The organism is Pseudonocardia sp. WMMC193, assembly GCF_021728735.1.
GTDB classification, from domain to species: Bacteria; Actinomycetota; Actinomycetes; order Mycobacteriales; family Pseudonocardiaceae; genus Pseudonocardia; species Pseudonocardia oroxyli.
This window is the reverse complement of sequence record NZ_JAKKDO010000003.1, coordinates 112,121-169,147: the sequence shown is the minus strand read 5'-3', so window position 1 is coordinate 169,147 and position 57,027 is coordinate 112,121. Positions and strand designations below refer to the sequence as shown.

Here is a 57,027-nt window from a genome sequence, read left to right as displayed (position 1 = left end):
GTCCATCGAGGCGCGGATCTCCTCGAGGGTCACCGTCGCGCCGGGCCGCGGCACGACGTAGACGCAGACCCGCTCCCCCAGCTGCGCGTCCGGCATGGCGACGGCGGCGACCTGGGCGACGGCCGGGAGCTGGTAGACGAGGTTCTCGACCTCCTCCGCGGAGATCTTCTCCCCGCCCCGGTTGATCATGTCCTTGTCGCGTCCCTCGACGATCAGGTCGCCGTCCGGGGTGCGCCTGCAGATGTCCCCGGAGCGGTACCAGCCGTCCTCGGTGAACGCGCGGGCGTTCTGCTCGGCGGCCTTGTAGTAGCCCCGCGGGGTGTAGGGCCCGCGGGTCAGGAGCGATCCCGGCGCGCCCTCGGGCACATCGCGGTCGAGCTCGTCGACGAGGCGCACCTCGTCGTCGGGGCACATGGGCCTGCCCTGGGTCCCGCAGATCACGTCGGCCGGGTCGTCCAGGCGGGTGACGTTGAGCAGGCCCTCGGCCATGCCGAAGACCTGCTGCAGGGTGGCCCCCAGCTGCGGGGTCACCCTGCGGGCCAGCTCGTCGGCCAGGCGGGCGCCGCCGACCTGGAGCACGCGCAGCGTCCCGAGCTCGGCGTTGCCGTGCTCGGCGGCGTGGTCGAGCCAGCGTCCGGCCACGGCGGGGACCACGGCGGTGTGGGTGACCCCCTCGGCGGCGACGGTCGCGAAGGCGCGGCCTGGTTCCGGCGACGGGAGGGTCACGACCCGGCCGCCCGCCAGCAGCGCGCCGAGGATCCCCGGGCAGGCCAGCGGGAAGTTGTGACCCGCCGGGAGGCTGACGAGGTAGCGGGTGTCCGCGTCGACCGCGGCCAGCTCCGCGCTGCGGCGGGCGTTGTACAGGTAGTCGTCGTGGGTCCGGGCGATCAGCTTGGGCAGCCCGGTCGTCCCGCCGGAGAGCAGGAAGACCGCCACGTCCCGGCTGTCCGGGGGCGGCAGCGCGGTCGACGGCCCGGGCGCGCAGAGCGCGCGCAGGTCGACGCTGCCCGGGGCCACGTCCTCCCCCGCGACGAGCACGTGCCACGGCCCGCCGGTGACCTCCCGGACGTCCTCGGCGAGCTCGTGGGCGAGGGCCTGGTGGTCGAAGTCCCGCATCCGGTCCGGCACCGCGATCGCGGTCGCCTCGGCGTGCCGGGCGAGATACGCGAGCTCGGTGCGGCGGTGCGCGGGCAGGGCCATGACCGGGACGATCCCGGCCCGCAGGCACGCGAGGGTGAGGGCCACGAACTCCCAGCCGTTGCCCAGCTGCACCACGATCCGGTCGCCCCGGTGCAGCCCGAGCTCGAGCAGCCGGGTCGCGGCGGCGTCGGCCCGGTCGGCCAGCTCGCGGTGGCTCCACCGCAGCCCCGCGGCGGCGTCCACGAGAGCGGGCGCGTCGGGTCGTGCGTCCGCCACCGCACGCAGCGCGGTGCCGAGCGCCAGCCCCGCCCAGTAGCCCTTCGCCACGTACTCGTCGGCGAGCGGCGCGGGCCACGGGACGGTGTGGTCACGGATGGGGGTGGGCATCGGCGGCCTCCCTCGGGGTCGGACGGGTCACGACGACGGCGTCGAGCGCGAGCAGGCCGTCGGGGGTGAGTCGGAGCGGGTTGACCTCGACCTCGTCCAGACCGGGGTTCGCGACGAGGAGGTCCCCGAGGCGCGCGGCGGTCCGACCGAGCGCGGCCGGGTCGAGGACGGGTCCGCCGCGCCAGCCCTCGAGCAGGGCGTGCCCGGCGAGCTCGGCGGACATCTCCGCGGCCTCGTCGGGGCTGAGCGGCGCGAGCCGGATGGCCACGTCGGCCAGGGCCTCGGCGGTCGTGCCGCCGAGCCCGAGGAGCAGGAGCGGCCCGAAGACGGGATCGCGGCGCGCGCCCAGGACGAGGTCGACCCCGGGCGCGGCCATGGCCTCGACGAGGTAGCGGGTGGCGCCGATGCCGTCGAGCCGGTCGAGGGCGGCGTCGAGCCCGGCGGCGTCGGTGATGCCGAGGTGGACGCCCCCGATCTCGGTCTTGTGCAGCACGGCCGCGTCGAGGATCTTCACCGCGACCCGGCCGCCGAGCTCGGCGAGTGCGGCGTGCGCGCCCGCCCGGTCGGTGCAGACGCGCCGGGGCGGCGTGGCGATCCCCATCCGACCCAGCAGTGTCTTGGCCTGGTCCTCGTCGTGGGCGCCGGCGACGCCGACCGGACCCTGCGCGGGGATCGCGGCCCCGACCCGGCGGGCACGGGACCGGGCGTCCGCGAGCAGCGCCCCGACGGCGGCGGCCACCCCACGCGGTTCGCCCGCGACGGCGATCCCGGCGTCGAGCAGCGCCCTGCGGGCCTGCGTGACGGCGGCTCCGGTCCCGCCGACGCCGAGCACGACGGGCACGTCCGCGACCCGTCCCTCGGCGGCCGCCGCGACCAGGTCGACGGCGTCCGGCTCGTGCAGCGCGTAGCCCGCGACCACGTCCACCTGGGGATCGGCGGCCACGGCCCGGAAGACCCGCCCCAGCTCCGGGCCGGGGCGGCCCGTGTCGACGGGGTTGGCCTGGTAGGTCAGCGGCGGGAGCAGGGTGGCCAGCGTCTCCCGGGTCGCGGCGGTCAGCTCGGGGACCCGGCTGCGGCGTCCGCGCAGGTCGTCGAGCAGCAGCAGGCCGGGGCCCGCCTGCGCGGTGACCACCCCGACGCCCGGGTCCCGGGCGGGCCGGGCGCGGGTGACGGAGAGCGCCCCGACGGCGTCCACCAGCTCGCGCTCGTCGGCGACCAGCACCGCCCCGGCCTGCGCCAGCGCCGCGCGCGTGGTCCGCCAGGAGGTGGCCAGGGCGCCGGTGTGGGAGGCGGCGAACGCTCCGACGTCGTGGCGGCCCACGACGAGCGCGACCACGGGTGTCCGGGCGCTGAGGGCCCGCACGGCCGCCACCAGCCGCGGACCGTCCGCCACCGACTCGACGTGCAGGGCCACGGCGCCGGTGTGCGGGTCGTCCACGAGGTGCTCGAGCACCTCCGGGGCGGCCACGTCCACCCCGTTCCCGATCCCGACGGCGAGGCTGATCCCGTGGCCCGCCTCGGTCAGCAGGAACGCCAGGGCGTGGTTCACCCCGCCGCTGGCGGCCACCACGGCGACGCGACCCGGCCGGACCTGGGCCACCCCCGGGACGAAGCTCGCGGTCAGGTCCGCGTGCGGGGCGAGGAAGCCGCTGGTGTTGGGGCCGAGCAGCCGGATCCCGGTCTCGGTGACGATCCGGTCCAGCTCCGCCTGGTACCCGACGCCGGGGCCGCCCGCCTCGGCGAACCCGCCACCGCAGATCACGGCGGCGCCGACGCCCGCGGCCGCGGCGTCCGCGAGCACGTCCGGGCAGGCCGCGGCGGGGACGCACACCATGGCGAGGTCCACCGGGCCCGCCGCGGCCGCCGCGGCGACCGAGGGGTGCATCGTCTCGTCCCGGGCGTTGACCAGCGCGAGGTTCCCGCCCGCGGCGGCGAACCCGTCGAGCGAGCGCACCAGGGCCGCACCGAGCTTGCCCGGGTTGCGGGAGGCCCCGACGACGGCGATCCCGCGCGGGGCGAACAGCGGGGTGAGCCCGGTGGTGCCGGTGCGGGGCACGGTGCTCGTCACGCGGGCACCCCCACGAGGTCGGCGCGGCCGGAGAGCACCGTGGTGAGTGCGCGGTCGCGGGTGGCGTCGTCCGGCTCGGGTCCGACGGCGTCCGGGTCGACCAGCAGCGCCGGGATCCCGGCCCGCAGCCGGGCCTGCTCGCAGACCAGCATGCGGGTCAGGGCGGTACCGCCGTGCACGGCGACGAGGACCGGGTCCTCCTGGACCAGCGCGTGCAGGCGGGCCTCGACCGCGGGCAGGTCCGCCTCGCCCGCGGGGGCCTCGACGACCGCACCCCACGGCCCCGGGCCGGGTTCGCCCAACCGGAGCCCGGCCACCTCGGCCGGGACGCCGCCGTCGGATCGCACGGTCACGATCCGGCCGGGCGCGGACCAGCCGTGGTTGCGGAACGCGGTCTGCAGCGGCTCCGCGCCGTGGACGTCCACCCAGCCGCGGTGGCTGGCGGCGACGAAGTCCGGGGCGCGGTGGGCGAGCCGGGAGTCGGTGATGCTGCGGGACAGGAAGTGGTAGGCGAACTGCCACGGCTCGAAGGCGTCGTGGTATTCGCCGAAGTGCTCCCACCAGGCCAGACTCGGCCGGGCCGAGTCCTGGATCCGGCGGACCGAGGGCTGGGCGGCCGCCTCGTAGGCGGCCAGCGCGGCGGCGAGGTCGCCCGGGTGCTCGGCGAGCGCCGCGGACAGCGCGACCGCGTCCTCCATGGCCATCTTGGTACCCGAGCCGACCGAGAAGTGGGCGGTGTGCACGGCGTCCCCGAGCAGCGCCACCGGCCGCGGCGCGAGGGTGTGCCAGCGCCGCGTGCGGCGGGTGCGGAAGTTGCCCCAGCGGGAGTTGTTCGTCAGCAGCCTGCTGCCGTCGATCTGGTCGGCGAACAGCTTCTCCAGGTAGGCCTGGGTCGTCAGGTCGCTGGGCCCGGGCGGCTGGGTCACGTCGAACTCGTCGAGCCCGGCCCGGCGCCACGAGGCCTCGTCGGTCTCCACGATGAACGTCGAGACCTCGTCGGAGATCGGGTAACCGTGGACGGCGAAGACGCCGTCCGGGCTGCGCTCATGGACGAAGGTCAGCCCGTCGAAGAGGTAGTCGGTGCCGAACCAGATGAACTTGGCGGTGGCGGTCTCGACCTCGACACCGAGGTCCGCCTCCAGCTGCGTGCGGATCTTGGACCCGGTGCCGTCCGCGGCCACCACCAGGTCGTAGTCCGCGAGGTCGTCCAGGGTGACCTCGGTGGCGAAGCGCAGCTCGGCCCCGACGTCCCGGGCGCGGGCCTGCATCAACGCCAGCAGCGTCCGGCGCACGACCGCGGCCATGCCGTTGCCGCCGCAGCGGATGCGCTCGCCCTTGAGGCGGACCTCGATGTCGTCCCAGTGCGTGCCGTGGTCGGTCAGCGCCTGGCGCAGCACCGGGTCGGCCTCGTGGATCCCGGCCAGGGTGCGGTCGGAGAACACGACACCGAAGCCGAAGGTGTCGTCCGCCCTGTTGCGTTCGAAGACGGTGACCTCGACGGACGGGTCGGCCCGGCGGATCAGGGTGGCGAAGAACAGCCCGCCCGGGCCGCCGCCTGCGACGGCGACCCTCACGGCGTGCCCGCCACGAGCGTGTTGCGCAGTTCCCCCACGCCCTCGACCCGGGTGACCAGCTCCGAGCCCTCGGTGAGGTAGCGGGCGGGCGTGCGGGCGTGCCCGACCCCGCCCGGGGTGCCCGTGGCGATGACGTCCCCCGGCACCAGCGTGATGATCTGCGAGATGTAGGCGACGAGCGCCGCGGGCCCGAACACCAGGTCCGACGTGTCGGCCTTCTGCACGACGTCCCCGTCGACCTCGCAGGAGATCTCCCCCGGCTCGACGTCGGTGACCAGCCACGGCCCGACCGGGGTGCTGCGCTCGAAGGTCTTGCCCTGCAACCACTCCACGGAGCGGTACTGGAAGTCCCGGGCGGTCACGTCGTTGACCACGGTGTAGCCGGCGATCGCGGCGGCCGCCTGCTCCGGGGTGGCGTGCCGGACCTCGGCGCCGATCACCACGCCCAGCTCGGCCTCCCAGTCCACCTGCTGCGACCCGGCGGGCAGCTCGACCGGGTCGTACGCGCCGACCAGCGCGCGGGCGAACTTCGCGAACAGCGCCGGGTACTCCGGCAGCTCGCGGCCCATCTCCAGGATGTGCGTGCGGTAGTTCAGGCCGACGCAGAACACCTTCTCCGGCCGCGCCACGAGGGTGGCGTAGTCCAGGCTCCCCAGGTCGTGGCGGGGCCCGTCGGCGGATGCGGCGGCGGCCTTCCAGTCCGGCCGGGCGAGGAAGTCGCCCAGGTCCGCGGCGCCCAGTTCGACCGCGGCGCGGTCGTCGCCCTCGTCGTCCACCCGGACGGCGGCGGTCCCGGTGGCGGTGCGGATGGTCGCGAGCTTCACGAACGGTCCTCTCGTGCGGTGCGGGCGAGGCCGAGGGCCTCGAAGACGGGCTCGTCGGAGTAGCGGAAGGCGTCCAGCCCGGAGTCGGTGTCCAGCGCCAGGCCCGCCCAGGAGGGCACGCAGAACAGGTCGCCCCGCCCGACCTCGTAGCGTTCGTCGCCGACGGTGACGACGCCGGATCCCTCGAAGACCTGCCACACCGACGAGCCGGCGGTCCGGGTCGTCCCGGTGGACGTGCCCGCCCGCAGCCGGTGCATCTCGCAGCGCATGGTGGACAGGCAGTCCCCGGCGGTGGCCGGGTTGGTGAACCGCACCACCGCGTGCCCGGGCTCGACGACGCCGGGATGGCCCTCGGACTCGAGCTCCAGCTGGGCGGTCAGCGCCGCGTCGGTGTGCACCCAGCGGTAGGCCATCAGCGGGGAGGCCTTCGGGGTCGGCGCGCCGACCGGGGTGAGGCCGGGGTGGCCCCACAGCCGTTCGTTGCGGGAGGCCTGCGGGGTCTCCCTGGTGGCGAGCTCGTCCGGGCCGAACTCGAAGAAGGACGCGTCGATCGTGCGGACGAGCGGGATGTCCAGCCCGTCGATCCAGGCCATGGGCCGGTCGGTGGTGTTGTGGTGCTCGTGGAAGTGCATGCCCGGGGTGAGCAGCAGGTCCCCGCGGCGCATGGCGACAGGGTCGCCCTCCACGTTGGTCCACACTCCCTCGCCCTCGACGACGAACCGGAACGCGGTCTGGGTGTGGCGGTGCGCGGGAGCCTCCTCGCGCGGGCCGAGGTACTGGATCGCGGCCCACAGCGTGGGGGTGGCGTAGGGCGTGCCGGGCAGGCCGGGGTTGGCCAGCGCGATCGCGCGCCGCTCGCCGCCGCGGCCGACCGGCACCAGCTCGCCCGCCTTCTCCGCCAGCGGCAGCAGGGTCGACCAGCGCCACAGGAACGGCACCGAGTCCGGACGGGGCGTGGTCGGCATCAGCCCGCCGATCTGCGTCCAGAGCGGCGTCATGTGGGCCGCCGCGAAGTCGCGGTACAGCTCGTCGAGCTGCTCCTGCTCCTGCGGGGTGATCTCCGGGACGGTCGCGGTCATGCGGTCGTCTCCTCCTTCGTCGGGCCCGAGGTCGTCGGGCGGTCGGATGCGCTCGAGTCGGACGGCGCCGGGCGGCTCCGCGGGACGAGGGCGATGAGCAGGGCGCCGGCCAGGGCGGGGACCGCGAACCCGTAGAAGTTCCACTCGAAGCCGATGCCGGAGGCGAGGACCCAGCCCCCGAACAGCGGCCCGACGATGGCGCCCGCCCGACCGACCCCGAGGGCCCAGCCGAGCGCGGTGGCCCGGATCGGCGCCGGGTAGTGGACGGCGACGAACCCGTTGACCAGGATCTGGGTCCCGACGCTCCCGAGACCCGCCACCGCGACCGCCACGTAGAGCAGCCCGGTCCCCACCTCGACGCTCAGCACGAGCAGGCAGAGCAGGGCGGCGCCGAACGCGGCCACGGTGACCGGCTTCGGTCCGAACCGGTCCGCCAGCAGGGACGCGAGCACGCCACCGACGATCGCGCCGAGGTTGAGCACCAGCAGGAAGGACAGCGCCGAGCCCAGCGGGTAGCCCGCCTGCCGCATGATCTGGGGCAGCCAGGTGTTGAGCCCGTAGACCAGCAGCAGCCCGCAGAAGCTCGCCGCGCCGAACAGGATCGTCGCGCTCAGCAGGCCCGGTCGGAACAGGGCGCTCGGCCCCGGTCGCGCCACCCGCTGCTCCGCCCGCAGCGCCGCGAGGTCCACGCCGTACCGCTCCGCCAGCGCCGCGGCCTCGGCCGTGCGCCCCCGGGCCAGCAGGTACCCGACCGACTCGGGGAGGAACCGCCAGGCCAGCGGCAACACCAGCACCAGCGGCGCCGCGCCGATCGCCATCAGCGGCCGCCAGCCGTGTTCGGCGGCCAGCCCCAGGGCGACCACGGCGGCGAGTACGCCACCGACCGAGTACCCGACGAACATGAGCGCGTTGAACAGCTGCCGCCGCGCCCGCGGCGCGTACTCGACGGTCAGCGCGATCGCGCTCGGGATCACCCCGCCCAGACCGAGTCCGGCGAGGAACCGCACGATCCCGAACACCGCCGGGTTCGGCGCGACCGCGCACACCAGCATCATCACCGAGAACCAGGTGATGCCCAGCAGCATGATGCGACGACGCCCGATCCGGTCGGTCAGCACGCCGGCCCCGAGGGCCCCGATCAGCATCCCCACCAGCGCGTAGCTGCCGATCGCACCCACCTGCGCCGGGCCCAGGCCCCAGCCCGGCTCGGCGAGCAGGCTGGGCACGGCCGAGCCGTAGACGATCAGGTCGTAACCGTCGAACACGATCGTCAGGAAGCAGAGGACGACCACGACCAACCCGGAGCGGCGCCTCGATCCCGTCGGCTGCGACACGCGCACCACACTCCCCTCGGATCCGCTCGACGCCGCCGTGGCGGAGCGCCTCCCGAATCTACAACAGGTGCGCGCCGGTCGTCTAGATTCTGAAACTTATAGCTCCGCGGCGCCGGGGTCAGCCCGCGGCGGGTGTGGGCGTGGCATCGCCTCGGGGCTCCGCCGCGATCACCTCTTCGACGTGGGCGAACGCCTGCTCGCGCAGCAGGCCGTGTGCCTCGAGGAACACGTCGTGGGCCTGCCTGCCGTGCCATCCCCCGGGCAGCAGCTCGAGGGGCAGGTCGGGGTCCCGGAAGGGGAAGTGCCGGTAGTCGTAGACCAGGTGCATGCGCTGGACCAGCGCCTCCCGGGACGACAGCCCGGTGCGGTAGGCCGCCAGCCGGGGGGCGTAGTCCGCCAGCAGGGCGGCGTAGTCGCGGTCCAGGTCGTGCAGGTCCCACGCGCGGGCGGCGATGTCCCGATCGGCGACCGAGCCCTCCGAGCGGGAGTGGAACGTGTCCAGCCGGACGGCGGAGAAGTCGGCGAAGGCCTTGCGCACCTGGTCGATGCGGTCGTGCGGGCTCACCCACACCGAGGCGGACAGCGGCCCGAAGCCGAACCAGGCCAGCTTCTTGCGCAGCTGCTCGCGGGCCGCGCGCTCGGCCTCGGGCACCGAGTAGATCACCATGTGCCACTGGCCGTCCCACGGGCCGCGGGATCGGTCGAAGATCCGCTCACGCCCCTCGTCGAGGAGCTCCCACGCGGCCGTCGTGAGGCCGTAGACGGTCTCCCGACCCTCCCGCCTGCTGGTGAGCCAGCCCTCCTTGCGCAGCCGCGTGACGACGACCCGCACGGTGGTCTCGGGCACGTCGAAGCAGCCCATCAGCGCCACCAGGTGCCGCAGCCGCACCTCGCCGCCCCGGTAGCGCAGGTAGTCACCGAACAGGTCGAACACCAGCGACCGTGCCTTCACGCGCACCTCCCGATCACGGACCGAGTGTGCCACCGCCACGTGCGACACCTCCACGTCGGGCGACGGGAACTCGGCACACCGGCGGGCCGGCCCGGGAGACCCGGGCCGGCCACCGGTGGTCAGGTCCGGGGAGCCTCCTGGCCCCCGTCGCCGGGAGCGGGGTCCTGGCCGAGCTGGTTCGGCGGGAACCGCAGCGGCGGCAGGCCCTGCAGCGGCGGCTGCGGGGCGTTCCCGACCTCCGCGGGCAGCGGGGCGCCCCGCAGCGGCGCACCGACCGGGGCGAGCGGGTCCGTGGGCCGGAAGGTCTCCGGCTTCGCCAGACCACCGGAGTCGGTCCCGTCGAAGGACTCGGTGCGGTCGCACCCGGCGAGGGTCACCGTGAGCGGCCCGTCCGTCGCGACCCGCAGGTCGGCGTCACAGGTCACGCCGGCCCGGTCGGGGTCGACGGTCACCGACCCCACCCCCGCCGAACGGATCACCAGCGCGTCCTCGGCCGCGGCCGCCGTCGGGCCGCCGGGGTGCCGGAACTCGCGCAGGTAGGGGTTGACCGGGGAGAACGACCCCGCGGTGCTCCCGAGCTCCCGCCGGGCGGGCGACGCCGCCGGGTCGGCGAGGCCCCGACCCTCGGACACGACGTCGATCGTGCCCAGCTCGGGGCCTCGGCTCTCGATGTCGGACAGCCAGTACGCCCGGTCGGCGACCAGCCCGGACCTCGGGTCGTCCATCAGCGGGTTGCGCACGAAGGTCACGTGGTGCGGGTCGACGGCCCGGCCGTCGTGGCCGAACCACTCGGTCGCCTTCTGCCACATGCCGTTCTTGCACATCACCAGGTGCTCGGCCGCGGGCCCGACCCAGCTGTAGAACTCGTAGTCGTAGTCCCCCGCCGCGTAGGCGTCCGCCCGCTCGCGGGTGATGGCGTACGGGATGAAGTCGTCGTTGACCCCGGCCCACTCCATCACCGGCTGGTTGCGGCGGCTGGGCAGCATCGGGGTGAGCTTCGAGCCCGCCTCGTGGACGGTCAGCGTGTCCACCCCGAGCGTGTCGGCGGTCTTGTCCGCCACGCCGTTGAGGCCGGGGAAGGACGGCGCCACGTCGAGCCCGTCGCAGATGAAGGCCTTGCTGAACACGTCCGGGAAGGACAACGCCAGCTTGTTGGCCATGTAGGCCCCCGAGGAGAACCCGCCCATCGCGGTGCGGTCGGCGTCGAGGTCGTAGTGCCGCCGCGCGTCGGCGATCGCCTCGAACACCGCGGCCCCGGACTGGCCGTAGCCCCACTCGTCCTGGCCGCGGCCGTCGACGTCGATCACCATGGTCGGGTCGCCGGGCCGCTGCGCGAACTGCCGGTACAGGTCGCGGTCGCCCGCGACGTCGTCGCCGGGGCGCAGGGCGTAGCCGTTGGTCCACACGATCGACGAGTAGCCGGCCTCCGGTGCCGGCGCCTCCGGCACGTAGACCATGTACCGCTGCAGCCGCCCGGCCAGGTCCGGCACGCAGTCGTCCCGGCACGGCCAGCCGAACGCCAGGCTCGGCCGCCCCTCGCTGCCCGCGCCGGTGCCGGTCTGGATGCCACCCTGCTGCGTGCCGCTGCCCGCGGGGGGCCCGCCGGGGTCGCTCGGCAGCCGCCTGCCCTGCGCGGTCTCGAACCGTGAGGCGAAGATCCGGGTCAGGTAGCCGCTGGTCGGCACGCCGGACTCGTCGTCCGTCCCGGCGGCGAGCTTGCCGAAGTCCACCTCGGCGAAGAACGGCGACAGGTCGCCCGCCGCGATGGCCCGGCGCTGGTCGTTGTCCCGGTACGGAGCCTCGAACGGCTCGTCGAACCGGAAGGCGCTGTCGAAGAACGCGGACGGCCTGGCCTGCCCGACGATCGCGCCCCCGGGGTGCGTCTCGTCCGCGGTGACCTGCGGGACGAGGTAGGCGTCGTGCCCGCGGTCCCACAGACCCGCCGCGGCGGCGACGCGCGCGGTCCCGGTACCGGGGTCCCACGCGGTGTGCGGGACCGTGATCTGCACCTGCCTGCGCTCGAGGTCGACATCGACCTCCGGGCGCTCCGAGAGGGCTGCACCGGTCGCGGCGTCCGTGATGTCGCCCTCGGTCCCGTGCACGGTGACGAACCGCTCGGCGGGCATCACGGTGTTCGCGCCGTGCGGCGCCTCGCGCGGCGTGGCCGAGTCCCCCAGGGCCAGCGTCAGCCCCAGCAGGTCCGGATCGGTCATCGTGTTCATCGTGATCCGGAACGCCGTCGCGTCCGCCTGCGGCTTCATCCGGACCTCGACGATGTCGGCGGCGTTGCGCCGGTAGGCCGGGTCCTCGGGGTAGGTGTAGTTGCGCAGCAGCGTGTCGTTGGGCCAGCGCCACTGCGTGCCGCCGCCCTCGTCGTCGTACACGCAGCCCTGGTGCACGTACTCGCCCTGGCGGTACGCGCTGGTCATGCAGATCCCGATCGGATCGGCTCTCCAGATCCCGGTGTTCTGCAGCTGGGGCGCGTCCACCGCGGGCGCCCGCAGCAACTCCGGACCGGCGGTGTCCGCGGGCGATCCACCCTGGGCCAGCGCCGGTCCCGCCACGAAGGCCCCGGCCGCCAGCGCAACGGTCACGAGAACCGCGACCCCGACCCGCTTGCGAACGATCACGTGGGGCTCACCTCACCCTCCACCGCCCGGCGAACCGCCCGCGCCTCGATGCGCGGGGATCACGGCCGCCGACCGCGACACCCGCCCAACGAGCCGCGCGGCGAAGAGTTACGAAGATTGGGCGTCCGGCGAAAAGATGACACATGAGAGACCCGGCGGGATCCGCGCGGGACACTGATCGGTGCACCCCAGAGGAAGGACCACCGGTCATGCCGGACAGCACCACCCGCGGCGGCGACCCCGGCCCGGTCATCCGCGAGCTGGGGCGCCCCGGCGACCTCGGCTGGATCATCGGCGCCCACGCCGAGCTCTACGCCGAGGAGTTCGGCTGGGACGCCTCCTTCGAGGTCTTCGTCGCACGCATCGTCACCGATTTCGCCGAGGGCCACACCAGCCGCGAACGGGCGTGGATCGCCGAGCTCGCCGGCGAGCGGGTCGGTTGCGTCATGCTGGTCGACGGCGCCCACCGCCCGTCCGGAGTGGAGGGTGAGGCGACGCTGCGGGTCCTGCTGGTGCACCCGCGCGGACGGGGCCACGGGGTGGGGCGCCGACTGGTCCGGACCTGCCTGGACTTCGCCCGCGACCGCGGGTACCGGCGAGTGACACTGTGGACCAACGACATCCTCACCGCCGCCATCGCGATCTACCGCGACCTCGGCTTCGAGCTCGTCGGCGAGGAACCCCACCACAGCTACGGCCAGGACCTGGTCGGCCAGTACTGGGCCCTCGACCTCTGACGGGGCACTAGCCCGCGGCGGCGGCCCGTCGCGCGTCGTCGCGGAACTGGCGCGGCGACATGCCCACGACCCGGCGAAACGCCGTGCTGAACGCGCTCTCCGACTCGTATCCGGTGGTGGAGGCCAGCTCGGAGAGGGAGATCGTGTCGCGGCGGAGCGCGTCACGGGCGAGGCTCATGCGCCACTCGATCAGATACTCCAGAGGAGCGAGACCGACCTTCTTCTTGAAAGTGGCCGCGAAGACGGACCGCGAGAGATGACTGACGGCCGCCAGCTCGCGAAGGGTCCAGCGATGGGACACGTCGGCGTGCATGGCGCGCAGCGCCGCACCGATACCGTCGTGGGCGAGGGCCCCCAGCCACCCGGTGGGCTGCTCGGTCTGCGCGACGTGGGCCCTGAGCACCTGGACGAACAGGATCTGGGCGAGATGGTCCAGGACCAGCGACCGTCCGACCTCCCTGCTCTCGACCTCGATTCCCAGGAGCTCGGTCACGGAGGCGACGTGGCGGATGAGGGGATTCGTGGCCGGCACGTGCACGAGCGGGGGCAGGACCTTCAGCAGGAGTGGAGCGTTGGCGTCGTCGAACCACAGGGATGCCGAACAGACGTAGTTGACCTCGTCGACGGCGGCGCCGATCCGGGCGACGCCGCCGGAGGCCGTCTCGAACAGCTCCCCGGCCGGTCGGGGGGTGGCGGCCTGCGAGCTGCCGAGCACATGGGGGCCGGGTGCGTTCAGGAGATAGAAGTCGCCCTCCTCCAGGTGCAGCGGCTCGTGCCCGTCCACCGCGAGCCGACAGGCGCCGCGGACCGCGCAGCCGATCTCGACGAAGTCGAAGGCGTCGAACCGCACCGCCCACGGTGCGGCGGCATGCAGACCGGGGTGAGCCTCGGTCCGAGGTCGCAGGAGGCCGATCGTGTCGGCCACGGGATCGGACGGCGCCACGGCCGACCCCCCGGACGATCGGTAAGGAAATGCGGACGGCACGTTATGGATCATAGCGACGAGCGGGGGCACGCTGGCGGGACCAGCACGGTGCTGGACCACGCCGGACCACGTCGAACGAGGAACCATGACCGACACCGACCTGCGCGCCTTCTACAGGCGCTACATCGACACGCTCAACGCCCACGACTTCGCCGCCGTTCGCGACTTCCTGGGCGAGGAGCTCACGTACTTCGGCGACAGCGTCACGGCCGACCTGATCGTGTCGGCACTGACCGATCTCGGTGCCACCGTTCCCGACCTGCACTGGGAGATCCTGGACCTGTCCGTGGACGGGGACCACCTGGCCGCACGACTGGTGAACACCGGCACCCCCGTTCGGGAGTGGCTGGAGGTGACACCCTCGGGGGCCTCGTTCGAGATCCAGGAGTTCGCCGTCTACCAGGTCCGTGACGGCCGGTTCGCACACATGACGAACGTCCACGACTCGGACGCCCTGCGCCGACAGTTGGCCCCGTCGGACTGAGGCCGCCCTCATCTCAGCAGGGCACGCAGGACACGGGCGTTCTGGGCGGGGTCGGGGGCGCCGCCGGTGATGGCGGGGGTGTGCACGAACGACTCGACGATGCGCACCGTCGCGTAGGCGAGCTCCGCGGGCTCGAGCTCGACCGTGACCCGCCCGGCGGCGATGTCCTCGGCGAGCATGGTGGCGATCTTGTCGGTGATCCGCGACTGGAACTCGCTGGCGTCCTGGGTCAGGAGCCGGGCGAGCATCTCCGCCTCCGTGGCCTGCAGGTGCCGGATCCCCGGGTGCGCCACGACGTCCGCGGCCCAGCGGCTCAGGATCTCCGCGGTCCAGCTCCGCGCGGGCGCCTCCTGTCGGACGCTCTCGGCGAGCCGGTCGAGCGAGCGCTCGGCGTTGAGCCACAGCACCTCCAGCAGCAGCTGCTCGCGGGTGCCGACCCACCGGTGCAGCGTGACCCGGCTGACGCCCAGCTCGGCCGCGATGGCCTGGATGTCGATCCGGCGGCCCGCCCGGAACCAACGGTGGGCGATCCGCAGCGCGTCGAGCGGGGTCGAGCGGGGTCGAGGGCCGCCGTCGCGGAGCTGCCGCGTCAAGGCACTCCCGCGCACGGAAGCACCGTTCGTCGCTCCCGATCGACCGCTCACCGTCACCTCGTCACCGGGATCGACCCCGCTCGTTCGCTGTTACAGATGCAGCCACGTGCAACATGCTGCACCGCAATGGAGCGAGTGTAACGGAGAACCCCATGTCCACTGTCCGTCGACGAGTCGCCATCCTCGCAGTGACGAGCGCCGCCGTGCTGGCGCCCCTCCTGACGGTCGGCCAGGCAGGCGCGGCGCCGACCGCGCCGATCCCGCCGCTGACGCCCTCACCGTTCCCGGTGGTCGCACCGGCCGACCTCCCGCTGCCGCCGCCGCTGCTCCCGGACGAGACCTTCGCGCCGGTCGACCGGCCGGGGCCCGCGCTCAGCGTGCCCGAGGCCGACCTCGATGCGGCGCTCACCTGCACCGCGAACGCGACCGACGCCGACCGGAACGTCGCACTCTTCGTGCCCGGCACCACCATGACCCCGCAGGTCAACTTCGGGTTCACCTGGTTCTCCGCACTCGACGCCCTCGGGCGGCCCTACTGCTCGGTCACCCTGCCCGACAACGCGATGGGAGACACGCAGACCGCCGCCGAGTACGTCGTGCACGCCATCCGCGAGATCCACCGGATCAGCGGCCACAAGGTCGACGTCCTGGGGCACAGCCAGGGCGGCACCGAGCCGCGGTTCGCCCTGCGCTTCTGGCCCGACCTGCGCCCGATGGTCGACGACTACATCGCCTTCGGCGCCACGAACCACGGCAGCATCCTGATCAACGCCGCGTTGTGCCCGCCCGCGACCGGCTGCGCCCCCGCGCTCTGGCAGCAGACGGCGAACTCCCACTACACCCAGGCGATCAACTCCTACCAGGAGACCTTCCCCGGCATCTCCTACACCCAGATCTACACCCGCACCGACGAGTTCGTGCAGCCCAACCTCGACGACACCGGGACCACCTCGCTGCACGGTGGCGGCGGGGACATCACCAACGTGGCCCTGCAGGACGTCTGCCTCACCGAGGTGGCCTCCGAGCACATCGCGGTCGGCACCTACTCACCCGTCGCCTACGCGCTGGCCATGGACGCCCTCGACCACGACGGCCCGGCCGATCCCGCCCGGATCGACCCCGCCGCCTGCACCGAGGTGTTCATGCCCGGGGTGAACCCGCTGACCTTCGCCACGGACTACGGCGCCGCCATGACCCTCATCGGCACCCAGCTGGCCCTCGCTCCGCGCGTCGCGAGCGAGCCGGAGCTCCGGCCCTACACCCTGGCGGGCTGACCCAGGGCGGGCCGGCGCCCCTCCGCACCCGACCCGGGGTGCCCACCGTCCCAGCGGTTCGGACGGCGAACCGACGGACCCTCGGCGCGCAGTGCCGCGCGCCTACGGTCCCGACCGAGCGACGACCCGCCCACCGTGCACGACCAGTCGTCGTGGTGGCCGGGCGACGACCGCCTCGGCGGGGACGGCGGCGTCGACCAGGACGAGGTCGGCGCGGCACCCGACGTCGAGGCCGTGGTCGGCGAGGCCCAGCACCCGTGCCCCACCCGCGGTGGCGGCGTGCAGGGCGAGGGTGATCTCCGGGTCGCTGCGCAGGGCGGAGCGGGTGGCGAGCTGGTGGGCGCGGTCGAGCATGTCGCCGTCGCCGTAGGGGGCCCAGAGGTCGCGGATGCCGTCGTTGCCCAGGGCCACCGCGGCGCCGGCCGCCGCCATCCGGACCAGCGGCGGGACCGGGCGGTCGTAGACGGCGGCGGTCGCGATCGCGACCCCTGCCTCCGCGAGGAGCTCGACCAGCCGGTCCTGGTCGGCGGCGTCCGCGCCGCAGAAGCCGAAGGCGTGGCTGACGGTCACCCGGCCCGCCATGGTCAGCGCCCTCGTCCGCTCGACGACCAGCTCGACCTGCCAGGTGCCGAGCGTCCCGGTGTCGTGCAGGTGCACGTCCACCCCGCAGCCGTGCCGGGCGGCGATGTCGAAGACGGCGTCGAGCGCGCGGACCGGGTCGCGGTCGTAGCTCGCGGGGTCCAGTCCGCCGACGGTCTCCACGCCGCCCGCGACGGCCCGCTCCATCAGCTCCAGGGTCCCGGGCCGGGCGAGCATGCCGCTCTGCGGGAACGCGACCTGCTCCACGCGCAGCGTGCGCGTGGCCGCCGCCGCGCGCACCGCCTCCACCCCGCGGAGGCCGACCTCCGGGTCGATCGACGTGTGGGTGCGGATCGCCGCCGTACCCCGTTCGACCATCCGGTCCAGCAGCCCGCCGATGGCCTCCACCGAGGGCAGGCCCAGCTCGTCCCGGCGGGCACGCTCGTTGTCGATCCGCTCGGCCAGCGTGGGCCCGGCCGTGTTCGGCACCCACCGGCCCCAGTAGGTCTTGTCGACGTGGCAGTGTGCGTCGACGAACCCCGGCAGCAGCAGCGCGCCGCCGCCGTCCTCGACGGGGACGCCCGGGGCGTCGAGGTCCGGCCCGGTCGCGGCGATCCGCCCGGCCCGGACCAGCACGTCCGTCTCGGGTGCGCCGTGCGGCCGGACCCGGCGCAGCAGCAGGTCCGCGCTCACCGGGCCGCGCCCGCGATCCGTTCGGCCGCGGCGACCACCGCCGGGGCGAAGCGGGCGGTCAGGTCCGCCACGTCCTGCCTGCCGCTGTGCAGCGAGACCGCGACCGCGGCGCTCACCCCCTGCGCCTCGGGCACCGGCGCCGCGACCCCGCGCAGGTCCTCGCCGAGCTCACCGTCGAGCACGCAGTAGCCCGCCGCGCGGATCTCCGGGTACTCCCGGCCGCGGTGCGCGAGCAGCACGCGACCGGCCGCGGTCTCCCGGGCCGGGAACCGGGTGCCGAGGTTGATCCGCACCGAGGTGAGCCGGGGGCTCATCGCGATCGCGACGTAGACGATCTCCTCGCCGTCGAGGATGGCCAGCCCGGCGGTCTCCTGCAGGTCCGCCGACAGCTCCTCGAGCTGGGGCCGGGCGACCTCACGCAGCGGCAGCGTGGACAGGTAGGAGTAGCCGAGCTGGAGCACCCGCGGGGTGAGCCCGAAGGTCTTCCCGTCCGGGGACTCGAGGAACCCGAGGTCGCGGAAGGTGAGCATGAGCCTGCGGGTGGTGGCCCGGGACAGCCCGGTGAGCTCGCCCGCCTCGGTGTAGGTCAGCCGCGGCCGGGTGGCGGTGAACGCCTGCAGGACCGCCATCCCCCGCTCCACGGCGGTGACGAAGTAGGGGGCCTGCTCGCCCTCCGGCTCGGTCATCGGTCCTCCTGCTCGCACACCGTACGTCTGTACGCTCACCGTACCGGCCCGGTGATCATGCGCTCGAGCCGTCCGGCGAGGATCGCGGCGAGCTGCACCCGGATCTCGGACAGCTCGGCGGCCGGGTCCCGCGCGATCCGGGTCCGCAGCGCCGCCAGGACGTCGGCGGCGGACAGCCCGGCGACCCGGATCAGGAAGACGGCGCCGACCCGCTCGCGGTAGAGCGCGTCGAGCCGCGCGATCTCGGCGAGCGTGTCCGGGTCGCCCGCGAGCACCGCGGCCTGCTCACCGCGCGAGAAGCCGTGCTCCGGGGGCAGCCCGATCGGGTCGTGCCGGTTCACGACCTCGCGCAGCCGGTCGTCGTCGAGCCCCGCGACGAACTCGTCGACGGCGGCCCGCGCCGCCTGCGGGGTGTGCGGCGCCCGGGCGGCGAGCAGGGCGACGAAGCCGGGATCGGGACAGGCCGCGGACCAGTCAGGCACGCGCCGCCGCCAGGGTGTCGAGGCAGATCCGCTCCGCCTGCTCCGCGACCAGCAGGCGCGGGTACTCGGGGATCGCGGCGACGGCGGCGTCGAGGGCGAGCCGGACCGCCCGGGCCTCCTCCGGGGTGGTCTCCTCGCCGATGGCCGCCGCCAGCGCGGCGGCCATCGCGTCGGTGGACAGGCTGTCCCACACCCAGCGGATCCGCCCGCCCACCAGGTCCGGAGCCACGCAGCCGGACACGGGCGGGAACTGGTCGACACCGCCGCGCAGGCAGCCGAGGACGTCCCCGGGCATGTGCTTGAGGAAGGCGTACTCCCCCACCAGCGGCTTGAGCGGCGGCACCGCGACCCCGGACTCCTGCGCGACGAGCTCGGCGAGCCCGGTCAGCAGCTCGGTGCGGATCCCGGTGTCCACGCCGTAGAGCACCTCCAGGCTGGTCACCACCTCCTCCAGCGGCGCGAAGCCCGCCCGGTAGGACATCCCGGCGACCGAGACGTCCGGGGAGGCGCCCGCCGTGGCGGCGGCGACCGCACCGGCGGTGGCGAGCCCGAAGTCGTCGTGCACGTGCATGGTCACCGGGACGTCCGCGAGGAGCGCCGCCCGGTAGCGGCGGACGAAGACCCGCATGGCGTCCGGCCCGAGGCTGCTGGTGGAGTCCATGAGGTCCATCCGGGTGGCCCCGAGCCGGATCGCCTCGTTCGACATCTCCACCAGCGTGTCGAAGTCCCGGCGGCCCGCGTGGGCGAAGGTGATCGTGGCCTCGGCGCCGACCTCGGCGAACAGCGCGAACAGCGCGGCGAGCTCCTCGGTCTGGCGCTTCTGCGCGTCCGCGGAGGGAGCGGGCACGATGCCCGGGGAGAAGCGGCGCACGCCCAGTCCGGCGAGCAGCTCCACGGTCTCGCGGGCGGTGACCGGCTGCCGGTGCTCGCCGTCGGAGAGCAGGGTGTCCGCGTACACGGTCACGGCCATCCCGTGGTCGCCGCCCGCGACGGTGCGGACGAGCTCGAGCTCGCGCGGGATCGGCGCCGACCCGCCACCCCAGTTGATGTTGAGGCACTCCTCGCGCACGCCCGCCTCGGCGAGCGCCTCGGCGATCCGGGCGAACCCGGCCATCGAGGTGACCGCGCCCGCCGTGAACAGCGTCTTGCGCAGGGTGCTGTCGATCAGCGCGAACGGCTCCGGCCAGGTGTAGGCCGCCTGGACCTCGGGGTCGAAGTTCACCGGGCTGACCCAGTGGGAGCCCTCGCGGCGGTGCGTGCGGTCGGGGTTGAGCATCAGCGGACCTTTCGGAAGCTCGGCGGGAACAGCCGGTCGGCCGGGCGGGCCTGCGCATCCCGCTCGGAGTACGCGGCGCGCATGCGCGCGAAGAGGGCCTGGGCACGGGCGCGGAGGTCCTCGAGGTCGACGCCGGGGACCCGCCCGTCCCGGGCGACGGTGCGCCCGTCGACCACGGTGAGCACCACGTCGCGGCCGGAGCCGTGCATCAGCAGCGTGCGGACGGGGTCGTCGACCATGCCCACGCGGGGGTCGGCCAGCGAGATCCCGACGAGGTCGGCGCGGGCGCCCACGGCCAGGCGCCCCAGGTCGGGACGGCGCAGGGCGGCGGCCCCGCCGAGCGTGGCGGCCCGCAGGTAGTCCGCGGCCGATCCCGCGTCCAGCCTGCCGTCGACCCATTTGGCCAGGTTGCCGCCGGTGTCCATGCCGCGCACCAGGTCCGGTGGGAACGAGTCGGTGCCCAGCGCGATCGTCAGGCCCGCCGCGCGGTAGCGGTCGAAGGAGTTCAGCACGCCGCCGTAGCGCGCCGAGGTGAGCGGGCAGTGCACGATCGCGACGCCCGCCAGCTCGGCCAGCGCCGCGGCCGAGGGCGGCGTGCGCGGCCCGTCCTCCAGGAACAGCCCGTGCGGCACCAGCAGGTGGGTGTCGAGCAGCCCGGCCTCGCGCAGCGCCGCGACCGGGGAGCGGCCGAGCAGCCTGCGCTCGTGCGCGCCCTGCAGCGCGTGGATGCGGATCGGCACGCCGCGCTCGGCTCCGACCTTCGCGGTGGCGGCGAGCAGCGCGGGGCTCACCGTCTCGATCCGGCACGGGAGCAGCGCACCCCGGATCCGCGGGTCGCCGAGGGCCTCGACGTCGTCGAGGAAGGCCACCGCCCCGGCGAACCCGCGCTCCCCCTCGGCCTCGTCCCAGACCACGTCGGGCCCGGTGACCGGCACCCCGGAGCGGTAGCTGGGCCCCAGGTAGGCGCGGATCCCGAGGCGCTGCGCCACGGCGGCCATGTCCTGCATGTCCTCCCGGGTCTCCGCCCACGCGCTGTGCGTCTCCGCGGCGATCGGCATCGCCGTGGTGATCCCGTGCAGCAGCAGCTGGACCAGCCCGAACTCGCGGATCACCGCGCGCTCGGCCCGGGTGAACACGTCCCGCCTGCGCGGCACGTACTCCCGGGACCAGCGAAGGTCCCGGCCGGACCAGGAGTCGAGGATCGCGTGGTCGAGGTCGGTCACGGCGTCGAGGTCGACGAAGCCGGGCAGCAGCAGCGCGTCGCCCAGGTCCTCCCCCGGGCCGGGGCGCCGCGGGCCGACGTAGGTGATCACACCGTCGGCGTGGGCCACCTCCCCGTCGGTGATCAGCACGTGGTCGCCGGACTCGTACCCCAGCACGTGCCGGGCGCGCAGGACCCCGCTCATGCCGCGGCCAGCCGGTCGGCGAGGCTCGGCGGCTCCCGGTCCGGGCCCGCCCACCCGGCCGTCCGCGCGAGGTCCAGGGCGGTGGCGGGCTGCGCCGCCAGCCACCGGGCGTCGAACGCCGGCATGGCCGGCTCGGCGCGGTGCAGGTCCACGCGCCGCGGCTCGTCCGCGAGCGCGGCGTCGATCCCCGCCCAGTCCACCACTCCGGTCCCGAGCAGGGCCGCCCTGCGGACGAACCCGCGCGGGGTCCGGGCGATCCGGGCGTCGTCGACGTGGACGGTGGCCACGGCCCCGGCCACCCGGCGGGCCGCGGCGACCGGGTCCTCCAGCCGGACGAGCACGTTGACCGGGTCGAACCCGATCGCGACGACGTCCGGGCCGACCTCCTCGACGAGCCGCACCACCTCCTCGGTGGTGACCTCCTCGTGGGTCTTCACGACGAGCCGGGCGCCCGCGTCCCGGAGCACGCCCGCGAGCAGCCGGAACAGCACGGCGGTGGCGCGCAGCTGCTCCGACCATGGCAGCACCGGGTCGAACCGGTCGCTCTCCGGGCCCAGGACCACGGCGAGCTCGCGGGTCCCGAGCACCGCCGCCGCGGCGAGCACCCGCGCCAGCCCGCGGGCGAGGTCGCCGTCCTGGGTCAGCGCGGCGGCCCGGTCGAGGTGGTGGGCGGCGAGGAACCCGCCGCCCACGGTGAACGACACGCCGTGCTCCGCACCGGCGGCCGCCAGCTCGGCCAGCTCGCCGTGGTCGAGGGTCGGGGAGGCGGCGTGCACCGAGGGGAGGTGCACGCCGCCGAACCCCAGCCGCGCCGCCACCGCGGCGGACGCGGCGGGCCCGGGGGCACCCGGGAGATCGCGGAGACAGATGCCCGCGCGGCCGGTCCTCACAGCCCGGCCTTCTCGCACACCGCCCGCAGATGGTCGGCGCTGCGCCCGATGTAGTCGACCGTCTCGGTGAACCCGAAGGGCCGGGCGGCGTAGGCCGCCCAGTCCGGCAGCTCGCCCGCGGCGATCCGCTCGTCGTAGCGCTGCACCATCTCCAGGTACGCCGCGAGCTCCTCGACCGACAGGTCCGGGTGCCCGGCGAGGAACTCCGGGTCGTAAGCCTCGACGAGCATCCGCCGCCGGGGACGGGGGGCGTCGGTGAGCGACTGGTCGTTCTCGATGGTCAGGTGCAGGTCCGGGTTGGCCGCGGCCAGGATCGGCACGATCTCGGCGAAGTCCACGACCCCCTCGCCGCAGGGCCGCATCTGGTAGAGCAGCCCGCCGTCGCCGTGCACGATGGCCGCGTCCTTGATGTGGCTCTGCCGCACGTAGGGCGCGACGCGGCGGGCGGCCCGCACCGGGTGCTCCAGGCGCTGCAGCACGTTCGCGGTGTCGAACACGATGCCCGTCACGTCCGGGCCCACCGCCTCGACGAGCCGGACCAGCTCGAACGAGGTGATCTCCTCGTGCGTCTCCAGGTTGAGGTGGATCCCCAGGTCGCGAGCGATCGGGGCGAGCACGTGCAGGAACCGCTCGGTGGCGGCGAGCTGCTCGGCCCAGGTCACGTCCGTGCGGAAGCGGTCGTAGGCGAGCCTGCCGGTGAAGGCCGGCTTGTAGTTCGCGGTGGCGACCCACAGCTCGCGGCAGCCGATCTGCGCGCACGCCTCCATCATCCGGCGGAAGCCCCGCACGATGTCGCCGTCGCCGATCGCGCGCAGCTCGGGCGCCTCCGGGGTGGCGTACGGGTTGACCTTGCCCAGCCCGGTCTCCAGGTACATCCCCAGCTCGTCGGCGCGCTGTCGGATCGCGCCCAGCTCGCCAGGGTCCAGGGTGGGGCTCATGTCCAGCACGGTGCGGAAGAACAGTCCGGCCAGCCCCAGCTCGTGGGCGTGGTCCAGGCTCCCCACCGGGCCGCGGGCGTCGGCCTCGGGGATCTTGCGGCCGTCGACTCCGATGCGCATCTACGCGGTCCTCTCGTACGGGCCCGGGTCGGGCACGGGCACCGCGTCGAGCAGTGCCCGGGTGTAGGGGTGGTGGGGGGTGGCGAGCACCTGCTCGCGGGGGCCGTCCTCGACGATCCGGCCGTCGTGGATCACCGCGACCCGCGGGCACAGGTGCCCGACGACGGCGAGGTCGTGCGCCACGAACAGCAGTGCCAGGCCGAGCTCGGCCCGCATCGCGGCGAGCACGTTGACCACCTGGGCCTGCACGGACACGTCGAGCGCGGAGACCGGCTCGTCGCAGACCAGCAGCCGGGGCCGGACGGCGAGCGCGCGGGCGATGGCGATCCGCTGCCGCTGCCCGCCGGAGAACGAGGCCGGGTACCGGCCCCCGTCCTTCGGGTCCAGGCCGACCATGGCCAGGAGCTCGGCGACCCGCTCGCGGCGCGCGGCGGCGGTGGGTTCGAGGCGGTGCACCAGGATCCCCTCGCCCACCAGCTGCTCCACGGTCATCCGCGGGTTGAGGCTGGCGTGCGGGTCCTGGAACACCATCTGGACGTCCCGGCGCAGGAACCGCAGCCGCTGCTCCGGCAGCCGGGTGACGTCCCGGCCGTCGAAGGTGATCGTGCCGGTGTCCGGCCGCTCCAGCCGCATCACGCACTTGAGCAGCGTGGACTTGCCCGAGCCGGACTCCCCGACGAGCCCGACGGCCTCGCCGTCGCCCACGTCGAGGTCCACGTCGGACAGGGCGGCGACCCGCCCGTAGCGGCGTCCGACGCCGCGCAGCTCCAGCAGGCTCACGACTCCTCCAGCAGGTGGCAGGCGGCGACCCCGGTCCACGCGGGGACCTCGGTCGCGCAGCGGTCCAGGGCGACGGGGCAGCGCGGGTGGAAGGCGCAGCCGCCGGGCCGGGCCGCGGGTGAGGGCGGGGCGCCCGGGATGGGTTCGAGCCGCTCACCGAGGCGGTCCACCCGCGGCACCGCGCGCAGCAGCCCCGCGGTGTAGGGGTGCGCGGGTGCCGCGTAGAGCGGGCGGATCGGCTGTGCCTCGACCGCGCGGCCCGCGTACATCACGACCACCCGCTCGGCGAACCCCGCGACGACGCCGAGGTCGTGGGTGATCAGCAGGACGCCGAGCCCACGCTCGGCGCACACGGTGTCTAGCAGCCGCAGCACCTGCGCCTGCACCCGGACGTCCAGGGCGGTGGTCGGCTCGTCCGCCACCAGCACCTCCGGCTCGCCGATCAGCGCCATCGCCAGCACCACGCGCTGGCGCATGCCGCCGGAGAACTCGTGCGGGTAGGCGCGCATCCGCTCGGCGGCCCGGTCCACGCCGAGGTCGTCCAGCAGGGCGCGGGCCCGCTCGTGGGCCTCGCGGCGGCGCAGCCCGCGCAGCCGCAGCGGCTCCGCGACCTGCTCGCCGATGGTCTGCAGCGGGTCCAGCGCGCCCATCGGGTCCTGGAAGACCATCCCGACCCGCCGCCCGCGCACGGCGCTCATCTCCTTGTCCGACAGCGCGAGCAGGTCGGTGCCGCCGAGCCGCACGGACCCGCCGAGGCGCAGCCCGCGGTCCAGCCGCAGCAGCGCCCGCGCGGTCACGGACTTGCCCGAGCCGGACTCGCCGACCAGCGCCACGCGCTCGCCCGCCCGCAGGCTCAGGTCCACGCCGTCGACGAGCCGGACGTCCCCGGCGTCCACGGTGAGCCCGCGGACCGCCAGCAGTGCGGTGTCCACTCCGGTCTCCTCCAGCAGCGCGGTCATCGGTTCCCCCTCTGCCTGCGGACCTGTAGCGCGTCCCCGAACAGGCCGAACACGGTGGCCGTCAGCGCGATGGCGAGGCCGGGGAACAGCGCGCACCACCACGCGGTGGCGATCGAGCCCTTCCCCGCGGCGACCATCGCGCCCCACTCGGCGGCGGGCGGCTGCGCGCCGACCCCGATGAAGGACAGCCCGGCCAGCACCAGCACGGTGACGCCGATGTCCCCCGCCCACTTCACGACGAGCACGTCGAGTGAGTTGGGCAGGACGTGGCGCAGCATCAGCCGGGTCCGGGACACCCCGAGCAGCCGGGCCCCGTCGACGAACGCGGACGTGGAGGTGGTCCGGACGATCCCGCGCAGCAGCCGCGCGGTCATCGGCCAGCCCGCGATGACCATCGCGATCACCGCGCTGCGCAGGCTCGGGCCGAGCGCGGCCGCGAAGCCCAGCGCGACGACCATCCCGGGCACCGCCAACACGACGTCGGTGAGCCGCATCAGGATCTCGTCGACCCAGCGCCCGCCGACCGCGGCGAGCAGGGCGACCGCAGTGCCGATCGTGGCGTAGCAGGCCACCACGAGCACCGCCGAGAGCAGGGTGTCCCGGCTGCCGGCGACCACCCGCCAGGCCACGTCGCGGCCCTGGTCGTCCGTGCCGAACCAGTGTGCGGCGCTCGGCGGTTGCAGCGCGTGGAGGATGTCGGAGCGGAACGCCGAGGCCGGCGCCACGAGCGGCCCGACGACGGCCACCGCGGCGATCAGCACCACGAGACCGACCACGACGGCGTCGAAGCCGGGGAGGCGGACCGCCCGCGGCAGCCGCAGCGGCACGGCGGCGGTCACGCCGGCACCGCCTGCAGCTGCGCGGACCGGATGCGCGGGTCGCGCACCATCTGGACGATGTCGACCACCAGGTTCACCCCCACCACGACCGAGCCGAGCACGACGACGCAGCCGAGGACGGCCGGGAGGTCGCGCTGGTCGACCGCGTTCTGCAGGTAGGCGCCGACCCCGGACAGCCCGAAGATCGACTCGACGAGGACGGCGGAGGCCAGCAGGATCCCGGCCTCCAGGCCGGTCAGGGTCAGCAGCGGCCCGGCCGCGTTGGGCAGGGCGTGGCGGCGCAGCAGCCGCCCGGTCGGCACGCCCTTGGCCGTGGCGACGAGGACGTGCTCGCGGGACAACACCGACACCAGCTCGGCCCGCAGCACCCGGAACAGCTGGGCGGCGACGGGCACCGCCAGGCAGGCCGCGGGGAGCAGCAGGTGCTGCAGGCCGTCGTAGAAGGCGTAGCCGTTGCCCGCGATCAGGCTGTCCACCAGGGTCATCCCGGTGACCCGCGGGACCTCCAGGTCCACCGAGAGCCGCCCGGAGATCGGCAGCAGCCGCAGCTGCGCGCCGAGCACCCACTGCAGCAGCAGGGCCAGCCAGAAGGTAGGTAGCCCGGCCAAGACGATCACCGCGATCCGGCTCGCCCCGTCCGCGGCACCGCCCCGACGGGCAGCGGCCACGGTGGCCAGCGGGACCGCGACGAGCAGCGCCAGGACCAGCGCGAACAGCGCCAGCTCGAGCGTGCCGGGCAGGACCGTCGCGATGTCGGTGGCGACGGGCTGGCGGGTCGCGGTCGACGTGCCGAGGTCGCCGTGGGCCAGCCGGGCGAGGAAGCGCCCGAACTGGACGATCCACGGGTCGTCGAGACCCAGCGTGGCGCGCATCGCGGCGACCTGCTCGGGCGTGGCGCCCTCACCCGCGGCGACCTGTGCCTCGTCGCCCGGGATCACCTTGAGCATGGCGAACACGATCGCGGCGAGCCCGAGCACGCTGAGCACGGCGGTGGCGAGCCTGCGGACGAGGTACCGGGCCGGGCCCATGCCTCAGCCCACCCGCAGGTCGGGGATCCAGGGAGCCGACCCGACCACGGCCGGGTGCACGCCGGACACTCGGGTGGTGTGCCCGAACGGCTTCTGCAGCGTGTACATCGGCAGCGTGACGGCGTCCGCGTCGATCCGCGTCTGCGCCTGGGCGTAGAGCGTGCAGGCCTGGGCCTCGTCCGCGGTGCCGATCGCCTCGTTCAGCAGGGCGTCCACCTGCGGGTTCGCGTAGCCCGAGCGGTTGGTGCCGGTGGCGGTGGACAGGAACTGCTTGGTCAGCATGTCGCCGGGCACCGGCAGCTGGGCGAAGTCCTCGAGCAGCATCATCTGCGGGATCCGGCTCCGGTCGCCGAGGCGCGCCAGGTAGTCCGGGAAGGCGATGGGCTCGAGGTTGAGGGTGATCCCGATCTCGGCGAGATCGGACTGCAGCAGCGTGGCCTCCTGCTGCCACACCGAGTTGGTGGGCTGGAAGTTCATCGTCAGCGTGGTGCCCGTGAGCCCGTTGTCGGCGACCAGCGCCCGCGCGGCGTCCAGGTTGCGGGACACGGTGGGCAGCTGCGGGCGGCACCCCATCGTGGTCGGCAGCGGCCCCGAGGCGAGCTCGCCGCCGCCACCGCGGATCCCGGTCAGGCCGCCCTGGTAGTCGTAGGCGAGCCGGATCGCCTGGCGCAGCGCCGGGTTCGTGGTGGGGCCGGTGACCATGTTGAACACCACGACCGACTCGGTGCGGACCGGCACGGTCTGCACCGCGACGCCTTCGGCGCCGTCGAGCGTCTTCGCGTCCGGCGCGGTGAGGGATGCGGCGACGTCGACGGTGCCCGCGCGCAGCTCGTCCCGCTGCGTGGCGCTCTCGGTGATCAGCCGGTAGACCAGCCGCTCGGGCCGGGCGGCGTCGAACTCCCAGTAGGAGTCGTTGCGCGCCACGGTGATCGTGTCGCCCTGGCGGGCGGCGTCGAGCCGATACGGTCCGCTGCCCGCGTCGTTGCCCGAGAGCCAGGCCTGGGCGTCGTCCGTACCCGCGTTCGCCGTGACGAGGGCGGAGTTGAGGACGTAGACCTGGCTGAGGCCGCCGAGGAAGCGGGAGTCCGGCTTCGTGAGCCGGATCGTGAGGTCGGCGTCGGAGGTGACCTCGGTGCCCGCGTAGTTGGCCAGGTAGCTCGCCACACCGACGCCGAGCCGCTTGTAGCGGTCGAGGCTGTAGGCCACGTCCTTCGCGGTGACCGGAGTGCCATCGTGGAAGGCCACGCCGCTGCGCAGGTGGATCGCGACCGAGGTCGCGTCCGCCGCCGGGGTGGCGGTCTCGGCGAGCCGCCCGACGACCCGGTTGTCCGCGTCGTAGGTCACCAGGGTGTCGTAGAGCCCCTGCATGACCAGATTGCCCTGCTGGTAGTCCGCGCGGACCGGGTCCAGCGAGTTGATCTTGTTGTTGTAGGCGACGACGACCGGCCCGCCGCCGCCCGCCGATCCCGCCGATCCCGCCGTCGACGCACCGCCCGCGGTGCAGGCGCCTGCGAGCGCCGCGACCGCCACGGCACCCGCCGCCCACCGGAGGACCCCTGCGGCCCTCGCTCGCTTACCCAGCATCGTGTCGCCCTTCTCGGTGACTATGTACGCCTGACGTACATCTGCACGTATCGCGTACCGGGAAGGTAAGTGGGGGCTCAGGCCGCGGTCAACGGCTCCGGCAAGTGGTAACCAGCAGGAAACACAGCCCTGCCGCAGCGACCACCACCCGGACGGGGCGGATCCCGGGCGCACCGGGCGACGGGTCGCCGGTCGCGTGGGAGGAGGACGTCGGCACCGCCCACACCCTCGCCGCCGAGCAGGCGTTCGAGGGCCTCACCGCCGCCGACCTCGCCTTTCCGGCAAGCCGGCTCAGCGCCCGCCGCACCCTGCGCCTGGCCGACCTGCGCGAGGAGACCCTCGTGATCAACGTGATCTCGGGGACCACCTCCCCCGATCTCTGGGAGGCGGGGCGGGGGCCGCGCCGGTCGGTCCAGGTGCACAACGTCGACGAGTGGCTCGAGGCGATCGCCGCGGGCCGCGGCGTCGGGCTCACCCCCGCCTCGACCGGGCGGCTCTACCGGCACCCACAGGTCCGGTACCGGCGGATCGTGGACGCGCCCCCGGTGCCCCTGCTGCTCGCCTGGCCACGCACGGCGCCGCACCCGCTGGCGATCGAGTTCGTCGCGATCGCCGAGCGCCGCCCCCGCTGAGTGGGCCGTCGCCACGCCGCGCGCCGGGCCGACATGCCCTAGGGTCGGGTCCGCACCGAACGAAGCGGGAGCTCGTCGCGACGGGCTGAGAGGGCGGAGCGCGTCCGCCGACCGCGGAACCGGCCGGGTAATGCCGGCCAGGGAGGACGTCCGTCCGTGTCTTCATCTCCTGCCGCCCCCGTCACGGCTGCGGTCACCACCGGTCCGATCACCGGCTCGGTCAAGGCCTACCTCGACGGTCCCGACGGCCAACGGGTCCCGGTCCGCCGGATCCGGCTGTCCACCGGGGAGCACCACGACTCGTACGACACCTCCGGTCCCTACACCGACCCGACCGTGCAGGTCGACGTGCGCCGCGGGCTGCCCGCGCGGCGCACACCCGGGGACCGGGGCACGACCCAGCTGACCGAGGCCCGCGCGGGCCGCACCACCCCCGAGATGCGGTTCGTCGCGCTCCGCGAGGGGGTCGACGCCGAGGTGGTGCGGGCCGAGGTCGCCCGCGGTCGCGCGGTGATCCCGGCCAACCGCCGCCACCCGGAGTCCGAGCCGATGGTCATCGGCCGGAGGTTCCTGGTGAAGGTCAACGCCAACATCGGCAACTCCGCGGTGACCTCGTCCGTCGAGGAGGAGGTCGAGAAGATGGTGTGGGCCACCCGCTGGGGCGCCGACACCGTCATGGACCTCTCCACCGGCCGGGACATCCACGAGACGCGGGAGTGGATCCTGCGCAACTCCCCCGTCCCGATCGGGACGGTGCCGATCTACCAGGCGCTGGAGAAGGTCGGCGGCGATCCGGCGCGGCTGTCCTGGGAGCTCTACCGCGACACCGTGATCGAGCAGTGCGAGCAGGGCGTGGACTACATGACCGTGCACGCCGGCGTGCTGCTGCGGTACGTGCCGCTCACCGCCCGACGGGTCACCGGCATCGTCTCCCGCGGCGGGGCGATCATGGCTGCCTGGTGCCTGGCGCACCACCGGGAGTCGTTCCTGTACACGCACTTCGCCGAGCTCTGCGCGATCCTGCGGGAGTACGACGTCACCTTCTCCCTCGGCGACGGGCTGCGCCCCGGGTCCATCGCCGACGCCAACGACGAGGCCCAGCTGGCCGAGCTGCGCACCCTCGGCGAGCTCGTCGGGGTGGCCCGCGAGCACGGCGTGCAGGTGATGGTCGAGGGCCCCGGGCACGTGCCGATGGACAAGATCGACGAGAACGTCCGGCTCGAGGAGGAGTGGTGCGACGAGGCACCCTTCTACACCCTCGGCCCGCTGGCCACGGACATCGCACCGGGCTACGACCACATCACCTCGGCCATCGGCGCCGCCCAGATCGCCCGCCGCGGCACCGCGATGCTCTGCTACGTCACGCCCAAGGAGCACCTCGGGCTGCCGGACCGGGACGACGTCAAGACCGGGGTGATCACCTACAAGATCGCCGCGCACGCCGCCGACCTCGCCAAGGGGCACCCGCACGCCCAGGCCCGCGACGACGCGCTCTCCCGCGCCCGGTTCGAGTTCCGCTGGCGGGACCAGTTCGCGCTCTCGCTCGACCCGGACACCGCCCAGGCCATGCACGACGAGACGCTCCCGGCCGAGCCCGCGAAGACCGCCCACTTCTGCTCGATGTGCGGGCCGAAGTTCTGCTCGATGCGGATCACCCAGGACGTCCGGGCGTACGCCGAGGAACACGGGCTGACCAGCCAGGAGGCGATCGAGGCCGGGATGGCGCAGGAGGCGACCCGCTTCCGGGAGGGGGACGGCACGCTCTACCTCCCCCTCGCCTGACACCCGCCCGGCCGGCCGCGACGCCGCGGCCGGCCGGGCCGGCTGTCATGCCCCTCCGGCCTCCTGCTCCGACGTGCCGGCCAGCAGTCGGCCCGCGCCGGCGACGGCGGGCGGGTGGCCGAGGGCGGCCAGCACCTCGTAGGCGGTCGCGGTCGCCGCGGTGATCACCGGCAGGCCCAGTTCGTCCTCGACCCGCTGCACCGCGGGGAGCGAGGGCATCTGGACGCAGGCGGACAGCACGATCGCGTCCGCGCCGCCCCGGCGCAGGCCGCGGGCGATGTCCGGGAGCCGCTCGGGGTCCAGTCGGCCGACGGCGAGGTTGTCCGGCACCTCGAGGGCGACGGCGTCGAGGACCTCGATCCCCTCCCCCTCGATGTACTCCCGCACCATCCGGGTCAGCGGCGCCATGTACGGCGTGACGATCGCGACCCGGGAGTAGCCGAGGCCCCGCAGCGTCCGGACCAGGGCCCCTGCGCTGCTGACCACCTCGGCGGGGTGCCCGTTCGCCCGCGCCGCGTCCGCGATGACCTGCTCGGACTCCTTGTGCGCGCCCGGGCCCTGCGCCATCACCGCGACCAGGCAGGCGTAGGCGATGGCGTCCACGGCGGCGTCGGACACCGCCGTCGCGCAGTCGGCGGCCCGGTCCACCATGGCGAGGAGCTCCTCCCGGGTGACCTGCTTCATCGCCGCACGCGCCGAGTGGAAGGTGTAGCGGTGCCCGGTGGCCTCGCTCTGCCTGCGGAACAGCTCCGGCAGCTCGGTCTCCATCGTGGTGTTGGAGCTGGGCACGATCAGCCCGATGCGGGAGAGCCCGTCGGGGGCGGGCGCGGCGCAGGTCGGAGCGTCGGGGTTCGCGGTCATCAGTACTCGACTCCTCCGTCGGGCAGGTCGGCAGGGGTGGGCGTGAGCTCGGGTTCGCCGTCGGCCGGGCGGCCTGCGAGCGCGCTCCAGATCGCCTCGGGCGTGATGGGCAGGGCGGTCAGCTCGACGCCGTGGTCGGCGAGCGCGTCGCACACCGCGTTGGCGACGGCGGCACCGGGCGGGATGGTGCCCACCTCGCCGACGCCGCGGACGCCGAACGGGGTGACCGGCGAGGGCACCTCGGTGTGCAGCAGCTCGACCTGCGGCAGGTCGGCGGCGGTCGGGACGAAGTAGTCCACCATGGAGCCGTTGACGAGCTGGCCGGTGTCGGCGTCGTAGCGCAGCTCCTCGCTCAACGCCGCGCCGAAGCCCTGGGCCAGCCCGCCGCGGACCTGCCCCTCGACGATCGTGGGGTTCACGACCGTCCCCCCGTCGTGGACCAGGACGAATCGCTCGATCTCGAACTCGCCGGTCTCCGGGTCCACCGCCACCTGGGCGGCGGCGGTGCCGAACGAGTATGCGGCGTCCGAGGGTTCGAAGTGCGCGGTCGCCTCCAGACCGGGCTCCTCCTCCGGGGGGAGCCCCTGGCCGGTGATCGCGGCGGTGTAGACCCTCGCCAACGGGACGGCGCGGGTGGAGTCGGCCCGCACCCGGGCCACCGAGCCGGCGATCTCGACGTCGTCGGCGGCGGCGTCGAGCTGCCAGGCCGCGATCCGCCGGGTCTTGGCGGCGAGCTCCTCGGCCGCGGCCCGCAGCGCCCCGGCGGCGGCGATCATGGTGCGGGAGGCGAAGGCGCCGGTGTTGAGCGGCGACGACGCGGTGTCCCCGGCGTGCACCCGGACCGCCTCGTAGCCGGTGCCGAAGACGTCCGCCACGACCTGCGCGAACGCCGTCTCGCTGCTCTGGCCCATCGTGGACACCCCGGTGTAGGCGTCGATCCCCCCGGAGCGGTTGGCCCGCAGGGTGACGCTCTCGTGGGCCCCGAACACCGAGCCGCGGCGGGCGAGGAACCGGGCGCTCGCGTAGCCGGTGCGCTCCACGAACGAGGCGAACCCGATCCCGACGAGCCGCCCGTCCGGCCGCGGGGTCCGCCCGCGGGCACGGTGCCCGGCCCAGTCCACGGCCTCGGCCGCCATGCGCAGGCACCGCTCGTAGTCGCCGCTGTCGTAGACGGCCCCGGTGGGGTTCTTCCACGGCAGGTCGGCCGCGGTGACCATGTTGCGGGCCCGCAGCTCGACGGGGTCGAGGTCGAGCCGGCGGGCGAGCCGGTCCATCAGCCGCTCGTAGGCGAAGTTGACCTCCGGCTGGCCGTAGCCGCGGTAGGCCCCGACCGGTGTCTTGTTGGTGAGGGTCACCCGGCGCTCGGTGTACCCGTCGTCGACCTTGTACGGCCCGTTGAAGACCACGCTCGACAGCTGGGCGGAGCCGAAGGGCGAGTTCCAACCGCCGATGTCCGTGGCGTAGACGTTCGTCATCGCGAGGATGCGGCCGGTGGAGTCCGCGGCGATGCGGTAGTCGTGCACCGACTCGCGCGCGTGCGTGCTCCCGCGGAAGTGCTCGGCGCGGTCCTCGGACCACTTCACCGGCCGACGCAGCGCGATGGCATGCAGGCAGGCCAGGACGTCCTCGGGGAACACCCCCAGCTTCTGCCCGAACCCGCCCCCGACGTCCGACGCCACGGCCCGGATCTCGCTCTCGTCGAGCCGCAGCGTCTCGGCGAGCTGCTTGCGGATCAGGTGCGGGACCTGCGACGAGCAGTGGACGGTGAGCTCGCGGGCGCCGGGGCGCCATTCGGCGACCACGCCCCGGGTCTCCATGGGCAGCGCGGTCACCCGGTTGATCCGGAACCGCCCCTCCACGACCACGTCCGCCTCGGCGAACCGGGCCTCGGGGTCGCCGCTGCCGTCGGAGTTCGCGGCGAGCAGGTTGGAGTCCAGCACCGACGGGTGCAGCACCGGGGCGTCGGGCTCGAGGGCGGCCAGGACGTCGACGACGTGCGGCAGCGGCTCGTAGGTGATGTCCAGGAGCTCGAGGGCGTCCTCGGCGACGTGCCTGCTGCTCGCGACGACGCTCACGACCGGCTGCCCCTCGTGCGTGGCGACGTCCTGGGCCAGCGCGTAGTACGGCAGCGTCGGTGCGCCCGGCACCGGACGCAGCACGGTGAGCGCCTCGGTGTCCCGGCGGACGTCCGCCGGCGTGAGGATGTGCTCGACCCCCGCGAGCGCGGCCGCGGCGCTCGCGTCGACGTGGGTGATGCGGGCGTGCGGGTAGGGGCACCGGGCCACCGCCATGTACAGCACCCGGGCCGGTTCGACGTCGTCGGTGAAGCGGCCGTCGCCCCGCAGCAGCCGGTCGTCCTCCTTGCGGAGCGGCGAGGTGCCGATCACGCGCGGACGGCCGCCCGCCTCGTCCGCACGGGCGCCGGTGGCCGGGTCTTCGAGAATGGTCATGTCAGCCTTGCGTCGCGATGGGGTCGGTGACGGCCTGCGGGTGCTCCGCGAACCAGCGCTCGATGGCGGTCACCACGGTGTCGTAGCCGGTGCACCGGCACAGCACGCCGGCGATCTCCTCCCGGATCTCGGCGCGGTCGGGCCTGCCACCCTGGTGGGCGAGCGCCGTCGCGGTCATCAGGAACCCCGGGGAGCAGAAGCCGCACTGCAGCGCGTGCTCCTGTTTGAACGCCTGTTGCAGCCCGTTGAGCTCGTCGCCCTCCGCGAGGTCCTCGACGGTCCGGACGCTCCGGCCGTCGAGCTGGCAGGCGAGCATCAGACAGGACTTGACCGCCTCGCCGTCCACGATCACGGTGCACATCCCGCACGCGCCCTGCTCGCAGCCGACGTGCGTGCCCGTGAGCCCGAGGTGCTGGCGCAGGAAGTCCGCCACGTGCAGCCGGGCGGGGACGCTCGCCCGAACCTCCCGTCCGTTCACGGTTGTGACCGTCTCGACGAGCAACTCGGAGGTGTTCTCCACGCCGGTCATCGCCTGGCCACCGGCTTCATCTCCGGGACGGTGAGCTCGCCCGCGTCGACGATCAGCTCGTCGTCGAGGTAGAGGCTGTTGCCCCGCATCGGGATGTCGAAGTGACACGCCGTGTCGTTCGGCCCACCCAGCTCGTTGTTCGGGCCGATCGAGAACATCACGTTGCCGTAGAAACTACGCAGCTCCATCCCCATCCCACCCCCGAACTGGGTCAACCCGTGCCAGTGCGCACGCTCGTCCAGACCCCACCCCACATGCGACATGCCATAGCCACGCGGATCGTCGAACGAACGGATGTAGGAGCCGAGCAGCTCCGCGTCCAACCCACCCCGGATGTCACGGATGAACCCCTGCTCGATCGTCAACTCCACCGGCGCCTGCACATAGGTGTTGAACGGCAACAACACGTCCCCGGGCGCGAGGACGATCTTGCCGTCCACCCCGTCGTCCGCCCCACCGGTGAACACGAACGCCGCGGGCCAGTGATCCCACCGACCCGGCTGGTCGGTGTAGCCGTACTCGCTCAACGTCGGGTACACACCCAGCCGGTAGGTCACGTCCGTGCCGTGCGGACTGGTGATCCGCATCGTCTGCGCCTTCGCCAACAGCTCCGCGCCGATCTCCACCCGCTCCCGCAGCTCACGAGTGGGCATCAGCCGGGCCAGCAGCGGGGCGGGTTCCACCGCGGTCAGGATCCGGGTTCCCGCCCCCTGGATCTCGAACTGCTCCGGGCTGAACAACAGGAACGTGCAGTCCACCACCATGTCCACACTCTTGAGCGCCTCGACCGCGAGCCGGTTCTGCGCCAGCCCGGAGTCGCCCACCGCCCAGGCGCCGGAGGCGCTCGTCGGCGCGGGCAGCCGCAGGTGGAAGCCCTGCGCCCCCAGCTTGCCGATCGCCCACAGGAAGGCGTCCGCATACTCCGCGCGCTCGTCCCCGCGGGTCAGCACGGCCACGGTCTCACCCTCGTGCACCGCCGACAGGGTCAGCTGCTGCAGGCAGATCTCGTTGAACAGGTTCTGGTCCATGGCTGGCTACTCCTGGGGATCGAGGAACGAGAGCAGGTGCGGGCGGACGACGGTGAGGAAACCGGTCAGGTCGTCCCAGGGCACCATGTGGCCGGTGCCCGGCACGGCGAGGACGGGGAGATCGGGACGGGTGCGGCGCAGCTCCTCGGCCGTGTCGTCCGGGACGACCGGGCTGTCCGCCCCGCGCACGAGGACGACCGTCCCCCGCAGCGCGGTCCAGTAGTCGAAGAAGTCCTCCGTCTCGAAGCCCTCGTGGGTCTCGACGACCGCGGTCTCGTCGCAGGTGGCGAGGAAGCGGGCGCGCATCTCCAGCTCGCGCTCGGGCCAGCGCGGGTAGAACGCGCGCACGCCGTCGGCGTCCGTGCCCCGTCGGGCCTGGTGGAGCTGGTCGAGGAACGCCTGCCTGCCGGTGGGGTAGGGGGCCCGGCCTGGGCCGGAGGTGGGTGGGTCGACGAGCAGCAGCGGCCCGTGGTCGTCGGGTGCGTGGAGCACCGCGTAGGCCGCCGCGATGCGCGCGCCCATCGAGTGCCCCACCAGCACCGGCATCCGCAGGTCGAGCCCGTCGACGAGGCCGGCGACGTCCGCGGCGTAGTCGGCGAGGCGGTAGGCGCCCGACGGAGCCCGGTCGCTCTCGCCGCGTCCGCGCACGTCCGGCACGGTCACGCGGTAGCCGAGCGCCGCGAGCCGGGCGGCGAGGAAGTCCGCGCACACCGCGGGGCTGGTGATGCCCGGGACGAGGAGCAGGTCCCGGTCGCCCTCCCGGCCGTAGCGCAGGACCCGGTGCCGCAGCCCGTTCGCCCGCACGGTGACGCTCGTGCCCGCGATGTCGAGTGACGTCGTCATCGGTGTGCCACCTCCGCGGGGAGCAGGTCGATCGCCCACTCCAGCAGGGGCGCCGCGTACTCGGTGGCGGCCGGCAGACGCACACGGTCGGCCATGTAGCGCAGCTTCCGCTCGGCCTGCAGCCGCGAGCACACGCCGGACCGGACCCAATCGCGGGTCAGACCGGCGAGCGTCTCGAGGAAGGACAGCGAGTCCGCGGCCTGGACCTCGTCGGCGCCGTCGATCCCGCCGACCTCGTGCAGCCCGACCAGGCGCCGGATCTCCGCCGGGTCGACGGCGGCGGCGACCGCCCCCAGGCCCCCGAGCCAGACGGTGACGGCCTCGGCCGAACGCAGCGAGTGGGCGTAGAGGTAGACCGGGTCGTCCCAGCGCTGGTCGGCGTGGCGCAGCACCGGTCCACCGGGGAACATGCGCTCGACGTCGTGGGTCAGGGCCGCGATCCGCATCTCGGCGGTCGCCGTGGGCGCCAGGTGCACCAGCCAGTCGCGGGCGCGCACCAGGTGCTCGGCCTGCCCGTACGGCGCGATCCACTCGGCGGCGAGCGCCTCGACCTCGCCGCCCGCCTCGACCCGCGGCGCCGTCCACGGCTGCGGCGCGGTCACCGGGACCGCCGGTTCTGCCAGACCGCGATCCCGCTGAGGACGGCCGAGACCGCGCTCAGCACCACGGAGGCGAGGGTCCAGCGGTCGGGTCCCGGGCGGGCGGCGGGCGCCGGGGCCACCGCGGACGGGGCGGACGGGGCGGATGCACGGTCGCCCAGGTGCGCGGTCCCGATCGCCGGGCGACCGGCAGGCACCTCGGCGCCGCCCAGCGCGGCCTCGAGGTTGCGGGAGAAGGCGGCGGTCACCTTCCCGGCCTGCTTCGCGACGACCTTCTGCCCGACGCTGCCCAGGGCGCCCGCGAGGACCACGTCGCCGTCGACGGACACGGTGGTGCGGTCGGGCCCCGCGGCCTCCACCTGCACGGTGACCGCGGCCCGGACGTTGCCCATGGCCCCGCGCACGGTCTTGCCGGTCGCGGTGAAGGCGATGAGCTTCTCCGGGACCCGCTCGACGATCGTCACCGCCGCGGCGAAGGTGGCGGACATCGGCCCGACGCTCTGGGTGATCCGGACCTCGATGTCGTCCGGACCGCTCTGCGTCAGGCCCTCGACGCCGGGGACGCACGCGGCGACCCTCTCGAACTGCTCGAAGAAGGCCCACACCGAGGCGGGCGGCCTGCCGACCTCGAATTCCTCACGGAGTTGCATGATCTCTCCTCCACCCGCGCAGCGGTCCGCGGGTACGTCGGGTCACGGGCACGCGGCCCGCAGGTCGGTCAGCGCGCGGCGGAGGTGGACCGGGACCAGGTGGCGCCGGTAGGCCGCGGACGCGCGCACGTCGGAGGGCGGGTCGATGACCTGCGCGGCGGCCGCGGCGGCCGCGTCGAGATCCGCGTCGGTCAGCTGCGAGCCCTCGAGCGCGGCCGCCGCCGCGGTGGCGAGGACGGGGCTGTCCGCCACGCCGCCGAGGGCGATCCGGACGCCGTGCCAGCGGCCGTCGGCGCCCCGGTCGCCCGTCGCCACCACGCTGACGACGGCGAAGTCGTTGTGCTTGCGGCAGTACTGCCGGAACGCGGCGTGCTGCGGGTGGCTGGGGAAGTCGACCGTGACGAGCAGCTCGTCCGGTTCGAGCACCGTCGCGTACGAGCCCGTGTACAGCTCCGCGACGGGGATCCGCCGCACGCCGCCGGGTCCCACCGCGACCACGGTCGCGCCGAGCACGAGGCAGGCCAGGGGCAGCTCGCCCGTCGGGTCGCCCTGGACGAGCGAGCCGCCGATCGTGCCCCGGTTGCGGACCTGCCGGTCGCCGACGCGGGTCACGATCCGGGCGAGCAGCGGCAGCCGCTGGGCCACGAGCGGCGAGCGCTCGAGGGTCGAGTACCGGACCAGCGCACCGATCTCGGTGCGTTCCCCGTCGACGCGCAGGTCGTCGAGCTCGTCGATCTCGTTGATGTCGACGAGCGCGTCGGGCCGCCAGAGCCGCATGTTCAGCATGGGGACCAGGCTCTGCCCGCCGGCGAGCACCCGGGCACCGCCCGCGTGGTCACGCAGGTGCGCGACGGCCTCGGCGACCGTGGTCGGCCGGTGGTAGGCGAAGCGGGCGGGCTTCACGAGGGCCGCTTCCCCGTGGCGACACCCGTGCCGGAGAACCGGGCCAGCACGTGCCCGACCGCCGACTTCGGGGCGGCCACGAGCTGCTCGGCGCGGCGCTGCGCCCACACCGTCTCCGGTCGCACCTGCAGGACGTGCACGTCGCCCGCCTCGGAGACCGCCCACTCGATGTCCTGCGGGGCGCCGCGGTGGCGCTCGATCCGCTTGGCCAGCGTGGCCAGCTCGTCGATCTCCTCGTCGGTCAGGCAGGGCAGCTCGCGCCGGTCCTCGGCGACGGGCACCAGACCGACCACCCCGGTCGCGGGGTCGACGCCGTACGCCGACTCCTGCGGGGCGAGCTCGCGCCGGACCACCTCGAAGGTCACCTTGTCGACCACGAAGCGGCTGGGCGTGACGCCGCCGCCCACCACCCCCTCCCCCAGGCCCCAGCAGCCCTCGACGACGACCTTCGAGCGGTCCCCGGTCACCGGGTCCAGGGTGAACATGACGCCGGCGGAGCGCGCCTCGACCATCTGCTGCACGCCGACGCAGATGCCGTGGTCGTCGAGCACCGCGTCGGCGGTGGCCTCCGGCTTGTAGGTCAGCACGGCCGGGCCGAACATGCCCGCCCAGCACCGCCGGACGTGCGTGAGGACGTCGTCCGCGCCGCGGATCCACAGGAAGGTGTCGTACTGGCCTGCGAAGCTGGCCCCGGCGAGGTCCTCGGACTCGCCGCTGGACCGCACGGCGACGGGCAGCCCGGCGCTCCCGGCCTCCTCCTCGAGCCGGGCGTAGGAGGTGCGGATCGCGTCCTCGAGGGCCGCGGGCACGGTCGCGTCCTCGATCCGCGCGGAGAACTCCGCGCTCAGCTCCTGGACGCGCGCGAGGTCCGCCCCGCGGGCCTCGGTCCGCACCGCCCTGGCCGCGTCCGCGAGCCCGGACTCCGCCAGGAAGTAGCGGTAGGCGGAGGTGGTGACGCCGAAGCCGGGCGGCACGGCGAACCCGGCCGCGGTCATCTCGGCCAGGCTGCCGAACTTCCCGCCCAGCAGTGGGCTGGCGACGGCGGCGGGATCGTCGATCCGCAGGACGAAGGGGGTCTCCGTCGTGGTCATGCGGTCACGTCCTCGAGCACACGGACGACGCCGTTGCCGCCGTCGACCTCGATGAGCTGTCCGGTCTTGATGGTGGTCGTGGCGAAACCGGTGCCGACGACGGCGGGGAGGCCGTACTCGCGGCACACGATCGCCGTGTGCGCCATGATGCCGCCGACGTCGGACACCGCGGCCGAGAGCCGGGAGAACACCGGCGCCCAGCTGGGAGCGGTGATCCGGCAGACGAGGATGTCCCCGTCCTCGACCTCGTGGAGCTGCTCCGGGTCGAGGATCACCCGGGCCCGGCCGGTCGCCTTGCCCGCGGAGGCGGCCACGCCGTTGAGCCGGTTCGGGTCCTGGTCCTCCGAGCCGAGCCACTCCTGCACCGACTCCTGGTTGATGCCCCACAGCATCACCGTCAGGGGCTCGGTGATGTACTCCGGCGGCACGCCGAGCGCGGGCTGCGGCGGGTTCGCCTTGAGCACCTCGCGGATGCGGCGCCTGCGCTCGACCTCGGGCCGCCAGTAGGTGACACCGCGGGCCTCCGTCCCGGTCGCCCACCCGATGTTGAGGTCGTAGAGCGCCGAGTAGATCTCGTTGCGGTGCAGGTAGAAGATGTCCTCGCGGTCGTCGAGGAAGCCGTGCGCGACGAACACGTCACCGAGCTCGCGCACCTTGGACCAGAACATCGAGTGGTGCCAGTGCTCGACGTAGAAGTTGTGGTTCTCCACGAACGGGAAGACCTGGCGAGCCAGCTCGACGAGCCCGTCGAAGGACTCCCGGTCGGCCTCGGTCGGCAGGTAGGTGCGGTACTCGTCGGTGACCCGGACCCGCTCGGCGAGGATGGCCTCGAGCGGGCGGTCGATGTCCTGGCCGTCGAGCAGGTTCTTGATGTAGCCGCGCAGGGCCGTGAACGGCAGCCGCAGGTCGTCGATCCACGCCCGGTCGCTGTGCTGGTATCCGGCGCCCGTGGAGAACCAGAACCACGGGTCCTCGGCCTTCTCGAACGCCTCGACCCAGCGGTCCCCCGAGGGCGCTCCGGCGACCGCGGCCAGGGCGGCCGCCGGGTCCTCGGTCCCGAGCAGCGGCTCGGTGACCCCGAGCTCGACGGCGAGGCGCGCGAGGGCGCGGACCTCGTCGTCCGGCCGGAACAGCATGATGTCGATGCCGGAGACCATGCTCGCGATGGTCTGGTCGGTGATCCCCGGGAAGGCGGCCTGACAGAACTCGCGGAAGGTGAGGTAGGCGCCGTAGCCGAGGTTGAGCATCTCGAAGTGGTAGGAGCCCATCTCGAACAGGTTGTGGATGAGCTCGCTGTACCGGGTGAGCAGGTCGTAGCTGGAGTACAGGCCGCGGTGGGCGAACACGGCGGACTCCGGCTCCTTGTCCGGCAGCGGCGCGAAGTGGATGCCCTTCAGCCGCTCGATGCAGTCGGTCGCCTTGGCCACCCACTGGGCGTAGATCTCGTCCCAGTTCTCGTAGTAGTGCCCCGCCCGCACCGCGAAGTCCTCGGCCCGCGCGGCGATCTCGTCGGCGTCGGTCACCGCGTTGGGGCTGATGTAGAGGTAGCCGTTGATGATCCGGTGGTCGATGCCGCCCGCGAGCGGGATCGGCCAGACCCGGGTGGACATCTGGCTGACCGCGACCCACCAGTTCTCGGTCATGATCGTGTCGAACGGGTACAGCGGCTCGGGGTTGTGCATCCCGTCGAAGAACCAGAACTTGCCGTCCTCGAGCTCCGCCCGCTCCGTGCTGAGCAGCGCGTAGTACGGATACATGCTCTCCCACCCCTCGGCGCCGGGCGGCGTGGTGACCGCGAAGGGGCTCGCGAAGCGCTTGCCGGGCACCGCGCGGGCGGGCTCGAAGGGCAGCGGACCGGGGCTCGTGGGGGTCATGCGGGGACCTCTGACTTCGGTTCGGTGGTGGACGGCGGTGCGGTGTCGGGGACGCCGGCGCGGGGGAGGTAGTCGAGGACGTCGGCGAGGTCGACGACGTCTCCGTACTTCTCGTCGATGTCGAACAGGTTGGCGGCGTGGGGACCGGCCGCCCGGTCGGCGACGCACTCCCGCGGCACCAGGGTCGGGAAGCCGTACTGGACGGCGTCCACCACGGTCGCCCGGACGCAGCCGCTCGTCGTCGCCCCCGTGACGACGAGCGTGTCGACGCCCCGCGAGACGAGGTAGGCGGCCAGGTCGGTCCCGAAGAACGCCGATGCACCGGTCTTCACGACGAGGTGCTCCTCGGGCCGGGGGGCGAGCCGCTCGTCGATCTCGACGAGCCTGCTGCCCGCCGTCAGCGCCGCCATGCCGCGCGCCTTGCGCAGCCAGGTGAGCGACTCGATCTGCCCCGGGTCGTAGGCGATGGTGGTGAACACGACCGGCGCGCCCGCGGCCCGTGCGGCGTCGAGCAGCCGCGCGGTGGCGAGGACCGGACCGGTCATGTCCGCGCCCGTCGGGTAGGAGGGGTCGGTGAAGCCGTGGCTGAAGTCCACCACCACCACCGCGGGCCGGGCGCCGCGCGGGACGGAGTGACCGAACCCCGCACGGTCGTACACACGGGCGGTCTCGGGCTCGTGGTCCACGGGTACTCCTCTCGCGACTGTCGTCTCTCGACCGACGTGGCATACATGTATACCAACTACGTCGAGTTTCGGCGGATGGCCGAGCGACACGAACTCTGCCTCACCGACGACGCGAACGGAACCCTTCAGCGGCAGGAAACATGACTGAAAGCGGGAGAAACGCGTCTGTTACAGCACGTATCCTCGCAGCTCAGTTGCGGCACGGCGACCTCTTGTCTCAGATTGCATACCGGTATACGTTCCTGCCGCGGTCCACGCCCCGACCCTCTCCACGGGTGCTCAGGGACGCGCCGCCGACGCTCGTCGCTCCTCCCCCGCTGCGGGTCCGCAGCACTCGGCACTCCTCGACCGGAGATCCTCATGCCGCAATTCCCCGAGCAGGCCTCCACCGAGTGGATCCTCTCCACCTTCATCTACACCGTGGGGGCCATCGCGGTCCTCCTCGTCGTCGTGGGCCTCGTGTTCATCGACGTCGGGCTGGTCCGGCGCCGCAACGTCCTCGACACCGCGCTGCAGAAGATCGGCGCCGCGATGGTCGGCGGGCTCGGCACCCTGCTCGTCGGCTATCCGATCTGGCAGTGGCAGTTCAACCAGGCCTTCGGCGTCCCCGACCCGTTCCTGCAGGCGATGCGGGACTGGTGGCTGGGCGGTGCGTTCACCACGACCGCCTCCCGGCACATCGATCCGTCGGCGCTGCCGGAGGCGGACGTCCTGCAGATCTTCCTGGTCTTCTTCGTGACCTTCACGATGGCGACCGTCGCGCTCATCCACACCGGGGTCGTCGAACGCATCAAGGCGGTGCCGCTCTACGTGATGTCCTTCGTCGTCGGCGCGGTGCTCTCGCCCCTGGTGGGCTACCTGTGCTGGGGTTCGCTGTCGCCGCTCACGCTGCGGGGCACGCACGACTTCGACGGTGTGTTCCCGCTCTACATCACCGCCGGGACGTTCGTGCTCGTGCTGGCCTGGCGCGTCGGGCCCCGGCTCGGGGCCTTCGGCGCCGCCCACCGCACCGGCGCCCGGCCCGCCGCCCAGAACCTGTCCTTCGTGGGCATCGGGATGCTGCTGATCCTGCTCGCGCTGCCGTTCATCACCCTCGGCAGCGGCTACATCGTCCCCGACGTCGGCTTCTTCGGGATCTCGTTCACCGAGAGCGGGATGGGCCTGGTGATCGTCAACCTGGTCGCGGCCATCCTCGGCGGCGCCGTCGTCGGCCTGCTCCTGGCCCACCGCCGGCACGAGCCCACCTGGGCCTTCCTCGGGCCGATCTCCGGCGTGGTGATCACCGGGACCCTGCTCGACATCGGCACCGCCTGGCAGTGCCTCCTGATCGGCGCCCTCGGTCCGCTCGTCGGGCTGGGCACCGCAGCCCTGCTGCGCAGGCTCCGCATCGACGACCCCAAGGTCGTGCCGCTCGCCCTCGGCCCCGGCGTGGTGGGTGCGGTGCTCACCGGCTTCCTCGAGTGGGGCACCCGGACCGGCGGCTACATCGGGCTCGAGGGGCCGTACGCGGTGGGGGTCGCCCAGATCACTCCGTGGTGGCAGCTCGCGGGCGTCGCGGCGACGATGCTGGTCGCGGGCGTCCCGGCCCTGCTGATGTGCCTGCTCTTCGAGCGGTTCGGCGGGCTGCGCGCGGACGCCGCCGCGGAGGTCGCGGGACTGGACCGCACCCGGTGGGGCGTCGAGAACTCCTCGGACGACCTCGATGCGTCCGCCGCGCCCGCCCTCCCCGCGGTGGGCGCCTCGCCGGTGGAGCAGGAGGAGTCCGCCGCGGTCACCTCGGCGTGAGCGCACCCTCCGTGGCGTTCGGCGGCGCGGCCGGCGCCACGGAGGGCCACGGCCGGTGGGCCGACCCGTATATTCGGCGGGCAGGCCTACCGTGGTGCTCCGCGGCCGCGGGCGGGAGCCGGCGGGCGTCCGCGGGGATCGCTCAGGATGGAGACCGGTACATGCAGCTCGTCGGGCGAAACGCTGTCCCGCTGGCGCAGCGCACGAGCGAGGGCGTCGCCCGGGTGCTGCGGGACGAGATCCTGGCCGGGGGTCTCAAGCCGGGGGAACCACTGCCGGAGCGCGCCCTGGCGGAGAGCCTGGGGGTCAGCCGGACACCCGTCCGCGAAGCACTGTTCACGCTGCAGAGCGAGGGCCTGGTCGAGCTCACCCCGAACCGGGGCGCCAGCGTGCGCACGATCACCGCGCGGGACATCCTGCAGATCTACTCACTGCGCACCGTCCTCGAGGCGTACGCGGCGGGCGAGGCGGCCCGCACCCGCACCCGCGCGGACCTCGACGCGCTGGTCGACGCCCAGGCCAAGCTGGAACGGGTCGGGAGCACCGGCACCGCCGTCGAGCAGGCCCTCGCCGACCTGGCCTTCCACAACCTGATCAGCGAGGCGACCGGGAGCCGGATGCTGCAGTCCGTCATGGGTCAGGTGCTCGCCTTCACGGTGAGCTACCGCTCCCGGTACGCCTACCCGGCCGATCAGTCGGCGCTGGCCGTCGAGCAGCACCACGGGATCCTGGATGCGTTGCGCGCCCAGGACGGTCCGCTGGCCGAGCGCCTGATGCGGGAGCACGTCGAGTCCTCGAAGGCGTTCGCCCTCGCACACTTCGACGAGAGCGAACACGCCGTCGTCCCCTGAGCCGGGCTCATCTCCTTCCGCGCTACTTCAGCAGGAAACCGGCGTCCACCGGCACCGTCGCGCCCGTGATCCACTTGGCCGCGTCCGAGCAGAGGAAGGCGACGACCGCCGAGACGTCGGCCTCCGGCATCGCGTCGACCGGCATCAGGTTGAACCGCATCGCGTCGCCGAGCTCCTTGTGCTCGTCGAGCCACTTCGGGAAGAAGTCGTTGTTCGACATCGGCGAGTCCACCCCGGTGGGGTGCAGCGTGTTGACGCGGATGTTCTCGGGTGCGAGCTCGCGGGCGAGCGTCCGCATCAGCCCGACGATCCCGTGCTTGGCCGCCGCGTAGTGGGTGCAGCCCGCGACACCCTTCAGCCCGGCGATCGACGAGGTGATGACGACCGACCCGCCCCTGCCCCCGGCCCGGATGTGCGGGACGACCGCCCGGCAGGCCTTGAACACACCCGTCAGGTTGATGTCGATCATGTCGTCCCACTGCTCGTCGGTGAGCTCCCACGTGGTGTCCGACAGGCTGAGGATCCCGGCGTTCGCGAGCAGGAAGTCGACGCGCCCGAACTCGCTCACGGCGGTGTCCGCGAGCCGGGTCATGTCCGCGGTGCTGCGGACGTCGGCCTGCAGGGCGACGCAGCGGCGGTCGAGCTTCTCGACCGCGGCCACGGTCTCCTCGAGGTCGCCGGGGCGTCCGGTCGCGAACGGCACCGATCCGACCTGCTCGGTGATGTCGCAGATCACGATGTCCGCGCCCTCCTCCGCGAGCCGGACCGCGTGCGAGCGGCCCTGTCCCCGGCCGCCGCCGGTGATCACCGCGACCTTCCCGTCCAGCTGTCCCATCTCAGTTCCCTCCGTACTGCGCCAGCGCGCGGCGGTTGTGTCCGGTGATCGCGTCCGTGAGGTCGCGGTAGGGCTCGTCCCACGGGTCCTTGAGGCCCCACCCGCGGCCACCGGTGTTCTCGACGTAGCCGCACCAGTGCCAGCCCACCAGCCACGGCTCGTGCCGCACCGCGTCGAGGGCGGCGCCGTAGTCGGCGCCGCGCGCGGCGTGGTCCGGCAGGCCCTCCCGGTGCGGGTTGAGCTCGGTGGGCGTCCAGTTGCCGACGTCCGCGACGATCACCGGCTTGTCGCCGCACTGCGCGCGCCACGCCGCCAGGTCGTCGTGTAGCCGGGTGCGGGACTCCGCGGTCGGCTCGGTGAAGTACTGCACGGAGAGGACGTCCACGTGGGGCGCCATCGCCCGCAGGACCGGCTCGGGGATCCCCTTGTTGCCGTTGAACCGGTCGCCCAGGATCAGGTGGTCCGGGTCGTAGCGGCGGATCGCGGCCGCGACGGTCTCGTAGTAGCGGCTGGCGACGTCGTAGAGACGCTTCTCCCGCTCGGCGGCGTCGAGCCCCGCCAGCTCGGCGAAGTCCCGGCCGGACGCGTGCGGCAGCCAGGCCGGGATGTCCACCAGGAAGTACCCGAGCAGGTTCGGCGACTCAGCGTGGTCCACGACGATGCTGCGAGCCAGGTAGTCGCACCAGACCTCGAAGTCGTCGTCCAGCGGTCGGAACGCCGGGAAGCCGTTCCAGTCCTCGATCTCCTGCACCGGCAGCTGCGCGACGTAGGGCATCCCGGCCCCGCGCAGCTCGGCGGCCGACCAGGGCGTCGAGTGCTTGAGGTCGATCGGGTCGCCGAACCAGTCCAGCGCCTCGCCCCAGCCGCCGCCGACGTACTCCTGCGTCCAGCCGAGCGTGGTGAAGGACCAGCTGCGCAGGTCGGCCACCACACCGTCGCGGATCCAGCTCTCCCGCGAGCCGTACCGCTCGCGCCAGAGGTCGACGTTGCGGGGGAACTTCAGCGCGGTCTCGTCGGCGTGGTTGAGGCCGAGGGACAGGAAGGGGGCGCCGTCGGGGTCGACGAGCCGTCCGTCACGGATCGCGAAGGCGCTCACGCCGACTCCTCCCCGGCGAAGAACCGCAGGTAGTGCCCGGCGAGCTCGTCCGGGGACTCCTCGGCCAGCTGGTGGCCCCAGGGCAGGATCACCCCGCGCACGTCGTCGGCGACCTCCCGCATCTGCCGCTCGTTGTCGGCTCCGATGAAGTGCTCGCTGCCGACGGCGAGCACCGGCATCGGCAGCCTGTTCTTCGCGGACTCGCGGTTCTGGTCGCCGTCGGTCAGCGTCGCCCGGTAGATCTCGCACATGCACCGCACGCCGCCCGGCGAGGAGTAGCACCGCACGTACTCGTCGAGGGCGTCCGGCGTGATCGCCGACGGGTCGTGGGTCTCGTGCTTCATGAAGTACGAGAAGTACTCCCGCTCGTGGCCGTTGATCAGCATCTCCGGGAACTCGGGCACCGAGTAGAAGTTGATGTGCCAGAGCCAGACGTAGCTGCGGACGTTCTCGGGGGTGAGGAACGAGTAGTCCTCCAGGCCGAAGCCCGGCAGGATCATCTCCTGGTAGACGAGCTGCCGGACGCGCTCCGGGTAGGCCGCCGCGAGCTGGTAGGCCGCGGCGGCACCCCAGTCCTCGCCGACGAGGCGGAAGCGCTCGTGGCCCAGCTCGGTCATCAGCTGTGCGAAGTCCTCGGCCACGGTGCGCATGTCATAGCCGCTCGTCGCGTGCTCGGAGTCGCCGAGGCCGCGCATGTCCGGGACCACCACGGTGTAGTGCGGCGTGAGCAGCGGGATCACGTGGCGCCAGTGGTACGAGGTCTTGGGGACGCCGTGCAGCAGCAGGACGGGGTCGCCGCTGCCGGCCGTCAGGTAGTGCAGCCGCACTCCGTTCACGGTCGCCCGGCCGTGCCGGACGGGGGTGCCCTCGTGGTCGACGATCGTCATGGTGCCTCCTCAGGCGGGGATGAGCGGGCGCAGTGTGCGGTGCGCGATCTGCAGCCCGGTGTGGATCTTGTCGTCGGTGCCGCCCCAGACCGGGTCCTCGTGCTCGACGGACAGCACGCCGTCGAAGCCGCCCTCGTAGAGCGCGTCCACGACGCGGCGCCAGTCGACCTCGCCCAGTCCGGGCACGCGATAGCGCCACCACCCGACGTCCCACGGGTCCTCGCGCGCGACGGCCTTGCCCGGCCAGCCGTAGCGGTTGCGCCGCTCCGGGAACAGCTGGACGTCCTTGGCCTGCGCGTGGGGGATCCGGTCCACGTACGGGCGGAGCGCCTCGACCGGGTCGATGCCCATCCACACGAGGTGCGAGGGGTCGTAGTTGAGGTAGAGGCCGAGGGAGAACATCCACTCCCACAGCTCCGGCGAGTACGCGAGGTTGCCGGGATACCCGTCGGGGTGCCAGCCCTCCATCACGCAGTTCTCGACGACGATCGTGACGCCCTGCTCCCCCGCCCGGTCGACCAGGGAGGCGAACACCTGCTCGGCGTCCGCCAGGTTCTCGGCCACGGTCCGGCCCGGGTGACGGCCGACGAAGGTGCCGACGGTGGGGCAGCCGAGCAGCGCGGCCGCGTCGATGCAGGCGGCGACGTGGTCGTTGACCGCCTTCCGTTCGGCGGGGTCGGGATGCAGGTTGTTGTCGTAGAAGGCGAGCGAGGACAGCGTGAGCCCGTGCCGGTCGAACAGCGCACGGGTCTCGTCGGCCTCGCGCTCGCCGAACCGGGCGGCGTCGAGGTGCGTGGCGGTGAACGGCCGGGCGCCGAGGTCGGGCCAGGCGGCCACCTCGAGCGCCTCGTAGCCGTGCTCGCCCGCCCAGGCGGCGATCTGGTCGAGCGGCCTGCCGGGCAGGCAGGCGGTGAGGAATCCGAGTTTCATGCGGGACGAACCTCCACCCAGGCTCCCGAGGAGCCGGCGTCGATCACGGCCTCGACGAGCGCCGCGGCCCGCAGGCCGTCGGCGAACGTCGGAAGACCGTCGGGGACTGCGCCGGCGATCGCGCTGTACGTATCGCCGACGAACGCGTTGAAACAATCCTGGTACCCCTGGGGGTGCCCCGGCGGCAGCAGCGAGTACCGCGCCGCGGACGGGGAGAGGGCGGGCGACCCCCGGTGCACGGTCCGGTTCTCGGTCAGGCCACCGACGTGGAGGGTCTCGGGCTCCTCCTGGTCGAACCCGTAGGCGGCCTCCGCACCGTCGAGGGAGAAGCGCAGCGCGTTGCGCCTGCCCGTGGCCGTCTGGCTGATCACCGTCGAGCCCGACGCTCCCCCGTCGGTCTCAAAGAGCACCGTCGTCGAGGTGCCCCCGCCCGAGGTGCGGGCCGCCAGGCGGCTGATGCGGTGCCCGGTGGTGAACTCGACGAGGTCGCACCAGTGCACCCCGATGTCGGCAAAGGCGCGGTGCGCCCCGCCCTCGGTCGCCTCGCCGCGCCAGCCCGCGGGCGCCCCGCCCGCCTGCCAGTCCTGCAGGTAGCAGCCGTGCAGCAGGTGCAACGGACCCGCCTCGCCTGCCGCGATCCGGGCCCTGGCCTCCCGGACGGCCGGGTAGAACCGGTAGACGAAGGGCACCGTCGCCACCCGGTCCCCCGCGGCGGCGACGAGGTCCGCGGCGTCTGCCCGGGTCGTCGCGAGCGGCTTCTCGCAGATCACCGCTTTGCCCGCGGCGAGCGCCCGGCGCGCGAGCGGGACGTGCAACGAGTTCGGGGTGCAGATGTGCACCACGTCCACGTCGTCGGCGTCGATCAGCTCCTCCGCCGTCCCCGCCGGGGCCCGCGCGCCCAGCCTCCTCGCCGCCTCCGCCGAGCGTTCCGGGCTGGACGCGGCGACCCGCGTCACCACCGCTCCGGCCGCCCGCACGGCGTGTGCGTGCACCGCCCCGATGAACCCGGCTCCGATGACTCCGGCCCGTACCTGGTCGCCCATCACTTCTTCCTGGCCAGCGCGACCGCCACGACGATGATCAGGCCGCGGATGATCTGCTGCTGGCTGTTGTCGAGGCCCGCGAGGATGAGGCCGTTGTTGATCAGTCCGATGAGCAGCGAGCCGACGAGCGCGCCGACCACGCTCCCCGCGCCCCCGAAGAGGCTCGTGCCGCCGAGGATCACCGCGGCGATCACCGACAGCTCGTCTCCCGTGCCCCACTGGTAGCGGCCGGACTCCAGACGCCCGGCGTAGAGCATCCCGGCGATCGCGGCGACCACCGAGGACACGAGCATCACCGTGAAGGTGATCCGCCGGGTGTGGACGCCGCTGTACTCGGCGGCCACCCGGTTCCCGCCGGTCGCGAGCACCTGCCTGCCGTACCGCGTCTTCGCGAGCACGACCGCGCCGGCCGCGACCGCGACCGCGGTCCACACGAGCAGGCCCGGCACCGGCCCGATGTTCCCGCCGCCGAAGATCGTGGTGAACGTGTCGTCGAGGATCGGGACCGGCGCCGACGCCGTGATCAGCTGGGCGAGTCCGAACGCGATCCCGAGCATCGCCAGCGTGACCAGGAACGACGGCATCCCGAGGAACGTCACGAGCCCGCCGTTGACGATGCCCACGACCAGACCCGTGCCGAGCCCGGCGAGCACGCCGAGCAGGGTGCTGCCGGTCGACCCGATCGCGAGGGCCGCCGCCACGCTCGCGAGCCCCGCCACGGACCCGACGGACAGGTCGATCTGCGCCGAGGCGATCACGAACGTCATGGCGACGGCCATCACCGAGATGATGGCCGTCTGGCGGACGATGTTGAGCAGGTTCGTGCCGGTCAGGAAGCCGTCGTCGGCCAGGAAGACCGCGAAGAGCGCGAACACGACGACGAAGCCGATGTAGATCGCGTAGTTGCGCCAGTCGATCCCGCGCAGCCCGGTGCGGGCGGCGTCCGGGTCCAGCGTCGTGGTCATGAGCGGACTCCTTGGATGGCGAGCTGGAGGGACTCCTCGTCGGGGATCTCGCGACGGTCGAGGTCGGCGGTCACGGTGCCGGCCCGCAGCACGAGGACCCGATCGGCCACGGCCAGCAGCTCGGCGAGCTCGGAGGAGATGACGATGACCGCCGTGCCCGCGTCGGCGAGCTCACGGATGCGCTGGATCATCTCGGTCTTCGTGCCGATGTCGACCCCGGCCGTGGGCTCGTCGAGGATCAGCACCTCGGGATCGCGGGCCAGCCACTTGCCGAGCACGACCTTCTGCTGGTTGCCACCCGAGAGCAGCCGCACCGGCCGCGCCGGGGAGGCGAGCCGGATGCGGAGCCGTTCGACGAGCCCGGCGACGATCCCGTCGCCGCGGCGGTCGTCGACGACGCCACCGCGGGTGAGCCGCCCGAGCACCGGGAGCAGGAGGTTGTCCCGCACCGAGTGCTCGAGCACCAGCCCCTGCAGGCGCCGGTCCTCCGGGACGAGCGCGATGCCCTTGGCGATGGCGATGCGCGGGTTCGTGATCCCGGCGGGCTCCCCGCGCAGCAGGATCGCACCCGCCTCCGGCCGGTCGATGCCGAACAGGAGCCGAGCCAGCTCCGTGCGCCCGCTCCCCATCAGCCCGGCCAGCCCGAGGATCTCGCCCGCGCGCAGGGTGAACGAGACGTCCTCGACGACCGTGCCGGAACGCAGCCCCCGCACCTCCAGCAGCGGCGGGGCGTCCGGTCCGGGGGCCGCGGGGCGCTCCCGCCACTCCAGCGCGGTCTCCATCCGCCGCCCGACGATCGCCTCGACGACGGTCTCCGGGGTGAGGTCGGCCAACGGCTCCGACAGCGCCACTCCCCCGTCGCGCAGCACCGTGATGCGGTCGCAGATCCGGGAGATCTCCTCCATCCGGTGCGAGATGTAGACGATCGCGACCCCGCGGTCCTTCAGCCGCCGGATGAGGGCGAACAACGCCTCGGACTCGGTCCCGGTCAGGCTCGCCGTCGGCTCGTCCATGATCAGCACCCGGGCGTCGAGCGCGAGCGCTTTGGCGATCTCGGTGAGCTGCCAGTAGCCGGTGGGGAGGCCGGCGACCTCCCGGCGCGGGTCGAGATCCACGCCCATCCCGTCGAGGATCTCCCGCGTCCGGCGCACCATCGCCGCGTCGTCGATCAGCCCGCGACGGAGCGGCTCGTGGTTGAGGAAGACGTTGCGCGCCACCGACAGCGTGGGCACCAGGCTGAACTCCTGGAACACCATGCCGATGCCGGCGGCCTCGGCCGCGGCGGTCGAGGTGAGGGAGACCTCGCGCCCGCCGACGGCGATCGTCCCGCCGTCGGGCCGGTGCACGCCCTGGAGGATCTTCATCAGCGTCGACTTCCCGGCGCCGTTGCCCCCGGCGAGCGCGTGCACCTCGCCGGGAGCGAGGGTGAGGTCCACACCGGTCAGCACGGGGGTCCCGCCGAAGGACTTCTCGATCCCGCGCATCTCGACGGCGGGCGGCGCTCCTCCGGTCGCCGTCATCGCGCGCCCCCCGCCACCGACTCCGCGACCGCGGCGGGCGGTTCGGACCGGTACACCTCACGCCAGGCGTCCAGCACGGTGTCCCGGGTGACCGGCAGGGCGTCGAGCGCCACGTAGGGCGGGGCCTGCTTCCCGAGCAGGGCGTACGCCGCGAGCGTCGCCTCGGTGACGCCCTGGTCGAACGGCCGCTGGGCGCCGAGCCCCGCGACCAGCTCGCCGGAGGCCAGCGCGATCGCGACGTTCGGGCCGAGGTCCTCCGTGGTGACGACGAGGTCCTGGCGGTCGACGGACCGCGCGGCCGCGATGATCCCCTCGGTCGGCACGTCCCAGACGCCCCAGATCCCGGCGAGGTCCTGGTGCTTGACCATCATCGCGATGGCTGCGGCCTGGGCCTGACCTGCGAAGTCGGGCCCGGTCACGCCCTTGCGGTCGACGATGTGGATGTCCGGGTAGTCCCGCTCGATCGTCTGGGCGAAGCCCTCGTAGCGCTGTCGGGTGACCGTGAAGTCGGCTTCGTGGTACACGACACCGATCTCCCCCCGGCCGCCCAGCGCATCGGCCATGAGGTGCGCGGCGACCACGCCGTTGCCCACGTTGTCGGCCGACACCGCGGACACGTAGTCCCGCCCCGCGACCATCCCCGACGGTGCGTTGTCCATGAACACGAGGCGGACCCCGGCCGCCGCGGCCCGTCGGTAGGCGCCCGCGGTGGCCACGGGATCGGTCGGGATCGACACGATGACGTCCGGCCTGCGCGCGAGCACGGTCTCGATGTCGGAGACCTGCCGATCGGGCTCGAACCCGGCGTCGGTCACGGCGATGATCTCGATCCCGAGCTCTCCGAACCGCTGCCGCAGGCCGGCGATCTGCGCGTCGGTCCAGCCGTCCCCCGTGTAGTGCATGACGACGGCGGCGGTCGCCCCCTGCCGCCGGACCTGCGCGATCTCCTCCTCGGTCAGGGTCACCGAGTCGGCCCTGGCCGGGGCCTCGCCGCCCGGCCCCGTGGCGAGCACCCGGCCGTGCAGCGCGGCGAGCGCCTCCCGGGCGGGCGGGTAGCCGCCCTGCGGCCGCTCCCGCACGGGCGCGCCGGTCCCGCACCCGGCGAGGGTGAGTAGGAGCAGCGCCGCGACCGCGCAGGCACGCCGGACCCCGGTCCGGCCACTCACGCGAGCGCCTCGTCGAGGAACGCCTTGCTGATCCGCGCGGCCTCGGCCGGATCCCCGTCGTAGCCGTCGAGCTCGACGAGCAGCCACCCGTCGTAGCCCACCTCGTCGACCGCCGCCAGCACGTCGGCGAAGTCGATGTCGCCCCGCCCGAGCGGCAGGAAGGTCGTGGTCGCCCGGTCCAGGTCCTTGAGGTGCACGTGGCGGACGCGGTCGGGGAAGCGCCGGATCAGGGCGGCCGGGTCACCGCCGCCCGCGGCGAGGTGCGCGGTGTCCGGACAGAAGCCGATGCGCGAGCGCGACAGGATCTTCTCGACCTCGTCGGGGCTCTCCACGATCGTCGTCAGGTGGGGGTGGTAGCAGGCCGTCAGGCCGTGCTCCTCGGCGATCGACGTCACCCGGTCGAGCGCCACCCCGAGCCGGTCGTAGTCGCTCTCGGGGGTGCCCGCGGCGCGGCGCGCCCCGCCGCCGACCACGAGCTGCTGCGCCCCGAACGTCGCCGCGAGCTCCGCCGCGCGGCGCACCCGGTGGAGCTCGTCGGGAAGGATCTCGGAGTACACGAAGTTGGCGCCGGTGTAGACGCTGACCAGCGTCAGCTCGGTCTCCGCGAGCAGGTCGCGCAGCTCGGCCGGGTCGGCGGCGTAGTCCGCGACGTTCCCGTCGAACATCTCGACGCCCGCGTAGCCCGCTGCGGCGATGTCCCGCACCGCCCGGTCCATCGAACCCGGTACGCGGTAGACGAGATCCTTCACGCTGGTCACGCCGGTCGCGTCGCCGGTGACACCACCCCAGGTGATCGTGTGATAGCCGAGCCGCATCCTCGTCCCCCTTCGGACTGGTGTGGCCAAACTATTGCTCATCACGCACAGAAGTCAATTGCTCTACGCTCGGATCTCGTCGCGCAGAGGGACACGGAGGGAGCACCACGTGGTGGCGCCGCTCGATCGGGGGTTGGGTGCCGAGCAGCTCGACTCGCTCGTCGCCGTGCTCGACCTCATCCGCTTCCGCACGGCGCTCACCAGACCCGAGCTGGTCCGGCGCAGCGGCCTCGGACGCACGGTGGTCACCCAGCGCCTGGCCCAGCTGACGAGCAGCGGGCTCGTGACCGAAGGCGCACTCGGCCCGTCGACCGGCGGCCGCGCCCCGCGCGAGCTGCGCTTCCGTGCCGAGGTCGCCGCCGTACTGGTGGCCGAGCTGGGCGCCACGAGCATCAGTGTCGGCCGCACCGACCTCGCCGGGCAGCTGGTCGCCCAGCACGACGAGCCGTGGGACATCGGCGTCGGCCCGGAGCAGACGCTCTCCCGGGTCGAGGAGCTCTTCGACCGCCTGCTCGCCGAGCACCCCGACACGCCGGTGTGGGGCATCGGCATGGGCGTCCCCGGCCCCGTGGAGTTCGCCTCCGGACGCCCGGTCGCCCCGCCGATCATGCCCGGCTGGGACGGCTACCCGATCCGCGACCGGTTCGCCGCCCGCTACGACGTCCCCGTCTGGGTGGACAACGAGGTCAACATGATGGCGCTGGGCGAGTACCGCGCCGGACTCGGCCGCGCCGCCGAGGACCTCATCCACGTCAAGATCGGCACGGGTATCGGGGCCGGGCTGATCTCCGGCGGCAGGCTGCACCGCGGCGCCCAGGGCTGCGCGGGCGACATCGGCCACGTCGCACTGGTGTCGGACGTTCCCGGCGCCGTCCAGCAGGTGTGCCGGTGCGGGAAGGTCGGCTGCCTCGAAGCGCTCGCCGGCGGCTTCGCGCTCGCCCGGGACGCCACCGACGCGGCCGACGCCGGCCTCAGCCCGGCCCTCGCCCAGCGCCTGGCGGAGGCGGGCGCACTGACGGCGACCGACGTCGTGCGCGCCGCCGAGTTCGGCGACCGGGTGTCGATCGAGCTGCTCCAGCGGGCGGGCCGCCTGGTCGGCGAGACGCTCGCGGCGCTGGTCAGCTTCTTCAACCCGTCCATGGTGCTGCTCGGTGGCGGGGTCGGGATGTCCGGCGACCTCGTGCTGGCGACCATCCGGCAGACGATCTACCGACGCTCGCTCCCGCTCGCCACCCGCGACCTGACGATCGTCCGCTCCGAGCTCGGCGACCGGGCAGGCCTCGTGGGCGCCGGCCTCATGGTCGTGGAGGAGCTGTTCTCGCGCGCCCTGCTGGGCCGCTGGCTCCTCGGTGGCACCCCGGTCGGTCACCCCGCCCTGGCCGGGCGACCCACGCCGGCGGAGTACTGACGGTCCGCGGCCGGCTCGGGACGTCGGGCGCCCCTCCCGCGAGCTCTTCACCGCCCGCGCAGTCCGACTACGTCGACGGCGGCGCCGACCTCGAGCTCACGATGGCCCGCAACCGGGCGGCGTTCGAGCAGGTGGCGCTCGTCCCGACCTACCTCGAGCCGGTCGCGGACCCGGACCCGTCCACCACCGTGGGCGGGGAGCGCCTCGCCCTGCCGCTGGCGTTCGGGCCCACCGGCTACACGCGGATGATGCACCACGCCGGGGAGGCCGCGGTCGCCCGCGTCGCCGCCCGCAACGGCATCCCCTACACCCTGTCCACGGTGGGCACGACCACGATCGAGGACGTGGTCGGCGCCGCCCCGAGCGGCCGGAACTGGTTCCAGCTCTACCTCACCACCGACCCCGCCACCAACGACGCCCTCGTCGATCGTGCCCTCGCCGCGGGCGTCCGCACGATCATGCTGACGGTGGACACCGCCGTCGCCGCCCGGCATCTGCGGGACATCCGCAACGGGCTCACCATCCCGCCGACGCTCACCCCGCGGACCCTGCTCGACATGGCCCGTCACCCCGGCTGGGTGGCGAACAAGCTCACCACGCCGCCGATCACCTTCGCCTCGTTGGCCGGCCTGGCCGACGGGTCGGTCGACGCGGTCCGGGTCGCCGACCGCATGTTCGAGCCGACGTTGAGCCTGGACCACCTCGCCTGGCTGCGTCGCCGCTGGCCGCACACCCTCCTGGTCAAGGGCGTCGTCAGTGCGTCGGACGCCCGCCGCGCCGTCGACACGGGAGCAGACGGCGTGGTCGTGTCCAACCACGGCGGCCGCCAGCTGGACCGCACACCCGCCACGCTCGACGTCCTGCCCGAGATCCGGGCCGAGCTGGGCACCGGGCCCACGGTCCTGCTCGACAGCGGCGTCCGGCACGGTCAGGACGTCCTCGCCGCCGTCGCCCTCGGGGCGGACGCCGTCCTCGTCGGGCGCGCGTACCTCTACGGGCTCATGGCGGGCGGCGAACGCGGTGTCCAGCGGGCCCTCGACATCCTCCGCGAGGAGTACGTGCGCTCGCTCCAACTGGTCGGGGTGCGGAGCACCACGCAGCTCGGGAGCCGGGTGGTGCGCTGACCCGACGAGCACCGTGACGGTCGCCATCGTCGCCGCCGCAGCCCGGCACGCCCGTGCCGTGAGCGGTCGGCGCGCCGCCTCCTCCGCACTGACGCGCCCCTCCCGCGCCGACTGAGTCCGCGGTCTTCTCACCCGCCCGGACAGCTCACCGCTCGGGCCCGGCGACGAACCGGCCCAGAAGCTCCTCGAGGGCGCCCGGCGGTGCGACTGCCGCAGCAGCAGACCCAGCCGGAGAGCGACTGCGCGAGTCGTGCTCTTCGACCAGGCCGTCTTCGCAGGCCGTTTCCTCGACGGGAGCTACGACGCCCTCCAGCTGCACCGCGACAACGCGACCTACGCCGGGGTGACGGTCC

Annotated in this window: 52 protein-coding genes (2 of these 52 only partly in view); 10 read left to right on the top strand and 42 right to left on the bottom strand. The window is 73.7% G+C overall.

Annotated features, from left to right (window positions below; genetic code table 11):
- The 8 genes from L3X23_RS02100 to L3X23_RS02065 form a co-directional block, all read right to left on the bottom strand.
- On the bottom strand, positions 1-1,527 hold the 5' portion of the coding sequence (locus L3X23_RS02100; RefSeq protein WP_237190360.1) for a (2,3-dihydroxybenzoyl)adenylate synthase. It extends 138 nt beyond the left edge of the window; only the first 1,527 of its 1,665 coding nucleotides appear in the window; it begins with the start codon at positions 1,525-1,527; its stop codon lies beyond the left edge, outside the window.
- On the bottom strand, positions 1,508-3,595 hold the full coding sequence (locus tag L3X23_RS02095) for an acetate--CoA ligase family protein (protein ID WP_237190359.1): 2,088 nt from the start codon (positions 3,593-3,595) through the stop codon (positions 1,508-1,510). The genes L3X23_RS02100 and L3X23_RS02095 overlap by 20 nt, the downstream gene beginning before the upstream one ends.
- On the bottom strand, positions 3,592-5,169 hold the full coding sequence (locus L3X23_RS02090; protein ID WP_237190358.1) for an FAD-dependent monooxygenase: 1,578 nt from the start codon (positions 5,167-5,169) through the stop codon (positions 3,592-3,594). The genes L3X23_RS02095 and L3X23_RS02090 overlap by 4 nt, the downstream gene beginning before the upstream one ends.
- Positions 5,166-5,993: a fumarylacetoacetate hydrolase family protein gene (locus tag L3X23_RS02085; protein ID WP_237190357.1), complete on the bottom strand. Its 828-nt coding sequence runs from the start codon at positions 5,991-5,993 to the stop codon at positions 5,166-5,168. The genes L3X23_RS02090 and L3X23_RS02085 overlap by 4 nt, the downstream gene beginning before the upstream one ends.
- On the bottom strand, positions 5,990-7,072 hold the full coding sequence (locus L3X23_RS02080) for a cupin domain-containing protein (RefSeq protein WP_237190356.1): 1,083 nt from the start codon (positions 7,070-7,072) through the stop codon (positions 5,990-5,992). Before L3X23_RS02080 ends, L3X23_RS02085 begins: the two co-directional genes overlap by 4 nt.
- Positions 7,069-8,406, bottom strand: a complete 1,338-nt coding sequence (locus L3X23_RS02075; protein WP_237190355.1) for an aromatic acid/H+ symport family MFS transporter — start codon at positions 8,404-8,406, stop codon at positions 7,069-7,071. The genes L3X23_RS02080 and L3X23_RS02075 overlap by 4 nt, the downstream gene beginning before the upstream one ends.
- Before the next feature lie 118 nt (positions 8,407-8,524).
- On the bottom strand, positions 8,525-9,358 hold the full coding sequence (locus tag L3X23_RS02070) for a PaaX family transcriptional regulator C-terminal domain-containing protein (protein ID WP_237190354.1): 834 nt from the start codon (positions 9,356-9,358) through the stop codon (positions 8,525-8,527).
- Between the two features lie 119 nt (positions 9,359-9,477).
- A complete protein-coding gene (locus L3X23_RS02065) occupies positions 9,478-11,988 on the bottom strand; it encodes a hypothetical protein (RefSeq protein WP_237190352.1) in 2,511 nt (836 codons plus the stop codon).
- Between the two features lie 209 nt (positions 11,989-12,197).
- Between L3X23_RS02065 and L3X23_RS02060 the strand changes: the two genes are divergently transcribed.
- Positions 12,198-12,725, top strand: a complete 528-nt coding sequence (locus L3X23_RS02060; RefSeq protein WP_237190351.1) for a GNAT family N-acetyltransferase — start codon at positions 12,198-12,200, stop codon at positions 12,723-12,725.
- A gap of 7 nt (positions 12,726-12,732) precedes the next feature.
- On the opposite strand, the gene L3X23_RS02055 is transcribed toward L3X23_RS02060, so the two are convergent.
- Complete coding sequence (locus tag L3X23_RS02055) at positions 12,733-13,650, bottom strand: AraC family transcriptional regulator (RefSeq protein ID WP_237190349.1); 918 nt, start codon at positions 13,648-13,650, stop codon at positions 12,733-12,735.
- Between the two features lie 145 nt (positions 13,651-13,795).
- On the opposite strand from L3X23_RS02055, the gene L3X23_RS02050 reads away from it, so the two are divergent.
- Positions 13,796-14,194 carry an ester cyclase gene (locus L3X23_RS02050; protein ID WP_237190347.1) on the top strand — a complete coding sequence of 133 codons (399 nt, stop codon included), beginning with the start codon at positions 13,796-13,798 and terminating at the stop codon, positions 14,192-14,194.
- Between the two features lie 8 nt (positions 14,195-14,202).
- On the opposite strand, the gene L3X23_RS02045 is transcribed toward L3X23_RS02050, so the two are convergent.
- Positions 14,203-14,787, bottom strand: a complete 585-nt coding sequence (locus L3X23_RS02045) for a QsdR family transcriptional regulator (protein ID WP_237190345.1) — start codon at positions 14,785-14,787, stop codon at positions 14,203-14,205.
- 152 nt (positions 14,788-14,939) lie between these two features.
- Between L3X23_RS02045 and L3X23_RS02040 the strand changes: the two genes are divergently transcribed.
- Positions 14,940-16,061: an alpha/beta fold hydrolase gene (locus L3X23_RS02040; RefSeq protein WP_237190343.1), complete on the top strand. Its 1,122-nt coding sequence runs from the start codon at positions 14,940-14,942 to the stop codon at positions 16,059-16,061.
- 102 nt (positions 16,062-16,163) lie between these two features.
- Here the strand turns inward: L3X23_RS02040 and L3X23_RS02035 are convergent, their stop codons facing one another.
- The 12 genes from L3X23_RS02035 to L3X23_RS01980 are packed head-to-tail and all read right to left on the bottom strand — an operon-like array spanning position 16,164 to position 28,321.
- Positions 16,164-17,333 carry an amidohydrolase gene (locus L3X23_RS02035; RefSeq protein ID WP_237190341.1) on the bottom strand — a complete coding sequence of 390 codons (1,170 nt, stop codon included), beginning with the start codon at positions 17,331-17,333 and terminating at the stop codon, positions 16,164-16,166.
- Positions 17,330-18,019, bottom strand: coding sequence for a helix-turn-helix domain-containing protein (locus L3X23_RS02030; protein WP_237190339.1), 690 nt, complete (start codon positions 18,017-18,019; stop codon positions 17,330-17,332). Before L3X23_RS02030 ends, L3X23_RS02035 begins: the two co-directional genes overlap by 4 nt.
- 35 nt (positions 18,020-18,054) lie before the next feature.
- Positions 18,055-18,501, bottom strand: coding sequence for a 2-oxo-4-hydroxy-4-carboxy-5-ureidoimidazoline decarboxylase (locus L3X23_RS02025; RefSeq protein WP_237190338.1), 447 nt, complete (start codon positions 18,499-18,501; stop codon positions 18,055-18,057).
- Positions 18,494-19,777 (bottom strand): hypothetical protein, encoded by a 1,284-nt coding sequence (locus L3X23_RS02020; RefSeq protein WP_237190336.1) that lies wholly within the window; start codon positions 19,775-19,777, stop codon positions 18,494-18,496. The genes L3X23_RS02025 and L3X23_RS02020 overlap by 8 nt, the downstream gene beginning before the upstream one ends.
- Positions 19,777-21,183: a chlorohydrolase family protein gene (locus L3X23_RS02015; RefSeq protein WP_237190333.1), complete on the bottom strand. Its 1,407-nt coding sequence runs from the start codon at positions 21,181-21,183 to the stop codon at positions 19,777-19,779. Before L3X23_RS02015 ends, L3X23_RS02020 begins: the two co-directional genes overlap by 1 nt.
- On the bottom strand, positions 21,180-22,073 hold the full coding sequence (locus L3X23_RS02010) for a TIM barrel protein (protein WP_237190331.1): 894 nt from the start codon (positions 22,071-22,073) through the stop codon (positions 21,180-21,182). Before L3X23_RS02010 ends, L3X23_RS02015 begins: the two co-directional genes overlap by 4 nt.
- On the bottom strand, positions 22,070-23,131 hold the full coding sequence (locus L3X23_RS02005; RefSeq protein WP_237190330.1) for a sugar phosphate isomerase/epimerase: 1,062 nt from the start codon (positions 23,129-23,131) through the stop codon (positions 22,070-22,072). The genes L3X23_RS02010 and L3X23_RS02005 overlap by 4 nt, the downstream gene beginning before the upstream one ends.
- The gene (locus L3X23_RS02000; RefSeq protein ID WP_237190328.1) at positions 23,132-23,911 is read right to left on the bottom strand and encodes an ATP-binding cassette domain-containing protein; all 780 of its coding nucleotides are present in this window, start codon (positions 23,909-23,911) and stop codon (positions 23,132-23,134) included.
- A complete protein-coding gene (locus L3X23_RS01995) occupies positions 23,908-24,870 on the bottom strand; it encodes an ABC transporter ATP-binding protein (RefSeq protein ID WP_237190319.1) in 963 nt (320 codons plus the stop codon). The genes L3X23_RS02000 and L3X23_RS01995 overlap by 4 nt, the downstream gene beginning before the upstream one ends.
- Positions 24,867-25,709: an ABC transporter permease gene (locus L3X23_RS01990; protein ID WP_237190317.1), complete on the bottom strand. Its 843-nt coding sequence runs from the start codon at positions 25,707-25,709 to the stop codon at positions 24,867-24,869. Before L3X23_RS01990 ends, L3X23_RS01995 begins: the two co-directional genes overlap by 4 nt.
- Positions 25,706-26,737 (bottom strand): ABC transporter permease, encoded by a 1,032-nt coding sequence (locus tag L3X23_RS01985; RefSeq protein ID WP_237190315.1) that lies wholly within the window; start codon positions 26,735-26,737, stop codon positions 25,706-25,708. Before L3X23_RS01985 ends, L3X23_RS01990 begins: the two co-directional genes overlap by 4 nt.
- Before the next feature lie 3 nt (positions 26,738-26,740).
- Complete coding sequence (locus L3X23_RS01980) at positions 26,741-28,321, bottom strand: ABC transporter substrate-binding protein (RefSeq protein WP_237190313.1); 1,581 nt, start codon at positions 28,319-28,321, stop codon at positions 26,741-26,743.
- Positions 28,322-28,425: 104 nt separating this feature from the next.
- Here L3X23_RS01980 and L3X23_RS01975 point away from each other — a divergent pair, with 104 nt between their 5' ends.
- Complete coding sequence (locus tag L3X23_RS01975) at positions 28,426-28,953, top strand: LysR substrate-binding domain-containing protein (RefSeq protein ID WP_237190311.1); 528 nt, start codon at positions 28,426-28,428, stop codon at positions 28,951-28,953.
- A 156-nt stretch (positions 28,954-29,109) separates the two neighbouring features.
- Positions 29,110-30,735: a phosphomethylpyrimidine synthase ThiC gene (gene thiC / locus L3X23_RS01970; protein WP_237190310.1), complete on the top strand. Its 1,626-nt coding sequence runs from the start codon at positions 29,110-29,112 to the stop codon at positions 30,733-30,735.
- 45 nt (positions 30,736-30,780) lie between these two features.
- Here thiC and L3X23_RS01965 read toward each other — a convergent pair whose 3' ends face one another.
- From L3X23_RS01965 to L3X23_RS01915, 11 genes are read right to left on the bottom strand one after another with little or no spacing between them, the layout of a single operon-like run.
- A complete protein-coding gene (locus L3X23_RS01965; protein WP_305080923.1) occupies positions 30,781-31,596 on the bottom strand; it encodes an Asp/Glu racemase in 816 nt (271 codons plus the stop codon).
- A complete protein-coding gene (locus tag L3X23_RS01960) occupies positions 31,596-34,046 on the bottom strand; it encodes a xanthine dehydrogenase family protein molybdopterin-binding subunit (protein WP_237190308.1) in 2,451 nt (816 codons plus the stop codon). The genes L3X23_RS01965 and L3X23_RS01960 overlap by 1 nt, the downstream gene beginning before the upstream one ends.
- A 1-nt stretch (position 34,047) precedes the next feature.
- On the bottom strand, positions 34,048-34,575 hold the full coding sequence (locus L3X23_RS01955; protein WP_237190306.1) for a (2Fe-2S)-binding protein: 528 nt from the start codon (positions 34,573-34,575) through the stop codon (positions 34,048-34,050).
- On the bottom strand, positions 34,572-35,603 hold the full coding sequence (locus L3X23_RS01950) for a leucyl aminopeptidase (protein WP_237190304.1): 1,032 nt from the start codon (positions 35,601-35,603) through the stop codon (positions 34,572-34,574). Before L3X23_RS01950 ends, L3X23_RS01955 begins: the two co-directional genes overlap by 4 nt.
- Positions 35,604-35,609: 6 nt before the next feature.
- Positions 35,610-36,446, bottom strand: coding sequence for an alpha/beta fold hydrolase (locus L3X23_RS01945; protein WP_237190302.1), 837 nt, complete (start codon positions 36,444-36,446; stop codon positions 35,610-35,612).
- On the bottom strand, positions 36,443-37,048 hold the full coding sequence (locus L3X23_RS01940; protein WP_237190300.1) for a hypothetical protein: 606 nt from the start codon (positions 37,046-37,048) through the stop codon (positions 36,443-36,445). Before L3X23_RS01940 ends, L3X23_RS01945 begins: the two co-directional genes overlap by 4 nt.
- The gene (locus tag L3X23_RS01935; protein WP_237190298.1) at positions 37,045-37,695 is read right to left on the bottom strand and encodes a CoxG family protein; all 651 of its coding nucleotides are present in this window, start codon (positions 37,693-37,695) and stop codon (positions 37,045-37,047) included. Before L3X23_RS01935 ends, L3X23_RS01940 begins: the two co-directional genes overlap by 4 nt.
- 42 nt (positions 37,696-37,737) lie before the next feature.
- Positions 37,738-38,598: a xanthine dehydrogenase family protein subunit M gene (locus tag L3X23_RS35945; protein WP_237190295.1), complete on the bottom strand. Its 861-nt coding sequence runs from the start codon at positions 38,596-38,598 to the stop codon at positions 37,738-37,740.
- Positions 38,595-39,689 (bottom strand): PEP/pyruvate-binding domain-containing protein, encoded by a 1,095-nt coding sequence (locus tag L3X23_RS01925; RefSeq protein ID WP_237190294.1) that lies wholly within the window; start codon positions 39,687-39,689, stop codon positions 38,595-38,597. The genes L3X23_RS35945 and L3X23_RS01925 overlap by 4 nt, the downstream gene beginning before the upstream one ends.
- A complete protein-coding gene (locus L3X23_RS01920; RefSeq protein WP_237190292.1) occupies positions 39,686-41,563 on the bottom strand; it encodes a PEP-utilizing enzyme in 1,878 nt (625 codons plus the stop codon). Before L3X23_RS01920 ends, L3X23_RS01925 begins: the two co-directional genes overlap by 4 nt.
- Positions 41,560-42,249, bottom strand: coding sequence for an isochorismatase family protein (locus L3X23_RS01915; protein WP_237190291.1), 690 nt, complete (start codon positions 42,247-42,249; stop codon positions 41,560-41,562). Before L3X23_RS01915 ends, L3X23_RS01920 begins: the two co-directional genes overlap by 4 nt.
- Before the next feature lie 360 nt (positions 42,250-42,609).
- On the opposite strand from L3X23_RS01915, the gene L3X23_RS01910 reads away from it, so the two are divergent.
- On the top strand, positions 42,610-44,034 hold the full coding sequence (locus L3X23_RS01910; RefSeq protein ID WP_237190289.1) for a hypothetical protein: 1,425 nt from the start codon (positions 42,610-42,612) through the stop codon (positions 44,032-44,034).
- Complete coding sequence (locus L3X23_RS01905) at positions 44,031-44,885, top strand: GntR family transcriptional regulator (protein ID WP_237190286.1); 855 nt, start codon at positions 44,031-44,033, stop codon at positions 44,883-44,885. The genes L3X23_RS01910 and L3X23_RS01905 overlap by 4 nt, the downstream gene beginning before the upstream one ends.
- A 22-nt stretch (positions 44,886-44,907) precedes the next feature.
- Here L3X23_RS01905 and L3X23_RS01900 read toward each other — a convergent pair whose 3' ends face one another.
- The 9 genes from L3X23_RS01900 to L3X23_RS01860 are packed head-to-tail and all read right to left on the bottom strand — an operon-like array spanning position 44,908 to position 54,142.
- Positions 44,908-45,720 (bottom strand): mycofactocin-coupled SDR family oxidoreductase, encoded by an 813-nt coding sequence (locus L3X23_RS01900; protein WP_237190284.1) that lies wholly within the window; start codon positions 45,718-45,720, stop codon positions 44,908-44,910.
- A 1-nt stretch (position 45,721) separates the two neighbouring features.
- Entirely contained in the window at positions 45,722-46,816 is a 1,095-nt protein-coding gene (locus L3X23_RS01895) for an agarase (protein ID WP_237190283.1), read from the bottom strand.
- Complete coding sequence (locus L3X23_RS01890) at positions 46,813-47,703, bottom strand: alpha/beta fold hydrolase (RefSeq protein ID WP_237190282.1); 891 nt, start codon at positions 47,701-47,703, stop codon at positions 46,813-46,815. The genes L3X23_RS01895 and L3X23_RS01890 overlap by 4 nt, the downstream gene beginning before the upstream one ends.
- Before the next feature lie 9 nt (positions 47,704-47,712).
- Entirely contained in the window at positions 47,713-48,633 is a 921-nt protein-coding gene (locus L3X23_RS01885) for a sugar phosphate isomerase/epimerase (protein WP_237190281.1), read from the bottom strand.
- Positions 48,630-49,676 carry a Gfo/Idh/MocA family protein gene (locus tag L3X23_RS01880; protein ID WP_237190280.1) on the bottom strand — a complete coding sequence of 349 codons (1,047 nt, stop codon included), beginning with the start codon at positions 49,674-49,676 and terminating at the stop codon, positions 48,630-48,632. Before L3X23_RS01880 ends, L3X23_RS01885 begins: the two co-directional genes overlap by 4 nt.
- The gene (locus L3X23_RS01875) at positions 49,676-50,641 is read right to left on the bottom strand and encodes an ABC transporter permease (protein ID WP_237190279.1); all 966 of its coding nucleotides are present in this window, start codon (positions 50,639-50,641) and stop codon (positions 49,676-49,678) included. The genes L3X23_RS01880 and L3X23_RS01875 overlap by 1 nt, the downstream gene beginning before the upstream one ends.
- Positions 50,638-52,161, bottom strand: a complete 1,524-nt coding sequence (locus L3X23_RS01870) for a sugar ABC transporter ATP-binding protein (protein WP_237190278.1) — start codon at positions 52,159-52,161, stop codon at positions 50,638-50,640. Before L3X23_RS01870 ends, L3X23_RS01875 begins: the two co-directional genes overlap by 4 nt.
- Positions 52,158-53,327: a substrate-binding domain-containing protein gene (locus tag L3X23_RS01865; protein ID WP_237190277.1), complete on the bottom strand. Its 1,170-nt coding sequence runs from the start codon at positions 53,325-53,327 to the stop codon at positions 52,158-52,160. The genes L3X23_RS01870 and L3X23_RS01865 overlap by 4 nt, the downstream gene beginning before the upstream one ends.
- Entirely contained in the window at positions 53,324-54,142 is an 819-nt protein-coding gene (locus tag L3X23_RS01860) for a sugar phosphate isomerase/epimerase (RefSeq protein ID WP_237190276.1), read from the bottom strand. Before L3X23_RS01860 ends, L3X23_RS01865 begins: the two co-directional genes overlap by 4 nt.
- A 109-nt stretch (positions 54,143-54,251) precedes the next feature.
- On the opposite strand from L3X23_RS01860, the gene L3X23_RS01855 reads away from it, so the two are divergent.
- The 3 genes from L3X23_RS01855 to L3X23_RS01845 all read left to right on the top strand — a co-directional run.
- The gene (locus L3X23_RS01855) at positions 54,252-55,550 is read left to right on the top strand and encodes an ROK family protein (protein WP_237190275.1); all 1,299 of its coding nucleotides are present in this window, start codon (positions 54,252-54,254) and stop codon (positions 55,548-55,550) included.
- 101 nt (positions 55,551-55,651) lie between these two features.
- Positions 55,652-56,674: an alpha-hydroxy acid oxidase gene (locus tag L3X23_RS01850; RefSeq protein ID WP_237190273.1), complete on the top strand. Its 1,023-nt coding sequence runs from the start codon at positions 55,652-55,654 to the stop codon at positions 56,672-56,674.
- 250 nt (positions 56,675-56,924) lie between these two features.
- Positions 56,925-57,027, top strand: partial view of a hypothetical protein gene (locus L3X23_RS01845; RefSeq protein ID WP_237190271.1) — the 5' portion only. 215 nt of this gene lie beyond the right edge of the window; only the first 103 of its 318 coding nucleotides appear in the window; its start codon is at positions 56,925-56,927; its stop codon lies beyond the right edge, outside the window.

Bases quoted from the DNA above. Each gene is read 5' to 3' on its own strand.
- L3X23_RS01850 (WP_237190273.1), top strand. From the start codon at position 55,652: ATGGCCCGCAACCGGGCGGCGTTCGAGCAGGTGGCGCTCGTCCCGACC.
- L3X23_RS01910 (WP_237190289.1), top strand. From the start codon at position 42,610: ATGCCGCAATTCCCCGAGCAGGCCTCCACCGAGTGGATCCTCTCCACC.
- L3X23_RS01890 (WP_237190282.1), bottom strand. From the start codon at position 47,703: ATGACGATCGTCGACCACGAGGGCACCCCCGTCCGGCACGGCCGGGCG.
- L3X23_RS01995 (WP_237190319.1), bottom strand. From the start codon at position 24,870: ATGACCGCGCTGCTGGAGGAGACCGGAGTGGACACCGCACTGCTGGCG.
- L3X23_RS01880 (WP_237190280.1), bottom strand. From the start codon at position 49,676: ATGGGCGACCAGGTACGGGCCGGAGTCATCGGAGCCGGGTTCATCGGG.
- L3X23_RS01925 (WP_237190294.1), bottom strand. From the start codon at position 39,689: ATGACCACGACGGAGACCCCCTTCGTCCTGCGGATCGACGATCCCGCC.
- L3X23_RS01870 (WP_237190278.1), bottom strand. From the start codon at position 52,161: ATGACGGCGACCGGAGGAGCGCCGCCCGCCGTCGAGATGCGCGGGATC.
- L3X23_RS01935 (WP_237190298.1), bottom strand. From the start codon at position 37,695: ATGCAACTCCGTGAGGAATTCGAGGTCGGCAGGCCGCCCGCCTCGGTG.
- L3X23_RS01950 (WP_237190304.1), bottom strand. From the start codon at position 35,603: ATGGACCAGAACCTGTTCAACGAGATCTGCCTGCAGCAGCTGACCCTG.
- L3X23_RS01900 (WP_237190284.1), bottom strand. From the start codon at position 45,720: ATGGGACAGCTGGACGGGAAGGTCGCGGTGATCACCGGCGGCGGCCGG.
- L3X23_RS01875 (WP_237190279.1), bottom strand. From the start codon at position 50,641: ATGACCACGACGCTGGACCCGGACGCCGCCCGCACCGGGCTGCGCGGG.
- L3X23_RS02005 (WP_237190330.1), bottom strand. From the start codon at position 23,131: ATGCGCATCGGAGTCGACGGCCGCAAGATCCCCGAGGCCGACGCCCGC.
- L3X23_RS01945 (WP_237190302.1), bottom strand. From the start codon at position 36,446: ATGACGACGTCACTCGACATCGCGGGCACGAGCGTCACCGTGCGGGCG.
- L3X23_RS02080 (WP_237190356.1), bottom strand. From the start codon at position 7,072: ATGACCGCGACCGTCCCGGAGATCACCCCGCAGGAGCAGGAGCAGCTC.
- L3X23_RS02015 (WP_237190333.1), bottom strand. From the start codon at position 21,183: ATGAGCGGGGTCCTGCGCGCCCGGCACGTGCTGGGGTACGAGTCCGGC.
- L3X23_RS01885 (WP_237190281.1), bottom strand. From the start codon at position 48,633: ATGAAACTCGGATTCCTCACCGCCTGCCTGCCCGGCAGGCCGCTCGAC.
- L3X23_RS02020 (WP_237190336.1), bottom strand. From the start codon at position 19,777: ATGCTCAACCCCGACCGCACGCACCGCCGCGAGGGCTCCCACTGGGTC.
- L3X23_RS02050 (WP_237190347.1), top strand. From the start codon at position 13,796: ATGACCGACACCGACCTGCGCGCCTTCTACAGGCGCTACATCGACACG.
- L3X23_RS01960 (WP_237190308.1), bottom strand. From the start codon at position 34,046: ATGACCATTCTCGAAGACCCGGCCACCGGCGCCCGTGCGGACGAGGCG.
- L3X23_RS01980 (WP_237190313.1), bottom strand. From the start codon at position 28,321: ATGCTGGGTAAGCGAGCGAGGGCCGCAGGGGTCCTCCGGTGGGCGGCG.
- L3X23_RS01920 (WP_237190292.1), bottom strand. From the start codon at position 41,563: ATGACCCCCACGAGCCCCGGTCCGCTGCCCTTCGAGCCCGCCCGCGCG.
- L3X23_RS01985 (WP_237190315.1), bottom strand. From the start codon at position 26,737: ATGGGCCCGGCCCGGTACCTCGTCCGCAGGCTCGCCACCGCCGTGCTC.
- L3X23_RS02060 (WP_237190351.1), top strand. From the start codon at position 12,198: ATGCCGGACAGCACCACCCGCGGCGGCGACCCCGGCCCGGTCATCCGC.
- L3X23_RS01965 (WP_305080923.1), bottom strand. From the start codon at position 31,596: ATGACCGCGAACCCCGACGCTCCGACCTGCGCCGCGCCCGCCCCCGAC.
- L3X23_RS01860 (WP_237190276.1), bottom strand. From the start codon at position 54,142: ATGCGGCTCGGCTATCACACGATCACCTGGGGTGGTGTCACCGGCGAC.
- L3X23_RS02030 (WP_237190339.1), bottom strand. From the start codon at position 18,019: ATGACCGAGCCGGAGGGCGAGCAGGCCCCCTACTTCGTCACCGCCGTG.
- L3X23_RS01955 (WP_237190306.1), bottom strand. From the start codon at position 34,575: ATGACCGGCGTGGAGAACACCTCCGAGTTGCTCGTCGAGACGGTCACA.
- L3X23_RS02040 (WP_237190343.1), top strand. From the start codon at position 14,940: ATGTCCACTGTCCGTCGACGAGTCGCCATCCTCGCAGTGACGAGCGCC.